46 protein-coding genes, 4 tRNA genes and 1 pseudogene (1 of these 51 running past the window's edge) are annotated in these 57,671 nt (G+C 61.4%); 25 read left to right on the forward strand and 26 right to left on the reverse strand.

Translation table 11 applies throughout. From position 1 onward, the window contains the following. Window positions 1–200: pseudogene (locus CQ002_RS25340) on the forward strand (LysR family transcriptional regulator); the annotation flags it as partial. Here CQ002_RS25340 and CQ002_RS25345 read toward each other — a convergent pair. Next, the gene (locus tag CQ002_RS25345) at window positions 170–1,030 is read right to left on the reverse strand and encodes a LysR substrate-binding domain-containing protein (protein ID WP_034107227.1); all 861 of its coding nucleotides are present in this window, start codon (window positions 1,028–1,030) and stop codon (window positions 170–172) included. The pseudogene CQ002_RS25340 and the gene CQ002_RS25345 sit on opposite strands and share 31 nt — an antisense overlap. 113 nt (window positions 1,031–1,143) lie before the next feature. Here CQ002_RS25345 and CQ002_RS25350 point away from each other — a divergent pair, with 113 nt between their 5' ends. From CQ002_RS25350 to CQ002_RS25360, 3 genes are all read left to right on the forward strand, one after another. Then, on the forward strand, window positions 1,144–2,253 hold the full coding sequence (locus tag CQ002_RS25350; RefSeq protein WP_069077732.1) for a 2-aminoethylphosphonate--pyruvate transaminase: 1,110 nt from the start codon (window positions 1,144–1,146) through the stop codon (window positions 2,251–2,253). Between the two features lie 28 nt (window positions 2,254–2,281). Beyond that, the gene (gene phnX, locus CQ002_RS25355) at window positions 2,282–3,109 is read left to right on the forward strand and encodes a phosphonoacetaldehyde hydrolase (RefSeq protein WP_069077731.1); all 828 of its coding nucleotides are present in this window, start codon (window positions 2,282–2,284) and stop codon (window positions 3,107–3,109) included. A 114-nt stretch (window positions 3,110–3,223) separates the two neighbouring features. Then, complete coding sequence (locus tag CQ002_RS25360; RefSeq protein ID WP_052211127.1) at window positions 3,224–3,820, forward strand: cytochrome b; 597 nt, start codon at window positions 3,224–3,226, stop codon at window positions 3,818–3,820. A 41-nt stretch (window positions 3,821–3,861) separates the two neighbouring features. Here the strand turns inward: CQ002_RS25360 and CQ002_RS25365 are convergent, their stop codons facing one another. Further along, window positions 3,862–4,746 (reverse strand): 1-aminocyclopropane-1-carboxylate deaminase/D-cysteine desulfhydrase, encoded by an 885-nt coding sequence (locus CQ002_RS25365; RefSeq protein WP_034107234.1) that lies wholly within the window; start codon window positions 4,744–4,746, stop codon window positions 3,862–3,864. A 57-nt stretch (window positions 4,747–4,803) separates the two neighbouring features. Next, window positions 4,804–6,843, reverse strand: a complete 2,040-nt coding sequence (locus tag CQ002_RS25370; RefSeq protein WP_105162520.1) for an NADPH-dependent 2,4-dienoyl-CoA reductase — start codon at window positions 6,841–6,843, stop codon at window positions 4,804–4,806. Window positions 6,844–7,055: 212 nt separating this feature from the next. On the opposite strand from CQ002_RS25370, the gene CQ002_RS25375 reads away from it, so the two are divergent. From CQ002_RS25375 to CQ002_RS25385, 3 genes are all read left to right on the forward strand, one after another. Beyond that, complete coding sequence (locus CQ002_RS25375; RefSeq protein WP_034107238.1) at window positions 7,056–8,186, forward strand: carbon-nitrogen hydrolase family protein; 1,131 nt, start codon at window positions 7,056–7,058, stop codon at window positions 8,184–8,186. Then, the gene (locus CQ002_RS25380; protein WP_034107240.1) at window positions 8,183–9,211 is read left to right on the forward strand and encodes an AraC family transcriptional regulator; all 1,029 of its coding nucleotides are present in this window, start codon (window positions 8,183–8,185) and stop codon (window positions 9,209–9,211) included. The genes CQ002_RS25375 and CQ002_RS25380 overlap by 4 nt, the downstream gene beginning before the upstream one ends. Before the next feature lie 334 nt (window positions 9,212–9,545). Next, window positions 9,546–10,550, forward strand: a complete 1,005-nt coding sequence (locus CQ002_RS25385; protein WP_105162521.1) for a pyruvate dehydrogenase — start codon at window positions 9,546–9,548, stop codon at window positions 10,548–10,550. A 35-nt stretch (window positions 10,551–10,585) separates the two neighbouring features. Here CQ002_RS25385 and CQ002_RS25390 read toward each other — a convergent pair whose 3' ends face one another. Next, window positions 10,586–11,056, reverse strand: a complete 471-nt coding sequence (locus CQ002_RS25390) for a MarR family winged helix-turn-helix transcriptional regulator (RefSeq protein WP_034107244.1) — start codon at window positions 11,054–11,056, stop codon at window positions 10,586–10,588. Between the two features lie 145 nt (window positions 11,057–11,201). Here CQ002_RS25390 and aceE point away from each other — a divergent pair, with 145 nt between their 5' ends. After that, window positions 11,202–13,862 carry a pyruvate dehydrogenase (acetyl-transferring), homodimeric type gene (gene aceE / locus CQ002_RS25395; protein WP_105162522.1) on the forward strand — a complete coding sequence of 887 codons (2,661 nt, stop codon included), beginning with the start codon at window positions 11,202–11,204 and terminating at the stop codon, window positions 13,860–13,862. Window position 13,863: 1 nt separating this feature from the next. Here the strand turns inward: aceE and CQ002_RS25400 are convergent, their stop codons facing one another. After that, window positions 13,864–14,658 carry a DUF2242 domain-containing protein gene (locus CQ002_RS25400; RefSeq protein ID WP_034107251.1) on the reverse strand — a complete coding sequence of 265 codons (795 nt, stop codon included), beginning with the start codon at window positions 14,656–14,658 and terminating at the stop codon, window positions 13,864–13,866. 89 nt (window positions 14,659–14,747) lie between these two features. Then, a complete protein-coding gene (locus CQ002_RS25405) occupies window positions 14,748–15,647 on the reverse strand; it encodes a LysR family transcriptional regulator (protein ID WP_034107253.1) in 900 nt (299 codons plus the stop codon). Window positions 15,648–15,765: 118 nt separating this feature from the next. Between CQ002_RS25405 and CQ002_RS25410 the strand changes: the two genes are divergently transcribed. Continuing rightward, window positions 15,766–16,971: an MFS transporter gene (locus CQ002_RS25410; RefSeq protein WP_034107256.1), complete on the forward strand. Its 1,206-nt coding sequence runs from the start codon at window positions 15,766–15,768 to the stop codon at window positions 16,969–16,971. Here CQ002_RS25410 and CQ002_RS25415 read toward each other — a convergent pair. The 11 genes from CQ002_RS25415 to CQ002_RS25465 form a co-directional block, all read right to left on the reverse strand. Next, the gene (locus CQ002_RS25415) at window positions 16,918–17,442 is read right to left on the reverse strand and encodes a GNAT family N-acetyltransferase (RefSeq protein WP_069077723.1); all 525 of its coding nucleotides are present in this window, start codon (window positions 17,440–17,442) and stop codon (window positions 16,918–16,920) included. The two genes, CQ002_RS25410 and CQ002_RS25415, sit on opposite strands and share 54 nt — an antisense overlap. A 99-nt stretch (window positions 17,443–17,541) precedes the next feature. After that, window positions 17,542–19,416, reverse strand: coding sequence for a SurA N-terminal domain-containing protein (locus tag CQ002_RS25420; RefSeq protein WP_069077722.1), 1,875 nt, complete (start codon window positions 19,414–19,416; stop codon window positions 17,542–17,544). Window positions 19,417–19,647: 231 nt separating this feature from the next. Further along, window positions 19,648–19,920 carry an HU family DNA-binding protein gene (locus tag CQ002_RS25425; RefSeq protein WP_003174819.1) on the reverse strand — a complete coding sequence of 91 codons (273 nt, stop codon included), beginning with the start codon at window positions 19,918–19,920 and terminating at the stop codon, window positions 19,648–19,650. A 148-nt stretch (window positions 19,921–20,068) separates the two neighbouring features. After that, the gene (gene lon / locus CQ002_RS25430; protein WP_034107265.1) at window positions 20,069–22,465 is read right to left on the reverse strand and encodes an endopeptidase La; all 2,397 of its coding nucleotides are present in this window, start codon (window positions 22,463–22,465) and stop codon (window positions 20,069–20,071) included. 175 nt (window positions 22,466–22,640) lie between these two features. Next, window positions 22,641–23,924, reverse strand: coding sequence for an ATP-dependent Clp protease ATP-binding subunit ClpX (gene clpX / locus CQ002_RS25435; protein WP_003238279.1), 1,284 nt, complete (start codon window positions 23,922–23,924; stop codon window positions 22,641–22,643). A 112-nt stretch (window positions 23,925–24,036) separates the two neighbouring features. Then, a complete protein-coding gene (gene clpP, locus CQ002_RS25440; RefSeq protein ID WP_105162523.1) occupies window positions 24,037–24,672 on the reverse strand; it encodes an ATP-dependent Clp endopeptidase proteolytic subunit ClpP in 636 nt (211 codons plus the stop codon). A 91-nt stretch (window positions 24,673–24,763) separates the two neighbouring features. Continuing rightward, window positions 24,764–26,074, reverse strand: a complete 1,311-nt coding sequence (gene tig, locus CQ002_RS25445; protein WP_034107271.1) for a trigger factor — start codon at window positions 26,072–26,074, stop codon at window positions 24,764–24,766. Window positions 26,075–26,474: 400 nt separating this feature from the next. Continuing rightward, window positions 26,475–26,550, reverse strand: a tRNA-His gene (locus tag CQ002_RS25450). Between the two features lie 77 nt (window positions 26,551–26,627). Beyond that, a tRNA-Leu gene (locus CQ002_RS25455) sits at window positions 26,628–26,712 on the reverse strand. A gap of 57 nt (window positions 26,713–26,769) precedes the next feature. After that, window positions 26,770–26,845: transfer RNA gene (locus CQ002_RS25460), tRNA-His, on the reverse strand. A gap of 32 nt (window positions 26,846–26,877) precedes the next feature. Then, window positions 26,878–26,954: transfer RNA gene (locus CQ002_RS25465), tRNA-Arg, on the reverse strand. A gap of 279 nt (window positions 26,955–27,233) precedes the next feature. On the opposite strand from CQ002_RS25465, the gene folD reads away from it, so the two are divergent. Continuing rightward, window positions 27,234–28,088 (forward strand): bifunctional methylenetetrahydrofolate dehydrogenase/methenyltetrahydrofolate cyclohydrolase FolD, encoded by an 855-nt coding sequence (gene folD, locus CQ002_RS25470; RefSeq protein ID WP_034107275.1) that lies wholly within the window; start codon window positions 27,234–27,236, stop codon window positions 28,086–28,088. A gap of 208 nt (window positions 28,089–28,296) precedes the next feature. After that, complete coding sequence (gene pbpG / locus CQ002_RS25475) at window positions 28,297–29,220, forward strand: D-alanyl-D-alanine endopeptidase (protein WP_034107277.1); 924 nt, start codon at window positions 28,297–28,299, stop codon at window positions 29,218–29,220. Between the two features lie 144 nt (window positions 29,221–29,364). On the opposite strand, the gene CQ002_RS25480 is transcribed toward pbpG, so the two are convergent. Beyond that, window positions 29,365–30,027, reverse strand: coding sequence for a C39 family peptidase (locus tag CQ002_RS25480; protein ID WP_105162524.1), 663 nt, complete (start codon window positions 30,025–30,027; stop codon window positions 29,365–29,367). Between the two features lie 210 nt (window positions 30,028–30,237). Between CQ002_RS25480 and CQ002_RS28380 the strand changes: the two genes are divergently transcribed. Further along, window positions 30,238–30,399 carry a hypothetical protein gene (locus CQ002_RS28380; RefSeq protein ID WP_164403658.1) on the forward strand — a complete coding sequence of 54 codons (162 nt, stop codon included), beginning with the start codon at window positions 30,238–30,240 and terminating at the stop codon, window positions 30,397–30,399. On the opposite strand, the gene CQ002_RS25485 is transcribed toward CQ002_RS28380, so the two are convergent. Further along, window positions 30,396–30,806 carry a hypothetical protein gene (locus CQ002_RS25485; protein WP_034107280.1) on the reverse strand — a complete coding sequence of 137 codons (411 nt, stop codon included), beginning with the start codon at window positions 30,804–30,806 and terminating at the stop codon, window positions 30,396–30,398. The genes CQ002_RS28380 and CQ002_RS25485 overlap by 4 nt on opposite strands. Window positions 30,807–31,002: 196 nt before the next feature. On the opposite strand from CQ002_RS25485, the gene CQ002_RS25490 reads away from it, so the two are divergent. The 3 genes from CQ002_RS25490 to CQ002_RS25500 are packed head-to-tail and all read left to right on the forward strand — an operon-like array spanning window position 31,003 to window position 36,785. Continuing rightward, the gene (locus CQ002_RS25490; RefSeq protein WP_105162525.1) at window positions 31,003–34,224 is read left to right on the forward strand and encodes an efflux RND transporter permease subunit; all 3,222 of its coding nucleotides are present in this window, start codon (window positions 31,003–31,005) and stop codon (window positions 34,222–34,224) included. Then, window positions 34,214–35,383 (forward strand): efflux RND transporter periplasmic adaptor subunit, encoded by a 1,170-nt coding sequence (locus CQ002_RS25495; RefSeq protein ID WP_105162526.1) that lies wholly within the window; start codon window positions 34,214–34,216, stop codon window positions 35,381–35,383. Before CQ002_RS25490 ends, CQ002_RS25495 begins: the two co-directional genes overlap by 11 nt. Further along, a complete protein-coding gene (locus CQ002_RS25500; protein WP_105162527.1) occupies window positions 35,367–36,785 on the forward strand; it encodes an efflux transporter outer membrane subunit in 1,419 nt (472 codons plus the stop codon). The genes CQ002_RS25495 and CQ002_RS25500 overlap by 17 nt, the downstream gene beginning before the upstream one ends. Before the next feature lie 128 nt (window positions 36,786–36,913). Here the strand turns inward: CQ002_RS25500 and CQ002_RS25505 are convergent, their stop codons facing one another. Next, window positions 36,914–38,197, reverse strand: a complete 1,284-nt coding sequence (locus tag CQ002_RS25505; protein WP_069077717.1) for a Zn-dependent hydrolase — start codon at window positions 38,195–38,197, stop codon at window positions 36,914–36,916. 178 nt (window positions 38,198–38,375) lie between these two features. Beyond that, on the reverse strand, window positions 38,376–39,863 hold the full coding sequence (locus CQ002_RS25510; protein WP_034107288.1) for an NCS1 family nucleobase:cation symporter-1: 1,488 nt from the start codon (window positions 39,861–39,863) through the stop codon (window positions 38,376–38,378). A 600-nt stretch (window positions 39,864–40,463) separates the two neighbouring features. Here CQ002_RS25510 and hydA point away from each other — a divergent pair. The 3 genes from hydA to preA all read left to right on the forward strand — a co-directional run bounded on the left by hydA (window position 40,464) and on the right by preA (window position 44,708). Beyond that, window positions 40,464–41,903 (forward strand): dihydropyrimidinase, encoded by a 1,440-nt coding sequence (gene hydA / locus CQ002_RS25515; protein WP_034107290.1) that lies wholly within the window; start codon window positions 40,464–40,466, stop codon window positions 41,901–41,903. Between the two features lie 163 nt (window positions 41,904–42,066). Next, window positions 42,067–43,434: an NAD(P)-dependent oxidoreductase gene (locus tag CQ002_RS25520; protein ID WP_034107292.1), complete on the forward strand. Its 1,368-nt coding sequence runs from the start codon at window positions 42,067–42,069 to the stop codon at window positions 43,432–43,434. Further along, a complete protein-coding gene (preA, locus tag CQ002_RS25525; protein WP_034107294.1) occupies window positions 43,434–44,708 on the forward strand; it encodes an NAD-dependent dihydropyrimidine dehydrogenase subunit PreA in 1,275 nt (424 codons plus the stop codon). Before CQ002_RS25520 ends, preA begins: the two co-directional genes overlap by 1 nt. A 122-nt stretch (window positions 44,709–44,830) precedes the next feature. Here the strand turns inward: preA and CQ002_RS25530 are convergent, their stop codons facing one another. Then, window positions 44,831–45,451, reverse strand: coding sequence for a TetR/AcrR family transcriptional regulator (locus CQ002_RS25530; protein ID WP_034107296.1), 621 nt, complete (start codon window positions 45,449–45,451; stop codon window positions 44,831–44,833). A gap of 143 nt (window positions 45,452–45,594) precedes the next feature. Here CQ002_RS25530 and CQ002_RS25535 point away from each other — a divergent pair, with 143 nt between their 5' ends. From CQ002_RS25535 to CQ002_RS25565, 7 genes are all read left to right on the forward strand, one after another. Continuing rightward, window positions 45,595–46,038, forward strand: coding sequence for a GNAT family N-acetyltransferase (locus CQ002_RS25535; RefSeq protein WP_034107298.1), 444 nt, complete (start codon window positions 45,595–45,597; stop codon window positions 46,036–46,038). Between the two features lie 18 nt (window positions 46,039–46,056). Next, entirely contained in the window at window positions 46,057–46,422 is a 366-nt protein-coding gene (gene copC, locus CQ002_RS25540; RefSeq protein ID WP_034107300.1) for a copper homeostasis periplasmic binding protein CopC, read from the forward strand. Window positions 46,423–46,425: 3 nt separating this feature from the next. Continuing rightward, window positions 46,426–47,283: a copper homeostasis membrane protein CopD gene (copD, locus tag CQ002_RS25545; RefSeq protein WP_034107302.1), complete on the forward strand. Its 858-nt coding sequence runs from the start codon at window positions 46,426–46,428 to the stop codon at window positions 47,281–47,283. 259 nt (window positions 47,284–47,542) lie between these two features. Continuing rightward, window positions 47,543–48,805: an OprD family porin gene (locus CQ002_RS25550; protein ID WP_034107304.1), complete on the forward strand. Its 1,263-nt coding sequence runs from the start codon at window positions 47,543–47,545 to the stop codon at window positions 48,803–48,805. A gap of 126 nt (window positions 48,806–48,931) precedes the next feature. Next, on the forward strand, window positions 48,932–49,756 hold the full coding sequence (locus CQ002_RS25555) for an NAD(P)-dependent oxidoreductase (protein ID WP_034107306.1): 825 nt from the start codon (window positions 48,932–48,934) through the stop codon (window positions 49,754–49,756). A 3-nt stretch (window positions 49,757–49,759) separates the two neighbouring features. Then, window positions 49,760–50,653, forward strand: a complete 894-nt coding sequence (locus tag CQ002_RS25560; protein ID WP_034107308.1) for an SMP-30/gluconolactonase/LRE family protein — start codon at window positions 49,760–49,762, stop codon at window positions 50,651–50,653. Further along, complete coding sequence (locus CQ002_RS25565; RefSeq protein WP_174555858.1) at window positions 50,647–51,507, forward strand: aldose 1-epimerase; 861 nt, start codon at window positions 50,647–50,649, stop codon at window positions 51,505–51,507. Before CQ002_RS25560 ends, CQ002_RS25565 begins: the two co-directional genes overlap by 7 nt. A 35-nt stretch (window positions 51,508–51,542) precedes the next feature. Here the strand turns inward: CQ002_RS25565 and CQ002_RS25570 are convergent, their stop codons facing one another. The 4 genes from CQ002_RS25570 to CQ002_RS25585 form a co-directional block, all read right to left on the reverse strand. After that, on the reverse strand, window positions 51,543–52,694 hold the full coding sequence (locus CQ002_RS25570) for an HlyD family secretion protein (protein ID WP_034107311.1): 1,152 nt from the start codon (window positions 52,692–52,694) through the stop codon (window positions 51,543–51,545). Then, a complete protein-coding gene (locus tag CQ002_RS25575) occupies window positions 52,691–54,337 on the reverse strand; it encodes an MFS transporter (protein WP_034107313.1) in 1,647 nt (548 codons plus the stop codon). The genes CQ002_RS25570 and CQ002_RS25575 overlap by 4 nt, the downstream gene beginning before the upstream one ends. A 989-nt stretch (window positions 54,338–55,326) precedes the next feature. After that, window positions 55,327–56,805, reverse strand: a complete 1,479-nt coding sequence (locus tag CQ002_RS25580; RefSeq protein ID WP_069077757.1) for a DASS family sodium-coupled anion symporter — start codon at window positions 56,803–56,805, stop codon at window positions 55,327–55,329. 116 nt (window positions 56,806–56,921) lie between these two features. After that, window positions 56,922–57,671 carry the 3' portion of a sulfite exporter TauE/SafE family protein gene (locus CQ002_RS25585; RefSeq protein ID WP_069077756.1) on the reverse strand. Its footprint extends 57 nt past the window's final position, so the window shows 750 of its 807 coding nt (coding positions 58–807); the start codon falls outside the window, past its right edge — the gene reads right to left on this strand; it ends in the stop codon at window positions 56,922–56,924.

Below are 57,671 nucleotides of genomic sequence, written 5' to 3' on the forward strand. Positions count from 1 at the left end.
GGATTGGGGTGGGGGTGGTCTCGGCGGCGGAGTTCGGCGCGGACTCACGGGTCTACGCCATGCCGATCCGCGATTGCAGCCAGCGGATGAAAGAAACCCTGGTGTGCCTCAAGGAGCAGAGCTCACGGCGGGTGGTGGCGACGTTCCTCGACATCATGCGCGAGAGTCTTCAGCCCGGCGCCAGCTCGAAGAACGCCTGAATCAGGCGCAGCGACCGGCGCCGCTCCATGCAACCAAGCACATGCCGGTTCACCAGGCCATCACCCAGTAGCGGCACCGCCCGCACGCGAGGGTCCTGGCTGACCTCCATGGACGAGACCACACCGACGCCCAACTCGGCGGCGACGGCTTCGGTCACCGCTTCCCGGCTGTCGAGTTCCAGCAGCACCTTGGGTTTTACACCGGTCGCGGCACACGCGTCATCGAACGTACGCCGGGTGATCGAACTGGGTTCACGCAGCACCATGATCACCTCATTCAATTGCGCCAGGCGAATGCCCCCAGATTGCATCGCCCACGGATGCGCAGCCGGCACCAGCGCGCAGATCCGCGATTCACTCAACGGTTGCAGGTGCAGGCCATTGCGCGGCGCCACTTCGGTGAGCACGGCCACATCCGCATGCTCGGACAACAGCGCCGCCAGGGTTTCCTGGGCATTGCCCAGGCGCAGGTTCACGGTGATCCCCGGGTAACGCGATCGCAGGCTGGCGATCATTGGCATCACCAGGTGCGGGCCGTCCGCTGCCACTTCCAGCCGCCCGGTGAGCAATTGACGGTTGGCCTCCAGCATCGTCTGCGCTTCGTCCACCAGGCCAAAGATCGCCCGGGTGATTGACGCCAGGCGTGCGCCCTCCTCGGTCAACTCGACCCGTCGTGCGGTGCGCCGCAACAACGGGATCTGGTAGTACTCCTCCAGTGCCTTGATGTGCCCGGTCACCGCAGGCTGGCTGATGAACAGCCGTGCGGCGGCACGGGTGAAGCTGCCCTCGCGGGCCACGGCATCGAATGCACGCAGTTGGAACAAATTCATGGCTATCGGCCTCACTGATAGCTCGCATAACAACAAACAATTTGATTGATAACAAGCCAAACTGCAATTTAAGCGCCGTAGCTTCAACCCCCGATGCCTTGCGAGGACTTGAGATGACCACTGCCGCGCCGATCCTGCTGACCCCTGGCCCCCTGACCACATCGAACCGCACCCGCCAAGCCATGATGGTGGACTGGGGGTCATGGGACGACCGCTTCAACCAACTCACGGCCAGCGTATGCGAGCAATTGCTGGCGATCCTCAACGGCGAAGGCAGCCACCATTGTGTCCCCTTGCAGGGCAGCGGCACCTTCGCCGTCGAAGCCGCCATCGGCACCCTCGTCCCGCGTGACGGCAAGGTGCTGGTGCTGATCAACGGCGCGTATGGCAAGCGCCTGGCGAAAATCTGCGAAGTCCTGGGCCGCGAGTTCAGCACCTTCGAAACCGCCGAGGACGAGCCCACTACCGCCGCCGATGTGGACCGTCTGCTGCACGCCGACCCGGCCATCACCCACGTCGCCCTCATCCACTGCGAAACCAGCACCGGCATCCTCAACCCACTGCCGCAGATCGCCCAGGTCGTAAAAACCCACGACAAACGCTTGATCATCGACGCCATGAGTTCGTTCGGCGCGCTGGCAATCGACGCCCGCGAAGTACCATTCGACGCCCTGGTCGCCGCCTCCGGCAAGTGCCTGGAAGGCGTGCCGGGCATGGGGTTCGTCTTCGCCAACAAACAGGCGCTGGCCGCCGCTCAAGGCAATTGCCACTCCCTGGCAATGGACCTGTTCGACCAGCACAGCTACATGGCCAAGACCGGCCAGTGGCGCTTCACCCCTCCTACCCATGTAGTCGCCGCCCTGCACGAAGCGTTGCTGCAGTACCAGGAAGAAGGCGGCCTGATCGCGCGGCATAAACGCTACGCCAGCAACTGCCAGGCGTTGCTCGACGGCATGGCTGAACTGGGACTGCGCAGCTTCCTGCCGGCTGACATCCAGGCGCCGATCATCGTCACCTTTCATGCACCGCGGGACCCGCGCTATCAGTTCAAGGACTTCTACGAACGGGTCAAGGCCAAGGGTTTCATTCTGTATCCCGGCAAATTGACCCAAGTGGAAACCTTCCGCGTGGGCTGCATTGGCCATGTCGACGCGGCAGGGATGCGAGCAGCGGTCAAGGCAATCGCCGACGTGCTGCAAGAAATGGAAGTGTTGGACATTTGATTCCCCCATTACCCACAGGACCTGAATGATGAACTATCAAACCCCCAACACCCTCCAGGCCGTCATCCTCGACTGGGCCGGCACCGTGGTCGACTTCGGCTCGTTTGCTCCCACGCAGATCTTTGTCGAGGCCTTCGCCGAGTTCGACGTGCAAGTGTCCATCGACGAAGCCCGTGGCCCGATGGGCATGGGCAAGTGGGACCATATCCGCACCCTGTGCGACCAACCACAGGTTGCCGAACGCTACCGCAAGGCGTTCGGTCGCACCCCCACCGACGATGATGTGACCGCCATCTACCAGCGCTTCATGCCATTGCAGATCGAGAAGATCGCCGAACACTCGGCGCTGATCCCCGGCGCCCTCGACACCATCGCCCAACTGCGCAAGCAAGGCATCAAGATCGGTTCCTGCTCCGGCTACCCCAAGCAAGTGATGGACAAGGTCGTTGCCCTGGCGGCCACCAACGGCTATATCGCCGACCATGTGGTCGCGACCGACGAAGTGCCCAATGGTCGCCCATGGCCAGCCCAGGCGCTGGCCAACGTGATTGCGCTGGGCATCGATGACGTGGCGGCGTGCGTCAAGGTCGATGACACCGTGCCGGGTATCCTCGAAGGCCGCCGCGCCGGGATGTGGACCGTGGCCCTGACCTGCTCCGGCAATGCCCTCGGCCTGACCTATGAGCAGTTCTGCGCCCTGGAGGCTGCCACGCTGGCCAGCGAACGCAAGCGCATCGAGGCCATGTTCGAAGGCTCGCGCCCGCACTACCTGATCGACACCATCAACGAGCTGCCCGGTGTGATCGCGGACATCAACCAGCGCCTGGCGCGCGGGGAAATGCCGCAGACTCACTGACAGAGGTCAAAACAACCGCATTCAAGCCAGGCAAAGCGCTCAGAACCGGCATACAGTAAACGCACTCCGTCGCCAAAGAACGGAGGTATGCCCTGATGAGTGAGGAACCCAGCGATGCCGTGGAAAAACTCCGATACGCGCTACAGCACCATGTCGATCGCGTTGCACTGGTTGATGGTGGTGCTGCTGGCGGTGGTCTACGCCTGCATTGAGCTACGCGGCCAATTCCCCAAAGGCAGCGGTGCACGAACGTTGATCGTCGAGATGCACTTCATGTTTGGCCTCACCGTGTTTGTGCTGGTGTGGCTGCGCTTGTTCGCGCGCAGCCTGGGGGTGGCGCCGAAAATCGTACCGGCGCCGCCGCAATGGCAGCGCCTGTTGGCAACCCTGATGCACGTCGCGCTCTACGCGCTGATGATCGGCATGCCGATAGCGGGCTGGCTGATTGTCAGTGCCGAAGGGCATTCGGTAATGTTCTACGGCATGGAGTTGCCGCCCCTGATCGGTGAGAACAAGGCGCTGGCCAAGCAGATCGAGGGCTGGCATGTGTGGTTCGGCAAGGTCGGTTATTGGCTGATCGGGCTGCATGCACTGGCAGGGATCGCCCACCATTACATCCTGCGGGACAACACCGCGTTGCGCATGCTGCCGGGTAGGAGCGGGCTTGCTCGCGAAGGTGGCGGGTCAGCCACCAAATCCACTGAACGATAAGCCGCACTCGCGAGCAAGCCCGCTCCCACAGGGGATGCTCGTTAAACTGCAAACCCCCGGCGGCCTTGCAGGCCGCCGGTGTGGACGAAAACCACGCGCGTACCGGGGGTGAAGCGCCCGGCTTCGATCTGCGCCTTCAAGGCCAGTAGCGCCTTGCCGGTGTAGAGCGGCTCCAGAGGCAAACCGCAGGCCTGTTCGGTGGCTTCGATAAACGCGAGCAGCAACGGGTCGACGCTGGCAAAGCCACCGCGGCTGGCGTCCAGCAGTTCATAGCCGCCTTGCACGATGGCCTCCACGTTCTGCGCCACACCGTGGTCTTCCGGCACCGCCATGGCGCCGTACACCGGGTGTGCGCCCGCCTCTGCCAGCGCCAGGCCGGCCAGCGTGGTACCGGTGCCTGCGGCCAGCCACCAGGCGTCGTAGTCCGCCCAACCCAGAGTGTGCAACTGCGCACGCACCTGCTCGACCAGCACCGCGCAACCCAAGGCACCCGCACGGCCTGCGCCGCCTTCGGGCACAGGGTGCAAGCCCGGATACTGCTCGCACCATGGCCGCCAGAAACCGGGTTCATGCCGCGCCCGATAGCCGCCATAGCCCAGCCAATGCAGCTGCATGCCAAAGGCTTTCAGGTCGAGGACGGTGGGGGTGTCTTGCGCATGCCCGCGCAACAGGCCGACGGTGGGGAACCCGAAGCGCTTGCCGGCAGCGGCCAACGCGTGCAGATGGTTGGAGTAAGCGCCGCCCAGGCTGATGAGGCCGCGAGCGGTTGGCGCCTGCGCCAAGTGCCCGGTGAGCTTGAACCACTTGTTGCCGCTGATCAGCGGGTCGATGCGGTCCAGGCGCAGCACAGCCAACTCGACACCGTTCAGCCAATCCAGCTGCAAGGGTTCAAGCGGTGCGTGGGGAAGCCAATCGAAGGGACCCATCGGGAGGGATCTGCCTGGAAAACGGGGCGGTAGTCTAACACCACCCCGCTCGGGGTCTTACAGCTCGGCAGCGAGACGCGAGCCCTGGTTGATGGCGCGCTTGGCGTCCAGTTCCGCCGCCACGTCGGCGCCGCCGATCAGGTGCACGTTCTGGCCTGCCGCGACCAGGCCGTCGTGCAGTTCGCGCAGCGGGTCCTGGCCGGCGCAGATAACAATGTTGTCCACCGCCAGCACCTGGGGTTCACCCTCGGCGCCAATACGGATATGCAGGCCTTCATCGTCAATCTTCAGGTACTCGACGCTGTTGAGCATCTGCACCTGCTTGTTTTTCAATCCGGTACGGTGGATCCAGCCAGTGGTCTTGCCCAGGCCATCGCCGACCTTGGAAGTCTTGCGTTGCAGCAGGAACACGTCACGCGCCGGCGCATGGGGTTGCGGCTTGATCCCGGCCACGCCGCCACGGGCTTGCAGCTGGGTGTCGATGCCCCACTCTTTCCAGAACGCTTCGCGGTCCAGGCTGGTGGACACGCCCTGGTGCACAAGGAACTCCGACACGTCGAAACCGATGCCGCCCGCGCCGATCACAGCCACACGCTTGCCCACCGGCTTGCGCTCAAGGATCACGTCCAGGTAGCTCAGCACCTTGGCATTGTCGATCCCCGGGATCGCCGGGGTGCGCGGCGCGATGCCGGTCGCCAGGATGATCTCGTCATAGCCGCCGGCCGCCAGTTGCGCCACGTCCACACGGGTATTGAGGCACAGCTCCACGTGGGTGGTCTGCAGCTTGCGCTTGAAGTAGCGCAGGGTTTCGAAAAACTCCTCTTTGCCCGGCACACGCTTGGCAATGTTGAACTGGCCGCCGATCTCGCTGGCGGAGTCGAACAGCGTCACCTGATGGCCACGCTCAGCGGCCACCGTGGCCGCCGCCAGACCCGCAGGGCCGGCACCGACCACGGCGATCTTCTTGATCTGCTTGACCGGCAGGTAGTTGAGCTCGGTCTCGTAGCACGCCCGAGGGTTGACCAGGCAGGTGGTCAGCTTGCCGCCAAAGGTGTGGTCCAGGCACGCCTGGTTGCAACCGATGCAGGTGTTGATCTCATCGGCGCGGCCGGCGGCGGCCTTGTTGACGAATTCAGGGTCGGCCAGGAAGGGGCGCGCCATGGACACCATGTCCGCATCGCCCTCGGCAAGAATCTGCTCGGCGATTTCCGGGGTGTTGATGCGGTTGGTGGTGATCAGCGGAATCTGCACCGCACCGCGCAACTTGGCGGTGACCTTGCTGAACGCGCCACGAGGCACCTTGGTGGCGATGGTCGGAATGCGCGCTTCGTGCCAGCCGATGCCGGTGTTAATGATGGTCGCGCCGGCGCCTTCGATGGCCTTGGCCAACTGCACGATCTCTTCCCAGGTGCTGCCGCCTTCCACCAGGTCAAGCATCGACAGGCGGAAGATAATGATGAAGTTCGGGCCTACTGCCTCACGCACGCGGCGCACGATTTCCACTGCCAGGCGCATACGGTTTTCGTAGCTGCCGCCCCAACGGTCGGTGCGATGGTTGGTGTGAGCCGCGAGGAACTGGTTGATGAAGTAGCCTTCGGACCCCATGATTTCCACACCGTCGTACTCGGCGACCTGGGCCAGCAACGAACAGGTGACGAAATCCTGAATCTGCTTTTCGATGCCCTCTTCGTCCAGCTCCTTGGGCTTGAACGGGTTGATCGGCGCCTGTATCGCGCTGGGTGCAACCTGCTTGGGGCTGTAGGCATACCGACCGGCGTGGAGGATCTGCATGCAGATCTTGCCGCCCGCCTCATGCACGGCCTGGGTAACGATCTTGTGCTTCTGCGCTTCTTCGTCGGTGGTCAGCTTGGCCGCGCCGGAATACACCCCACCTTCGTCATTTGGGCCAATGCCGCCCGTGACCATCAGGCCTACGCCACCCCGGGCACGCTCGGCAAAATAAGCTGCCATGCGCTCGAAACCACCGGGTTTTTCTTCAAGGCCCGTGTGCATCGAGCCCATCAGGGTACGGTTGCGCAAGGTGGTAAAACCCAGGTCCAACGGGGCCAGCAGGTGCGGGTAGGCAACAGCGGTCATGGTCAAGCTCCACAACGGATCATCACGGGACGTGGCAGGCTCGAATGGCCTGCCATCGGTTTATGCCCCACAGACTAAGAGGCGCTGGTCGACGGCTCAATGACTGAAACTGACAACTTATTGATCCAAATGCACAGCGGCCCTTGGCAAGCCCGCCCATGGGCCCTACCCTAGTCGGCGAACCCTGCACACGGTCTGTTGTCTGTTCCCCCATGCGTAAACTTCTAGCTTTTACCGTCACCATGGCCCTGGTTGCCGCCGTCGCCGCGTATCTGGTCTGGACCCAGGAGCGCCCCGTGGCGCATTACCTGTCCGACCTGCGTATCACCCTCGCCGTCAACGAAGGCCTGCCTGCCGACCGTGGCAACTTGCTGGGCATCCAGCCGGAGCTGTTTCCGGCCGATTACCAGAGCCTTGAACGCCTGCACCTGAAGCTCGCGGCCTACCTGCAAAAAGCCCGTGACCTGGGGCTGATCAACGACAAGACCATCGTGGTGCTGCCCGAACATATCGGCACCTGGTTGATGCTCACGGGCGAAAAGAACGAGGTGTACCAGGCCCTGCACGTGAAGGACGCGATGAACTGGCTGTCGGTCAGCAACCCGTTGCTGTTTGCGCGCGCCTGGATCAGCGCCACGGGCGACAACCGCACCGATGACGCCTACCTGCGCATGAAAGCCTCTGGCATGGCGCAGGACTACCAGCGGTTGTTTGGCGGCCTGGCCAAGGAGTTCGGCGTCACGCTGGTGGCCGGCTCCATCACCCTGCCCAATCCAAGTGTCAGCCAGGGGCAACTGCAGGTCGGCCATGGCGCGCTGTACAACGCCAGCCTGGTATTCAGCGCTGACGGTTTGCCCGTGGGCCAACCGCAGCGCCAGCTGTACCCGATCTATGATGAACGCGGCTTTATCGAACCCGGTGATGAAAACGTCGTCAACGTGGTCGATGCCCCGGCCGGACGCCTCGGCGTGCTGGTGGGCAGCGACAGTTGGTATCCGGACAACTACCGCAAACTCAACGAACAAGGCGCGCAGTTGATCGCGGTGCCGGCCTTTGTGCTCGGCCGTGATACCTGGGACCGCCCTTGGCGCGGTTTCAAAAGCGTCTCCACCCCAAGCGAAATCAGCCTCAAGCCCGAAGAGCTCAGTGAGGGCGAAGCCTGGCGCCGTCTGACCCTGATCAGCCAGTCCCCCGTCAGCCAGGCCAGCGCGGGCATGAGCGTGTTCCTGCGTGGGCAGTTCTGGGACCTGGGCACTGCCGGGCATAGCTTCCTCAGCAGCCATGGGCAGATCAGCGCCGATGGCGAAGCCCGTGGTGCACGCTTGTTGAATATCTGGCTGTGAAACCGGTGCGGCTGGGGGACCTGTCGGTGGGCTTCGTGCACACCCTGGCCGATGCCATCCACAGCCACGGGCTGGACCCGCAACCGTTACTGCTGCAGTACGGACTCGACCCAGCGCGCCTCGCCGAGGCGGGTGCGCGCCTGTCGATCCCGCGCTACATGCGCCTGGGCCATGCGGCCATCCAACTCACCGGCGACCCGGGCCTGGGCCTGCGCATGGGCCAGCTCAGCCGGTTGAGCCAGGCCGGGCTGGCGGGGGTTACCGCCGCCCAGGCCCCCAACGTGCGCGAGGCGGCGCGCGCGTTGACGCGCTTCGAAGCCCTGTACGGCTCCAATTATCGCGGTCAGTCGAGCTTCGTCGAGGATGCCGAAGGCGCTTGGCTGCGCTTCTATTCCATCAGCCCCTACAACGCCTACAACCGCTTTGTGGTGGACTCGATCATTGCCGGCTGGCTGCATCAACTGTCGAGCCTGGCCCAGCAACCGGTGCAGGCACAGCGCATCGACATCGAGTTTGAAGCGCCGGACTACAGCGAGCACTACAACACGCTGGGCGACATTCACTTCGGCGCCGACGCCAATCAACTGCGCCTCAACCAGCACACCCTGGCGCTGCGCAACCCGCAGCACTGCCCCAGTACCTGGCAATTGCTATTACAGCTGTGCGAGAGGGAATTGGAGCAGTTGACCCGCACTCGCAGCCTGCGCGAGCGCATCACCCGGTTGCTCGGGCCGATGCTCAATGGCGGCCGGGAACCCGACCTGGAAGAAGTGGCGGCACGCCTGAAGCTGCCCACCTGGACGCTGCGCCGCAAACTGGCCGAAGAAGGCACTCAGTTCCGCGCGATTCTCAACGATACCCGGCGCGACCTGGCAATGACCTACATTCGCGACACGGAACTGGCGTTCGGCGAGATCGCCTACTTGCTCGGTTTTGCCTCGGCCCAAGCTTTTCAACGGGCCTTCAGGCGGTGGAACAACCAGACCCCAGGGGAATTTCGCCGCAGTCAGCGGCATTCCGCCTGAGCTCGGTCTTACAGCTCTGTTGCATCGTCTGCCGGTTCCAGCGGGTCTGACTCAATCGCGTGGTACTCGAGCAGTTCTTCCTGGTAATCGTCCATGGCGGACTCCTTGTTGGTGTTAAAAGCGGCTGCTGATTAATGACCTGCACAGCCAGCCTAAAGTGCCGTCATGACGAAAAAATGTCTGCGCCATGACGTTCCTGCACTCAAGGATTAAACGTAGCAGCGTTGCAGGGATTTAGCACCTGGGCTTCGAGATGCTATTGCAATCATTGCAATTGCAATCGTTACCGTATTTCCATTAGGGTAATAGCATTCGTTGCCAGGTGACCCTTTCCATGACCGCCGCTACCGCACACGCCGCGCAGCTCTGTATTGATGCCTTGGGCACCGCCGCCCCCGCCAGCAGTTCCCCGCTGTACACCGTGACAAGCATGGCCAACACCCTCGAATCCAGCCGACAGGCCTGGGTGATACGCGGCCAGTCACGCTCCCGGCGCGCGGGTAACTGGCCCGGATGGTTTGCGCGCAACACCGTCGAAAAACCGTTGCTGTACCTGCACAGCGCGCAGTCGTCAGCGCAACTGAGTGCACTGTCGGACGTCACCCAACAGCGCGGCATTCTGTGCAACGACATCGAAAACCACCCCTCCCGCTGGCCCAAGGGTGCGCAACCTTCCTTGCCGTTGTGGCTGGCCACCCACCCGCGCTGCACTCCGTATGACCCGGCCTCGGGCGAAGAGGCGCGTGCGATTGTGCTGGCGGCGTTGCGTACCCTGTATGTCGACGGCAAGCCCGGGTTCTATTACCTGGCCCTGCATGATCATGAAGGCGCAGCGCCCCTGAGTGAGCAGGACCGTGAAGCCGCGCTCAAGGGCATGTATCCGCTGCAGCGGCACACGCTGGGGGATGTGCGATTGCTCGGCGCAGGCCGGGCGCTTGAAGAGGTGGCGCAAGCCAAGCGCTTGTTGGCACAGGACTGGAATATCACCGCCCAACTGTGGAGCTGCCCCAGCTACACGCGACTGGCCCGCGAGGCCGCTGCGGCCGAACGCTGGAATCGCCTGCACCCAAGGGTGCCCAAGCGCAGCTGCCATTTGCGTGATTGCCTGGCGGGGGATTCAGCGCCGGTCATTGCGGTGACCGGCTATCCGCAGGCGATTGTCGATCAGTTGGCGGGGTATGTGGATGCACGGTTCGTGGCGTTGGGCGCCGGGTCGGTGCAGACGGCGGCGCCGAGTCGGCATTGGGTGGTGGTATCCGCGTTAAAGGCATTGGCGGATGAAGGGCGGATCGATGCACTGCAGGTGGAAGAAGGCATGAAGCGGTACGCCCTGAAATGACGGGAATGCGATCGACAATGAGTGAGCTATCGTTCTCAGCGGTTGCGGCGACTGCGGGTCTGTACGCCCGCTTCCATTGCCAGCCCGGCGGTGCGCTCCAACGCATCCGCAAACCCCTGGCGCTGCTCCGGCTCGAGCTGCGACAGGAATAACTCATCGACCGTGCTTTCGTAGATTTTCCACATCTTTTTACGCAGCACACGGCCGGCCTCGGTGATCGAGGCAAATGCCGCGCGGCCATCGCCGTCGGAGCGCGAACGCACCACCAGGCCGTCTTTTTCCAGACGGTCGACCAGGCGCGTGAGGTTGTAGCGCTCGATGGCGAGCACATCGGCCAGTTCGTGCATGCGACGGGTGCCGTCAGGGCCGCTTTCCAGGCCCCACAGTGCGTCGTACCAGGCGTACGGCGGAAGGTCCGCCTCTGCCAGGCGCCGCTCGATTTCACGGATGACCGTCCTGTGGGCCCTGACAAAACGGAACCATACATCCGGCTCTTTCGACGACATGCAACACCATCCGGGGAATTTCAAGAAGGTTGCAATAGTAGCTCATCCCGCGCTAGATTCGGTCATGTAGTTGCAATTGCAATCACTTTGCCGACACTCCCACAAAGAGCCCGTCACTTGACATCCGCCTACCCTGGAGCCTCACATGACCCCGAACAACGCAGTCAGACGCGACGACGACCCTCAGGAAACCCGCGAGTGGCTGGAGTCCATCGAATCGGTGCTGTCCACCGAAGGCCGCCCACGCGCCCACTACCTGATCGATCAGTTGCTGGATTTCGACGTGGCTCGCCATGGTGACTTCTACGGGCGGGTGACCACGCCGTACGTCAATACAATCCCGGTGGACCGCCAACTGCCCTACCCCGGCAACCTGGCCATCGAACGCCGCACCAATGCGTTTATCCGCTGGAATGCCATGGCGATGGTGTTGCGTGCCGGCAAACACTCGGGTGTCGGTGGGCATATCGCGACCTATGCGTCAGCCGCGGTGCTGTACGACGTCGGCTTCGACCACTTCTTCCGTGGCCGTACCGACAGCTTTGACGGCGACCTGGTGTACATCCAGGGCCACTCCTCACCCGGTATCTATGGCCGGGCCTACCTGGAAGGCCGTATCAGCGAAGCGCAGCTGGACAACTTCCGCCGCGAGGCCGGCGGCGACGGTATTTCGTCCTACCCGCACCCGCGGCTGATGCCAGACTTCTGGCAATTCCCCACCGTGTCCATGGGCCTCGGCCCGATCACCGCGGCCTACCAGGCGCGCTTTATGCGTTACCTCGAATTGCGCGGCCTCAAGCAACACCAGGGCCGCAAGGTCTGGGCCTTCCTCGGTGATGGCGAAATGGACCAGCCGGAATCCCTGGCCGCCATCTCCCTGGCCGGGCGCGAGAAGCTCGACAACCTGATCTTCGTGGTCAACTGCAACCTGCAACGCCTGGACGGCCCGGTGCGCGGCAATGCCAAGGTGATCCAGGAATTCGAAAGCCTGTACCGCGCCGCCGGTTGGAACGTGATCAAAGTGATCTGGGGCAGTGGCTGGGATGCGCTGCTGGACAAAGACCCGAGCGGCCTGCTGCGTCAACGCATGATGGAATGCGTGGACGGCGACTATCAAAACTACAAGTCGCAGAACGGCGCTTATGTGCGCGAGCATTTCTTCGGCAAATACCCGGAATTGCTCGCGCTGGTTGCGGACATGTCCGACGACGAAATCTGGAAACTCTCACGGGGTGGGCATGACCCGGACAAGGTCTACAACGCCTATGCGGCTGCCGTGCGCCACACGGGCCAGCCCACCGTGATCCTGGCGAAAACCGTCAAGGGTTTCGGCATGGGTGAAGCCGGCGAAGGCCAGAACATCAACCATCAATTGAAGAAGATGGGCGCCGATGCGGTAAGGGCTTTCCGCGATCGCTTTGGCCTGGAAGTCGCAGACGACCAACTCGCCGACATTCCCTACCTCAAGCCCGCGGCCGACAGCGAAGAAGCCCGCTACTTCGCCGCACGCCGCCAGGCATTGGGCGGCTACGTGCCGGCGCGCCACAGTGCGGTCGAGCCCTTGCAGATTCCCGAACTCGCCGCCTTCGCTACCCAGCTCAAGGACACCGGTGAACGGGCGATCTCCACCACCATGGCCTTCGTGCGGATCCTCGGCACCCTGCTCAAGGATCCACACCTTGGCAAACTGATCGTGCCCATCGTGCCGGATGAATCGCGCACCTTCGGCATGGAAAGCCTGTTCCGCCAGATCGGCATCCACTCCGCCGTAGGCCAGCTCTATACCCCACAGGATGCGGGACAACTGAGCTACTACAAGGAAAGCAAGGACGGTCAGATCATGCAGGAAGGCCTGAATGAGTCTGGCGCCATTTCCTCCTGGATTGCCGCGAGCACGTCCTACAGCAACCACGGCCTCATGACGGTGCCGTTCTACATTTTCTATTCGATGTTCGGTTTCCAGCGGGTCGGCGACCTCGCCTGGGCCGCAGGCGATGCGCGGGCGCGTGGGTTCCTGCTGGGGGCCACGGCCGGGCGTACCACGCTGATGGGCGAAGGCTTGCAGCATGACGATGGGCACAGCCATATCCTGTCGTCGGTGATCCCATGCTGCGTGTCCTACGACCCGACGTTTGCCTACGAGTTGGCGGTGATCATTCGCGAAGGCATGCGGCGGATGTATGTGCAACAAGAGGACATTTACTACTACATCACCCTGCTCAACGAAAACTACCCGCACCCGGCAATGCCTGAAGGTGTGGAAGAGGGCATTCTCAAAGGCCTGTACCGGCTCAACACCAGCCCCCTGGCCCAGGTGCAACTGATGGGCAGTGGCTCAATCCTGCGCGAAGTGATCGCGGCGGCCGAGTTGCTCGAGAAAGACTTCGGCGTGCACAGCAACGTGTGGAGTGCAACCAGCCTCACTGAATTGCGCCGTGACGGTCACGAGATGGAGCGCTGGAACCTGCTTCACCCGCAGAGCGAGCCAAGGGTGAGTTATGTGGAGCAATGCCTGGCCGGGCAAACGGGGCCGGTGGTGGTGGCGACGGACTACATGAAGCTCTTCGCCGACCAGATCCGCCCCTTTGTACCCGACCGACGCTGTGTGGCGCTGGGGACGGACGGCTTCGGCCAGTCCGATACCCGTGAAGCCCTGCGGGCGTTCTTCGAAGTGGACCGGCATTTCATCGCACTGGCAGCCTTGAAGGCATTGGCGGATGACGGCGTGATCGGTCGTGAAAAAGTCAGTGAAGCCATCAGCCGCTACGGGATCAACGTCGACAAGACGAACCCCGTAGCCGTCTGAGTTACTGCGCAGGCGTCGGCAGGGGCGGGATCGCTTCTGTCGGCGGTGGCAGGTCCGGGTTGCTGGTTGCGGGCGCAGGTGCCGGCTCTGACTGCGGCGCGATCGGCGCGGTCTCGGCGGGCGGCGTGACGGGTTCGGAAACGGCCGGTTGCGAAACCGCAGGCTCTTCCTTCGGCGCCTCGACCTTCTCTGCAGCCGGAGCGGCTTTAGGCTCCGGCACACCCAGCTCGGTTTTCGGCTGCTCGGGAATGTGCTCGGCCTTCTTCACTTCCTGGGGCAGGAACACATCCACCAGCGCAAAGTAACGTTCGTAGAACTTCGGCGCCGAGACGGTCTCACTCGCCACCTTCACCATCGAATCATCGGTGGAGCCGATCGGCATCGACACCGAACCCAGCACGCCCACCCCCAGGCTCGCGGAGTTGTTGACCTTCTTCAGCGCGTAGCGATCCTGCAGGGCGTTGGCGAACATCGTCGAATGGTTGGTGCCTTTGCCATCGTCGGCACACACCACGTTGAAGCTGATCTGCAGGTGGGTCTCGCCGGTCTGCTGGAAGCTCTTGTTCCCCACGACCAGTTTCGGATCACTGCTGGTGATGATGTAGCCCTGGCTCAGCAAGGCGCGTCGTGCGGCTTCGCACGCCGCCACATCAGTTACCGGGTAATCCCGGGAAAACGTACCGGAGTCGTCGAAATTCTCATGTTCATAAATAGCGGTCTTGGGTGACGAGCAGCCCGCGGCGCCCGCCAACACCAGCGCCAACCCGAGGCTACGCAAGTGAAATGATGTCGACATTGAAAATCCTGAGGAAAACGGTCCGGGCGGTATTGTGCAACAGAAAGAGGCCTTGGCGCGCGCATTCCTGTCGGTAAAACGTCACAGCCTTAGATTGCAACACCTGCAGGAAAAAGGCCTGCACACATATGGTCAATAAACACACGCAATTTGACCGAGGCATGGCGACTTGATGGCCACAACATCCAGAAACTGCCTCGGTGTTCCAGGTAGTCATCCAGCACGCGTTGCAGGCGCCCATCGGCAACGGCCTGGTTGACCATATAGTCCGGCAGGCAGGCTATGCCCAACCCTTCGTGCACCACATGGTTCAGGGACTCGATGGTGGTGCTGACCAACGGCGTGCGCAAGACGGGCTCCGAGGCGCCGGCTGCCAGGCGCAAAGGCCAGGGCTCCAGCTTGCCCGTGGCGCAGAATTTATGGCGCAGGCAGGCATGTTCGCTCAACTGCTGCGGCTGCTGCGGAGTCCCGTGCTGGCGAAAATAGCCGGGAGTGCCCACCAGTACCAACTGGTAATGCCCCAGGTGACGCGCCATCAAGCGCGAATCCTCCGGTTTACCGGTACGGATGACGGCGTCGAAGCCTTCCTCAATCACGTCCACCATGCGGTCGGAAAAGTCCACATCCAGTTCGATCTCCGGGTAGGCCCGCATGAAATCGCTGAGCACCGGCATCAACAGGCCGCGCACTTGCGGCACGCTGACGCGCAACTTGCCACGGGGCGCGCCGCTGGCCTCCGTGAGTTCGCGCTCGGCCGCTTCGACCTCGGCCAGGATACGCCGCGATCGCTCCAGGAACAGCGCGCCTTCACTGGTCAGGGTGATGCTGCGGGTGCTGCGGTGAAACAGCCGCACGCCCAGGCGCTCTTCCATGCGTGCGATGCTCTTGCCGACGGCCGAAGATGACACACCCAGTACACGCCCGGCGACGGTAAAGCTGCGCGTCTCTGCCACCTGCACGAATACCGAAAGGCTCCCCAAGCTGTCCATGATCCTGCCCCGAGTATTAAGGACACTGAAGTCCGATAAGTTCGGAACCTTAGCCTGTTTTTCCGCCGGCCACAGCCCCCTACTCTGCCCGCTTGCCCTTTTACATGGATAGCGTGCGATGACATCCCTCACCGATTCCCCCGTGACAGCCCAAGAAGAAACGTTGCCGCTGGGCGGCTTGTTAGCCTTGGCAAGTGCTGGCTTTATCACCATCCTCACCGAGGCCATGCCCGCCGGCCTACTGCCACAGATGGGCGAAGGCCTGGGCGTGTCACCCGCGCTGGTCGGCCAGTTGGTCACGTTGTACGCCCTTGGCTCACTCGTGGCCGCCATCCCGCTGACGCTGTTGACGCGCGGCTGGCGACGCCGTCCTTTGCTGCTGGCAGCGATTGGCGGCTTTGCCCTGGTCAACAGCGTGACCGCCCTTTCCAGCCACTATGGGCTGACCCTGGTGGCACGCTTCTTCGCCGGAGTATTCGCCGGGCTGCTTTGGGCACTGCTGGCCGGCTATGCCAGCCGAATGGTTGCGCCCCACCTGCAAGGTCGGGCCATTGCCGTGGCGATGCTGGGCGCGCCACTGGCGCTGTCACTGGGTGTCCCCGCAGGCACCTTCCTGGGTGCCGCCGTTGGCTGGCGCCTGAGCTTTGCGGTCATGACCGCGCTGACGCTGGTGCTACTGATTTGGGCGCGCCTGCAACTGCCGGACTTCGCTGGCGAACGGGCGGGAAAACGACTGGGCCTTCACCAAGTGTTGACCCTGCCGGGGATTCGTCCGGTGCTCTGGGTGACGTTTACCTACGTCCTGGCCCACAACATTCTCTACACCTACATCGCCCCACTGCTGGTGCCGGCGGGCATTGCCGCCGATATCGACCAAGTGCTGCTGGTGTTCGGCCTGGCCGCGTTGGTGAGCCTCTGGCTGGCCGGCGCTTTGATTGACCGGTGGCTACGCACACTGCTGCTGATCAGTTGCGCACTGTTTGGCCTGGTTGCCTTGGCAATGGCGTTCTGGATGAACCTGCCAGCGGTCATCTACATCGCCGTGGCGTTGTGGGGCCTGGCGTTCGGCGGGCTGCCAGCGCTGCTGCAAACGGCGCTGGCCAAATCGGCAGGCGAGTCGGCGGACGCCGCGCAATCGATGCTGGTGACGGTGTGGAACCTGGGCATCGCAGGTGGCGCACTGGTGGGCGGCGTGTTGCTCCAGGGGTGGGGCATCACCGCATTTGCGTGGGCGGTGGTGGTGCTGATGCTACTGGCCTTGGCCGGTGCGCTACAGGCGGCGCCCCAACAACTGGCCCGGCCACCCTTCCAGATCGAACGTTGAGATACGCTGATACCCGCACGACTGATAAAAACGTACCAGATCACCCGTGCCGCCGGCGTAGCAGTCCACACGCAGGCGCATCACCCCGGCGGCGCGGGCACGCTCATCGGCGAAGGCCAACAGACGGCGCCCCAATCCGCGCGCACGCGCATCACGCGCTGCGATCAGCAATCGCACATAGACCTCCGGCTCGGAAGCAGCCGGCACGTAAGGCATTGGGTCACCCAGCACAAGGGCCGCCAGGATACGCCCGTCGGACGCCTCGACCACCCAGGCCCCCGGCAACGCACAGGCCTGTGTGACTTGCTCAACTCGGCGTGGCAAGGCCGACCAGGGCTCAATGCCCCATTGAGCGTTATTGCCCATGCCAACGAACCAGGCAATTACATCATCAAACACGTGCAGCACTGCCGGGGCATCCGCTGCGCTGGCGCGACGGATAACCCAGCCTTCTGTTCCTTGAATGGACACCCTTGACACTCCTTGGTCGGTGTTAACGAACGCTGAGTCTAGCGCACATAAAAAAGCCCCCGGTCTTTTCAGGCCGGGGGCTTCTTGTTCAAACCGACATCAGTACTTCTTGATGTCAGCCTTGGTTTCCAGCTGTTTGCGGTAGGCCGCGAAGTCCTGCTGACCCACACGGGAAGCGAGGAAGCGGCGATATTGCGCCTTTTCTTCGTCGGTTGGGGCAGCAGCTTCGTTGACGCCGTTCAAGCGCACGATCACCAGGCTACCGTCAGCCAGGGTCACAGTGGTGAAGGTCGGCTTGTCCTTGGCCGCAGGCTTGGGCATGCGGAACAGGGCTTGCAGCACGGCCGGGTCGATCGCTTCCTGGCTACGGGTAGCCGCTTCAGTGACCTTCCAGGCCTGGCCGTCGACCGGCTGGTTCAGTGGGGTCTTGCCATCACGCAGGCTGGCGATCAACTCGTCAGCGTGAGCCTTGGCAGCAGCGCTGGCGCGCTCCTTGGCCATCTGCGTACGAATCGCCGCTGCAACGCTTTCCAGCGGCAGTTGCGAAGGCTTCAGGTGCTCTTTGGCACGCAGCACGATGATGGTTTCCGGGTCGAGTTCGATGGCGGTGCTGTTGGCACCCTCATCCAACACTTCCGGGCTGAACGCAGCGGTGACCACGGCACGGTTGGCCGCAACACCTTCGCCACCATCACGGCCAAACGGCGCCGAGGTGTGGACGGTGAGCTTCAGGTCGGACGCTGGCTGAGCCAGGTCAGACGCTTCGAATGCCGCATCTTCCAATTGCTTGGTCGCTTCGACAAAACGCTGCTCGACTTGCTGGGTCTTGAGCTCTTTGGTCAGCTTGTCTTTCAGGCTGGCAAACGTCGGTACTTGCGGTGCTTCAACGCCCAACAGCTTGATCAGGTGCCAACCGAAGGTGCTGCGCACCGGCGCCGAAACCTGGTCTTTGTTCAGCGCGTACAAGGCTGCTTCGAAGTCCGGGTCATAGACGCCCGGGCCAGCAAAGCCCAGATCGCCGCCATTGTTGGCCGAACCTGGATCTTGGGAGAACTCCTTGGCCAGGGCTTCGAACTTCTCACCCTTGGCCAGGCGTGCCTGGATTTCTTCGATCTTGGCCTTGGCTTGCGCGTCGGTGACCTTGTCGTTGACTTCAATCAGGATGTGCGCGGCACGACGCTGTTCAGCGAGGTTGGCAGTTTCTTTCTGATAGGCAGCCTGCAGCTCTTCGTCCTTCACGGCAACCTGGTCGAAGAAGGAAGACTTCTTCAGTTCCAGGTAGTCGATGACCACTTGATCAGGGGTCATGAACTCTTTGGCGTGCTGGTCGTAGTAAGCCTTGACCTCGTCGTCGGTGAGTTTCACCGCGGCAGGGTTGGCCTTGATATTGACGGTCGCGAAGTCGCGGGTCTGTTTTTCCAGACGGGCGAATGCCAGCACTTCGGAATCGGTGACGAAACCGCTGCCGGCAATACCTGCGCGAACCTGGCCGATCAGCATTTCCTGGGTCAGCATCTGACGGAATTGCATACGGCTGTAGCCCAGCTGACGGATCACCTGGTCAAAGCGTTCGGCGCTGAACTTGCCGTCCACCTGGAATTCCGGCGTTTGCAGGATCACTTGGTCCAGCGCAGCTTCAGAGAAGCCAAACTTGGAATCGGCGGCGCCTTGCAGCAGCAGCTTGCGATCGATCAGACCCTTGAGGGCCGCTTCGCGCAGCAGTTTTTCGTCCAGCAGGGAAGCATCGAAATCCTTGCCCAGCTGTTGCATCAGCTGGCGACGTTGCATGTCGACGGCCTGGCTCAGTTCGGTCTGGGTGATCTCTTCACCGTTGACCTTGGCCACGTCCTGCTTACTGTTACCCGAAGCCTGGAAAATGGCTTCGATACCGGTGAACGCCATCAATGCGACGATGATCCCGATGATGGTCTTGGCAATCCAGCCTTGTGAATTGTCCCTGATATTTTGCAGCATGCGTCCCCCAGAAACGGTTGAACTTCAAAAATAGGCAACCGTGGAGCGTGGGTAGAGTCCGGATAGAAGAAAGGCGCATCCGAGGATGCGCCTTCTCGTAACTGGCGGAGCGGACGGGGGTTTGAACCCACACCCCCGGCGTGGCGACCCGTTGGATACGTGGGTCAGCTGCCGCTCCGCTGCCAGGTCGAACCTGCGTTCGACCCGGGTAGGCAAAGGCTTGATCGAGGCTTAGTTAACGGCTTCTTTCAGGGCTTTACCGGCTTTGAAACCTGGTTTCTTGGCAGCAGCGATTTGCAGTGCTTTGCCAGTCTGTGGGTTACGGCCAGTGCGAGCTGGGCGGTCAGTCACAGAGAAAGTACCGAAGCCTACCAGTACCACGGAGTCGCCGGCCTTCAGAGCGCCAGTGACGGATTCGATTACTGCATCCAGCGCACGGCCAGCAGCAGCTTTCGGGATATCAGCGGATGCAGCGATAGCATCAATCAGTTCCGACTTGTTCACTCTAAGTCCCCTTATATATCTATTGAGTATGATTCTAAGTTTTTTGGTGAAAGCAAAAACCAGTGCTGAATGGCCTACAGACACTTAAGAGCCGCTTTATAACAAGGGCTCTAAAAAGCTGTCAAGGAAGCACCCAGGCTTTAACGCATTAATGCGTGCTAATTCTTTCCTTGGAATCAGACTCGCGTTTTTCGTCCTTTGCAACTATCTCCGGAGCCACATCCGGCAAGGGCTCCGGCGCGTATTGCAGCGCAATTTGCAGGACCTCGTCAATCCATTTAACCGGTTTAATCTGAAGATCTTGCTTGATATTGTCAGGAATTTCCTTCAAGTCGCGAACATTCTCTTCAGGAATGATCACGGTCTTGATGCCACCCCGGTGTGCAGCAAGCAATTTCTCTTTAAGGCCACCGATGGCCAACACCTGGCCACGCAGGGTAATTTCCCCGGTCATGGCGACATCGGCGCGCACCGGAATGCCGGTCAATGCCGAAACCAGGGCCGTGCACATGCCTACGCCAGCGCTAGGGCCGTCTTTCGGGGTCGCCCCTTCCGGCATGTGGATGTGGGTGTCGTGCTTCTCGTGGAAGTCCAGGGGAATCCCCAGGCTCCTGGCACGGCTGCGCACCACGGTCTGGGCGGCGGTGATGGATTCGACCATTACGTCACCCAGGGAACCGGTCTTGATCAGTTGGCCTTTACCTGGGATCACCGCGGCTTCGATAGTCAGCAACTCGCCGCCCACCTGGGTCCACGCCAGGCCAGTCACCTGGCCGACCTGATCCTGCTGCTCAGCCAGGCCGTAGCGGAATTTACGCACGCCCAGGAAGTGCTCCAGGGAGTCAGCCGTGACCTTCACCGAAAAGCGTTTTTCCAGTGCATGTTCCTTCACCGCTTTGCGGCAGATCTTCGCAATCTGACGCTCAAGGCCCCGCACACCGGCCTCGCGGGTGTAGTAACGCACGATGTCACGGATGGTCTCGACCTCGAATTCGATCTCGCCCTTCTTCAGGCCGTTGGCCGAAATCTGCTTGGGCGCGAGGTACTTGACGGCAATGTTGATCTTCTCGTCTTCGGTGTAGCCCGGCAGACGAATCACCTCCATCCGGTCCAGCAACGCTGGCGGGATGTTCATGGAGTTGGAGGTGCACAGGAACATCACGTCGGACAGGTCGTAGTCGACTTCCAGGTAATGGTCGTTGAAATTGTGGTTCTGCTCGGGGTCGAGCACTTCGAGCAAGGCCGACGCAGGATCGCCACGCATGTCGCTGCCCATTTTGTCGATTTCATCGAGCAGGAACAGCGGGTTGCGAACGCCCACCTTCGTCATCTTTTGAATCAATCTTCCCGGCATCGAACCGATGTACGTACGGCGATGACCACGAATTTCCGCTTCATCGCGTACGCCGCCGAGGGCCATGCGCACGAATTTACGGTTGGTGGCGTTGGCAATCGACTCGGCCAGGGAGGTTTTACCCACCCCAGGCGGGCCCACCAGGCACAACACCGGACCGCGAATTTTCTTCACGCGTTTCTGCACGGCGAGGTATTCGAGAATGCGCTCTTTGACTTCCTCGAGGCCGTAATGGTCGGCGTCGAGGATGTCTTCAGCGCGGGCCAGATCCAGGCGCACTTTGGTCTGCGCCTTCCACGGCACCTGCACCAACCAGTCGATGTAGGAGCGCACCACGGTGGCTTCGGCCGACATCGGCGACATCTGCTTGAGCTTGTTCAGCTCGGCGGTCGCCTTGGTGAGGGCGTCTTTAGGCAGGCCGGCGGCATCGATGCGCTTTTTCAGCTCTTCGATTTCGTTGTGGCCTTCCTCGCTGTCGCCGAGTTCTTTTTGAATGGCCTTCATCTGCTCATTCAGGTAGTACTCGCGCTGGCTGCGCTCCATTTGTTTCTTCACGCGACCACGGATGCGTTTCTCAACCTGAAGCAGGTCGATCTCGGCATCCAGCAGCGCCAGCACGTGCTCAACACGTGCCGACAGGTCGATGATTTCGAGGATGTCCTGCTTCTGCTCGATTTTCAGCGCCATGTGCGCGGCCATGGTGTCGACCAGGCGGCTCGGCTCATCGATGCTGTTGAGGGAGGACAGGACTTCAGCCGGGACTTTCTTGCCCAACTGCACATACTGCTCGAATTGCGAAAGCAGGCTACGTACAAATACTTCGGACTCGCGCTCCGGGGCCTCGACTTCGTCGATCAGCGCCACTTCAGCGCGCAGGTGGCCATCGACCTCCATGAAGCGCTCGACCGCGCCACGCTGCTCACCTTCCACCAGCACCTTGACGGTGCCATCAGGCAGCTTGAGCAATTGCAGCACGGTAGCAATGGTACCGACGCGATACAGGGCGTCTTCGCCTGGATCATCGTCAGCAGGATTTTTCTGGGCCAACAGCAGGATCTGCTTGTCGCCCGTCATCGCGGCCTCGAGGGCTTCGATAGACTTCTCGCGCCCCACGAACAGCGGGATAACCATGTGCGGATAAACGACGACATCGCGCAACGGCAGGAGAGGCAATTCAATGGTTGTCTTCATGATTTCGCCTCTATGACAGTTGAAAAGTAAGCTTGAAACCAAGATGGGGGCTGCATGCAAAAAAAACAAGCTTATTGCCAGCAGTTAAGCGCAGTAAACGTCCTGGCGTAAAAAACGCCGCAAAAACAAAGGGGCCCCTGGAGGCCCCTTTGTTCATACCGAAACTGCGCAACGCTTACGCGTCTGGCGCAGCCTTGGCAGTCGGCTCACTGTTTTCGTAGATATACAGTGGCTTGGACTTGCCTTCTATAACGCTTTCGTCGATCACCACTTTACTCACCTCGGACTGCGAGGGGATTTCGTACATGGTGTCGAGCAAGACGCCTTCAAGAATCGAACGCAGGCCACGTGCACCGGTCTTGCGCTCCAGTGCCCGCTTGGCCACTGATTTGAGTGCATCGGTACGGAACTCGAGGTCTACACCTTCCATCTCGAACAACTTGGCGTATTGCTTGGTCAGGGCGTTCTTCGGCTCGGTGAGGATCTGAATCAGAGCGGCCTCATCCAGTTCGTCCAACGTAGCCAGGACCGGCAGACGGCCAACGAATTCCGGGATCAGACCGAACTTGACCAGATCGTCAGGCTCGACTTCACGCAGGGACTCGCCCACCTTCTTGCCTTCTTCCTTGCTGCGCACTTCTGCACTGAAACCGATGCCACCACGGGTGGAACGCTGCTGGATAACTTTTTCCAGACCGGAGAACGCACCGCCACAGATGAACAGGATGTTGCGCGTATCAACCTGAAGGAATTCCTGCTGCGGGTGCTTGCGGCCGCCCTGGGGCGGTACGGAAGCAACCGTGCCTTCGATCAGTTTCAACAGCGCCTGCTGCACGCCTTCACCGGAAACGTCCCGGGTGATCGACGGGTTGTCCGACTTGCGCGAGATCTTGTCGATTTCGTCGATGTAGACGATACCCATCTGGGCCTTCTCAACGTCGTAGTCGCACTTCTGCAGCAGTTTCTGAATGATGTTCTCGACGTCTTCACCCACGTAGCCAGCCTCGGTAAGGGTGGTGGCGTCGGCGATGGTGAACGGAACGTTCAGCAGGCGAGCGAGGGTTTCTGCAAGCAGGGTTTTACCCGAGCCTGTAGGACCGATCAGCAAGATGTTGCTCTTGCCGAGTTCAACTTCATCGCCTTTCTTGTCACGCTGGTTCAAGCGCTTGTAGTGGTTGTATACCGCTACGGCCAAAACCTTCTTTGCACGCTCTTGACCAATCACATACTGGTCAAGGATGCCGCTGATTTCTTTAGGCGAAGGCAATTTATGCGCACTGCTCTCGGCCTGGGCTTCCTGCACCTCCTCACGGATGATGTCATTGCACAGGTCGACGCATTCGTCGCAGATAAACACCGAGGGGCCGGCAATCAACTTGCGTACTTCATGCTGGCTTTTGCCACAGAAGGAGCAATAGAGCAGCTTGCCGTTGTCCTCGCCGTTGCGGGTGTCAGTCATTCGTTCGATCCAAATCCGATAGGCTTGCAACACAAGATGAAGGCTTATGCGGGCTTTTTCAAGCCCGCCAGTGGTCGGACATGCCGACCAGCCCTATTTTGAGTGGCTTATGTTAAGCGGGGCGCTGACTGATCACTGCGTCGATCAGCCCATATTCCTTGGCCGCTTCGGCGCTCATGAAGTTGTCGCGGTTGGTGTCGCGCTCGATTTCTTCCAGGGTACGCCCGCTGTGCTTGGCCATCAGCGTGTTGAGACGCTCACGAATAAACAGGATTTCCTTGGCGTGGATTTCGATGTCCGACGCCTGGCCCTGGAAACCGCCCAATGGCTGGTGAATCATCACGCGCGAGTTAGGCAGGCAGAAACGCTTGCCCTCGGCACCTGCTGTCAGCAGGAACGCGCCCATGCTGCAAGCCTGGCCGATGCAGGTGGTCGACACGTTAGGCTTGATGAACTGCATGGTGTCGTAGATCGACATGCCTGCAGTCACCGAACCGCCCGGGGAGTTGATGTAGAGATGGATGTCCTTGTCCGGGTTTTCCGCTTCAAGGAACAGCAGCTGCGCACAGATCAGGTTGGCCATGTAGTCCTCTACCGGGCCCACCAGAAAGATCACTCGCTCCTTGAGCAGGCGCGAGTAGATGTCGTAGGCGCGTTCGCCACGAGCGGACTGCTCGACAACCATCGGGATCAGGCCGCCTGCGGCCTGGATATCAGAGTTCTGCTGAATATAGGAATTACGGAACATGCTCTGCAGTTACTCCCAAATAGTCATGTCTTGAAAACGCATAAGCCAGCGCGAGGCTGGCTTATGGTTGAATTTCCAACGAGTTGGACAATCAGTCGGCTTGTGCTGCTTCCGCCGGCTTGACTGCTTCTTCGTAAGAGACCGCTTTGTCGGTCACCTTAGCCTTCTGCAGAACAGTATCCACAACTTGTTCTTCCAGCACAACCGAACGCACTTCGTTCAGCTGCTGATCGTTCTTGTAGTACCAAGCCACGACTTGCTCAGGCTCCTGGTAGGCCGAAGCCATTTCCTGGATCATTTCGCGAACGCGGTCTTCGTCAGGCTTGAGGTCGAACTGCTTGACCACTTCAGCCACGATCAGGCCCAGCACGACGCGGCGCTTGGCTTGCTCTTCGAACAGCTCGGCCGGCAGTTGGTCAGGCTTGATGTTGCCACCAAACTGCTGAACAGCTTGCACGCGCAGGCGATCCACTTCGTTGGACAGCAGGGCCTTAGGCACTTCGATCGGGTTGGCGGCCAGCAGACCGTCCATGACCTGGTTCTTGACCTTGGACTTGATGGCCTGACGCAGCTCGCGCTCCATGTTCTTGCGAACTTCGGTGCGGAAGCCTTCGATGCCGGTTTCCTTGATACCGAATTGAGCGAAGAACTCTTCGTTCAGCTCTGGCAGCTTAGGCTCGGAAACACTGTTGACCGTCACGGTGAACTCGGCGGTTTTACCAGCCAGGTCCAGGTTCTGGTAGTCAGCAGGGAAGGTCAGGTTCAGAACGCGCTCTTCACCGGCTTTGGCGCCAACCAGGCCGTCTTCGAAACCCGGGATCATGCGGTTGGAACCCAGCACCAGCTGAGTACCCTTGGCGGAGCCGCCAGCGAATGCTTCGCCGTCAACCTTGCCAACGAAATCGATGTTCAGCTGGTCTTCGTTCTGGGCAGCACGCTCGGCCACTTCGAAACGGGTGTTCTGCTTGCGCAGGATTTCCAGCATGTTGTCCAAGTCCGAATCAGCCACTTCGGCGCTCAGGCGCTCGATAGCGATACCGTCGAAACCGGCCACTTCAAACTCAGGGAACACTTCGAATACGGCAACGTATTCCAGGTCTTTGCCTGCTTCCAGGGACTTAGGCTCGATCGACGGCGAACCAGCCGGGTTCAGCTTTTGCTCAACCACTGCTTCGTAGAAGGAAGCCTGGATCACGTCACCGACAGCTTCCTGGCGCGCATCGGCACCAAAACGGCGCTTGATTTCGCTCATTGGCACTTTGCCTGGACGGAAACCAGCGATCTTGGCCTTTTGGGCAGTCTGCTGCAGACGCTTGTTGACCGCAGTCTCGATACGCTCAGCCGGCACGGTGATGCTCAGGCGGCGCTCAAGAGCAGTAGTATTTTCAACAGAAACTTGCATGGATATTCCTCGTTGCACAGACGTTAGCCGGCCATTTCCGACCCCAATCAAGGGCATGCATTCTAGTGGGTCAAACTCAAGAAGTCACCCTACTGGAAATACGCCCGAAAACAGCCGGCAATTTATCGGTACGAAGGCACTGATGTACCTCGCCCCGGTGACAAATACAGCCCATCACGCCAGGGCTCTGCGCCGCCCCTTCTATATATAGAAGAAGTCGTCATCCATCTCCCTGACGGCCAACCCTTCGAACAGGGCCGGCAGGCAGTGCGGCATCATCGAGATACATAAATACGACGAAACGCCCTGCCATTGCGACCCAGTACCTGCAGCCGCGGAATATTCGAACCGCTGAAACCAAAAAAGGCGCCAGACTGTTAAATCTGGCGCCTTTCGAATATGGGGTGGACGAAGGGGATCGAACCCTCGACAACGGGAGTCACAATCCCGTGCTCTACCAACTGAGCTACGCCCACCATATTGCGTTAACAAAGAAACCAAACCACTTCTTTGTTGAGCCCTCCCCCGCTTCTCAACGGGGCCAAGCTTTATTTGGTGCGGATGAAGAGACTCGAACTCTTACGCCTCGCGGCGCTGGAACCTAAATCCAGTGTGTCTACCAATTCCACCACATCCGCGCTTGAAGCTCTTAAAGCAAAGGCGCCAGACGATTAATCTGGCGCCTTTTCAAAATATGGGGTGGACGAAGGGGATCGAACCCTCGACAACGGGAGTCACAATCCCGTGCTCTACCAACTGAGCTACGCCCACCATATAGCGCTACTTGTGCCAAAGCTGCCTAATGGCGCACCCGGCAGGACTCGAACCTGCGACCATCCGCTTAGAAGGCGGATGCTCTATCCAGCTGAGCTACGGGCGCCTGATTAATCTGTACTCTTGGAGGATTACAAACTAAGTGCTTCCAGCCTTGCAGAACAATCATCTATTCTGCTCGACCTTCTTAACCAGTGCTAGGCTGTGCCCGACAAGTGCGACGAATAGTATAGACGCCCTCGAAACCCGTCAAATCTTTTTTGAAAAAAATTCATTTTATTTAAGGGGTTAGGGCAATTTGCAGACCAAGCGCCTTTGCCCTCACGCGCTGGCATGCGAGAATGCGCGCACTTTTCTTCCCCCTCTCGATGGTTAATCACGCGTAATGACTGCACAACTTATCGACGGCAAATCAATCGCCGCCAGCCTGCGCCAGCAGATCGCCAAACGAGTCACCGAGCGCAGCCAGCAAGGCCTGCGCACGCCTGGCCTCGCGGTGATCCTGGTCGGCAGCGATCCTGCCTCTCAGGTTTATGTCTCGCACAAGCGTAAAGACTGTGAAGAGGTCGGCTTTATTTCCAAGGCCTACGACTTGCCTTCCGAGACCACCCAGCAGGCCCTTACCGACCTGATCGACGGCCTCAACGACGACGCGACAATCGATGGCATCCTGCTGCAGCTGCCGTTACCCGAGCATCTGGATGCGTCCAAACTGCTCGAACGCATTCGCCCGGACAAAGATGTCGACGGCTTCCACCCCTATAACGTCGGCCGCCTGGCCCAGCGCATCCCGCTGCTGCGCCCATGCACCCCAAAAGGCATCATGACCTTGCTGGAAAGCACCGGTGTCGACCTGTACGGCCTTGATGCCGTGGTCGTCGGCGCTTCCAACATCGTCGGTCGCCCGATGGCCATGGAGCTGCTGCTGGCCGGCTGCACCGTGACCGTCACCCACCGCTTCACCAAAGACCTCGCCGGCCACGTCGGCCGCGCCGACCTGGTCGTGGTTGCCGCCGGCAAGCCGGGCCTGGTCAAGGGTGAGTGGATCAAGGAAGGCGCCATCGTCATCGACGTGGGCATCAACCGCCAGGAAGACGGCAAGCTGGTAGGCGACGTGGTGTACGAAACCGCCCTGCCCCGCGCCGGCTGGATTACACCCGTGCCGGGGGGCGTCGGCCCGATGACCCGCGCCTGCCTGCTGGAAAACACGCTGTATGCTGCAGAAACCCTGCACGGTTAATAACCAGGTGTACTGAAAAAGCCCTGCCTTATCGCAGGGCTTTTTATTGGCCGCAATAAACCCTGTTTTTTCTTAGTTTTTAAGCACTTTCGTCCGGTTCTAGAAGAACATTCGACAGTTTCTAATCCATACTCCTAAAATGTAACGGCATTTATCAAAAACCCGTTCCCGAACGGTTATTTCCTTACTTTTTAGCGAGTTCATCCGCGTGAAAATTCGTCTTTCTCTTGTCAGCCTATTTTTTGCATTTACAGGCACCTTTGCGCACGCCGCCGAAACTACCCAGGCCCCGCGTGACACCTCCAAACTGCAAATCGCCTCCGGCAGCGCCATGCTGGTCGACCTGCAAACCAATAAGGTCATTTATTCCAGCAACCCCGACGTGGTCGTACCGATCGCCTCGGTGAGCAAATTGATGACCGGCCTGATCGTGCTCGAAGCCAAGCAGAATATGGATGAGTACATCGACATCAACATCACCGACACGCCCGAGATGAAAGGGGTGTTCTCGCGCGTGAAGATCGGCAGCCAGATGCCGCGCAAGGAAATGTTGCTGATCGCCCTGATGTCCTCGGAAAACCGCGCTGCCGCGAGCCTTGCCCACCACTACCCGGGTGGTTACGCAGCCTTCATCGCCGCGATGAACGCCAAGGCCAAGGCGCTGGGCATGACCAGCACGCACTACGTAGAACCCACCGGGCTGTCGATCCACAACGTGTCCACCGCCCGCGACCTGAGCAAACTGCTGGCCGCCGCACGCCACTATCCGTTGCTGAGCCAACTGAGCACCACCAAGGAAAAGACCGTGTCGTTCCGCAAGCCCAACTACACCCTGGGCTTCTCCAATACCGACCACCTGATCAACCGCGCCAACTGGGACATCAAGCTGACCAAGACGGGCTTCACCAACCAGGCCGGTCACTGCCTGGTACTGGTGACGAGCATGGGTAACCGCCCCGTGTCGCTGGTGATCCTGGATGCCTTCGGCAAATTCACCCACTTTGCCGATGCCAGCCGTATTCGCAATTGGGTCGAGACCGGCAAGAGCGGTTCGGTGCCGGACGTCGCGTTGCGCTACAAGGCCGACAAGAACCTGAAGAACAGAGCTAACGCCGCCGAAGTCCGTCGCTAGCGCAGCCACCTTCCAAAGTATTGAGCGCCCGCTTGTGTGGGCGCTGGCTTGCCTGCGATAGCGACACCGCGGGGCAACTGAACCCCCTCAATGCCCGCATCGCGGGCAAACCCGGTGCATTCATTGGCGCCCAGGTGCTGGCCGTTACTTTTTTTCCGCCAGCACCTTCAGCGCCTGCGCCGCAGCCGGCTCCTGCCCAGCTTGGGCCGTGGCATTGGCCGCATCCCGCCAGCGCTGCGCGTCCACGTTGGCCGGCAACTGGCTCGGACGCTGGGTGAGGATTGCCCAACTCCCGGCGCTGCGCCACTTTGACTCAAAGTCGCTGAAGCTCATCAGCAGCCGCCGATCCATGCCCGAGCGCAGCAACACCGTGCTTTTCTGTTGATTGAACCCCACCACCACGACGTAGTGCGCGTCCGACCATAGCCCGCCGCCAATCCGAGCCATCACCGGATAACCCGCCGCCACCTGCGCCAGCACCGCCGTCAGCTTCGCGTCCAGCGGGTACACCATCAGCCCGTACTCACGCGCCAGCACCTGCATGTTGCGCTCAAGGTCTGCCTCCCCGCCCGGCAGGTGCAGCGGCTTGTCCAGCAGCCCCGGTGTCATGACAATGCCTTGTTGCGACAGCATGCTGGCTAACGCTGTAGGACCGCTCTGATAAGCCTCGCTGCGAAACGTCGGCACGCCATTGAGCTCGACACGCTCCGGCAGCCCCGCCAGCCTCGATGGCGTCGCGGAACAGGCCACAAGCCCCAGGGCGCAGGCCAACAGAACGGATGTTTTAAGGTTCGACCGTAACCGCAATTTTCTACTCTCTTGATCAACTGCCGGTAAGGGCCCTGATCATAGGACGCCCGGCCACGCGGGTATAGCCCGCAGGCTTAGTAAAGGGAGTGGATAGAGCAAAGAAGTTGGAAGGACGCGACCATTGGTCAATAGCAGGCAACCGCCAGGTAGCTAGACTGTCCATTGAGAAGACTGTGTGTGCCCCGGACGGGGCGAAAGGAGGCCCGAATGAGCCTTGCAACGACGATTTTCCTGTTGATCTGCGGTTGGCTGGCGGTTGCCGGCGCCATGTTGTGGGGGGTGTTGCGCATTACCCGCCGGCACCATCACCCCCACGCAAAACCTGCTGTGCCCGCCAAGGCCCATAAGGCGGCGGTGCATCACGCCTAGCCAGGCATGCAATTGAAATCCTGCGTCGCCGCGACTTCCTTGCCGTGGGCATCCATCAAGGAGGCGCGCACGGTAGTGCCCAGGCTGGATTCGACCAGGGTGTAGTGTTCGCCCGCCTTGAAGTGCTTGTATTCCACGCGCCCCTGGCAGTCCTGCTGGTTGTCGTCGCCAGGCTCTTCCTCAAACAGGGTGACATCCAAGCGATGATCGCCCGGCGGCACTTCAAAAAAGCGCCCGTCGTCCACGCGCTTGCCGTCCAAGCGTTCGGCCATCAGGTCGTTCGGGGCTTCTTCTTTCAGACCAATCCACGCTTCGCTCGGGTCCGCCTTTGGGATCGGGCCGGCGCACGCCGACAACAACAGGACAGCACCGAGGGCTGGAATCAACAACAGTGGTTTGAGTGACATGGCAGGGCTCCAAAGAAAGACAATGTGTCCGATGGGCTACAAGCTTGCGGAGCGGACCTGCCCAGAACAAATGAATACATATGAAACGATCTTCAGCCCTTACCTAAATGTTCCTTCACCTGGCTGAAAGGTGCGTGTTAGGTGGGTCGCCTGAGACTGCCGGGGTTTGCAATCCTGCTCCTCTGGAGGTTCACGCATGCTCGGGCTGGTAAAGACCGCACTGCAAAAGCCGTACACGTTTATCGTGTTGGCCATATTCATCTGCATCATCGGGCCGATGGCGGCCCTGCGCACCCCCACTGACGTTTTCCCCGATATCGGCATCCCTGTGGTCGCCGTGGTCTGGCAGTACAACGGCCTGTCGCCGGACGCCATGGCGGGCCGGGTGATCTACACCTACGAACGCTCCCTGAGCACCACCGTCAACGACATCGAACATATCGAATCGCAATCCCTGCCCGGCATGGGCATCGTCAAGATCTTCTTCCAGCCCGGCGTCGATATCCGCACCGCCAACGCCCAGGTGACCGCGGTGTCACAAACCGTGTTGAAGCAGATGCCGCCGGGCATCACGCCGCCACTGATCCTCAACTACAGCGCCTCCACGGTGCCGATCCTGCAGATGGCGTTCTCCAGCCCCAGCCTCTCGGAAGCCAAGATCCGCGACCTGGTACAGAACAATATCCGCCTGCCCCTCAGCGCCCTGCCCGGCCTGGCCATGCCCACGCCAATGGGCGGCAAGCAACGCCAGATCACCCTTGACCTCGACCCGCAAGCGCTGGCCGCCAAGGGTTTGTCAGCCCAGGACGTGGGCAATGCCCTGGCGTTGCAGAACCAGATCATCCCGGTGGGCACGGCCAAACTGGGCCCCAACGAATACACGATCCTGCTCAACAACAGCCCCAAGGCCATCGATGAACTTAACGACTTGCCGATCAAGACGGTCGACGGTGCGCTGATCACCATCGGTCAGGTGGCCCACGTGCGTGACGGTTCGCCGCCGCAAACCAACATCGTGCGCGTCGACGGCCACCGCGCGGTGCTGATGCCGGCGCTGAAAAACGGCAGCATCTCGACCCTGTCGATCATCGACGGCATCCGCCAGATGCTGCCGCGTATCAACGAAACCCTGCCGCCATCGCTGAAGACTTCCCTGCTGGGCGACGCCTCGGTGTTCGTCAAGCAATCGGTGGGCAGCGTAGCCCAGGAAGGCATCATCGCCGCGCTGCTGACCAGCGCGATGATCCTGCTGTTCCTCGGCAGCTGGCGTTCGACGCTGATCATCGCCGCCTCGATTCCCCTGGCCGTGCTGTCGGCCATCGCACTGCTGGCGGTCAGCGGGCAAACCCTCAATGTGATGACCCTGGGCGGGCTGGCGTTGGCGGTGGGGATCCTGGTGGACGACGCCACGGTGACCATCGAGAACATCAACTGGCACCTGGAGCAAGGCAAGGCGGTGAAGACCGCGATCCTCGACGGTGCCGCGCAAATTGTCGGCCCGGCGTTTGTCTCGCTGCTGTGTATCTGCATCGTGTTCGTGCCGATGTTTCTGCTGCAGGGCATCGCCGGCTACTTGTTCCGGCCGATGGCTTTGGCGGTGATATTTGCCATGGCGAGCTCGTTCATCCTCTCACGTACGCTGGTGCCGACCCTGGCGATGTTCCTGCTCAAGCCGCACATGCCGGAGCCCGGCGCCGGGCATCATCCGGAAGATGAATTCATCAATCACCATGAAGGTGAACAGCACACGAAACAGCGCAATGCCGTGCTGCAATCGGTGCTCAATTTCCAGCAAGGTTTCGAGCGCCACTTCTCCAATATCCGCGACACCTACCATGGCCTGCTGACCTTGGCCCTGGGCAATCGCAGGCGCTTTATCGTCGGCTTCCTGGCCTGTGTACTGGCGTCATTCCTGCTACTGCCTAGCCTGGGCCAGGACTTTTTCCCGGCCACCGATGCAGGCGCCCTGGCCCTTCACGTGCGCTTGCCACTGGGTACGCGTATCGAAGAAAGCGCCGCCGCCTTCGACCGCATTGAAGCGCGGATTCGCGAAGTCATCCCCGCCCGGGAGCTGGATACCATTGTCGATAACATCGGCATCCCGCTCAGCGGCATCGACATGGCCTACAGCAGCAGCGGCACCATCGGCCCGCAAGATGGCGATATCCAGGTCAGCCTGAAAAAAGATCACGCCCCCACTGCCGACTACGTGAAAAAACTGCGTGAAGCCTTGCCGCAAAGTTTCCCTGGCAGCCACTTCGCCTTCCTGCCGGCGGACATCAGCAGCCAGATCCTCAACTTCGGCGCCCCGGCCCCGCTGGACGTGAAAATCTCCGGGCGCAGCGACGAAGAAAACCGCGCCTATGCGGTGGAGCTTGAGCGTCGTTTGCAGCACGTTCCCGGCATCGCCGACCTGCGCATCCAGCAGTCCACCGGCTACCCGTCGCTGCAAGTGAACGTCGACCGCATGCGCGCCAACGGCCTGGGCATCACCGAGCGTGACGTGACCAACAGCATGGTCGCCTCCCTCGCCGGCAGCTCCCAGGTCGCGCCGACCTTCTGGCTGAACCCGGCCAACGGCGTGTCCTACTCCATTGTTGCGGCCACCCCGCAATACCGCCTCGACAGCCTGCCTTCGCTCGAGGCCCTGCCAGTGACTGGCGCCGACGGCAAGTCGCAGATCCTCGGCGGCGTCGCCACCATTTCCCGTGTGCAAAGCCCGGCGGTGGTCACCCACTACAACATCGAACCGACCCTGGACCTGTATGCCAACGTGCAGGGTCGCGACCTCGGCGGGGTAGCCCGCGATGTGCAGAAAGTGCTGGACGACACCGCGTCCATGCGCCCAAAAGGCGCGGTGATCAGCCTGCACGGGCAGATCGACGCGCTGCACGAAGCATTCAGCGGCCTGAGCTTTGGCCTGCTCGGTGCGGTGGTGCTGATCTACCTGCTGATCGTGGTCAACTTCCAGTCGTGGGTGGACCCGTTCGTGATCATCACCGCCTTGCCGGCCGCACTGGCGGGGATTGTGTGGATGTTGTTCCTCAGCGGCACGTCCTTGTCGGTGCCCGCCTTGACCGGCGCGATCCTGTGCATGGGCGTCGCCACGGCCAACTCGATCTTGGTGGTGAGTTTCTGCCGTGAACGCCTGGCCGAACATGGCGACGCGCTCAAGGCTGCACTGGAAGCCGGCTACACCCGCTTTCGCCCGGTGTGCATGACCGCCCTGGCGATGATCATCGGCATGTTGCCGCTGGCGATGTCCGAGGAGCAGAACGCCCCGCTTGGCCGTGCGGTGATCGGTGGGCTGATCCTCGCCACCACCGCCACCCTGTTGTTTGTTCCCGTGGTCTTCAGCCTGGTCCACGGTCGTCACCCTACTCGCGCAACTGCTGGAGAAACGTCTCATGTCGTCTGATCACAACCCCTCGCGCAAGCGTCTGATGCTCATGGGTGTCGGCGGCCTGACCCTGGCCGCCCTGTTGGTCGCCAACGGCCTGCACGCCCGCACCCTGCACGAGCGATCGGTCACTGCCTGGACCGAAACCGCCGCCGTCCCGCAAGTGATGGTGTTCCAACCGCAGCAGAACGCGGCGGGCGAAACCCTGCGGCTGCCCGCGCACCTGGAAGCCTGGAGCAAGGCGCCTATCCATGCCCGAGTCAGCGGCTACCTCAAGGACTGGAAGGCCGACATCGGCACCCACGTCAACGCCGGGCAAATACTCGCCGAGATCGACAGCCCCGACCTCGACCAGCAACTGGCACAAACCCACGCACGATGGGTGCAGGAACAGGCCAATGCACGCCTGGCCGCCACCACCGCCACGCGCTGGCAGAACCTGCTGGCCAGTCACTCGGTGTCGCGCCAGGAGGCCGATGAAAAAACCTCCAACGCCGCCGCGGCCAAGGCCAACGCCGAAGCCGCTGCTGCCGACTATGCCAGGCTGACGGCACTGGAGCGCTACAAGACGATACGTGCCCCCTTTGCCGGCACCATCACTGCGCGTAACACCGATATAGGCCAACTGATCAAGGCCGATACCGACAGCGACCCGGAGCTGTTCAACATCGCCGACACGCATCAATTGCGCCTGTATGTGCCGGTGCCGCAGAACTACGCGGCCGTCATCCACCAAGGTCTCGAAGCCGAGTTGACCGTGCCCGAGCATCCCGGCGAGCACTTCAAGGCGCGCCTGATCGGCGACTCCACCGCCATCGACCGCCGCTCCGGCACCCTGCTCGCGCAATTCGTTGCCGACAACCCCAACGGCGAGTTGCTGCCCGGCGACTACGCCGAAGCCACCCTGCCGGTGCCGGCTGATACCCATGGCGTGAGCATCCCGGCCAGCGCGCTGATCTTCCGTGCCCAAGGCACCCAAGTGGCGGTGTTGGATGCGCAGAATCATGTGCACCTGCAGGGTATTCACATCGGCCTCGACCTGGGCGAACGCCTGGTCATCGACCAGGGCCTGAAGCCTGCCGACCGCGTGGTCGACAACCCGCCTGACGCCCTGCGCGAAGGCGACCCGGTACAACTGGCCGATGCCTCAGGAGGTACGCATGCGCCCAAGGCTTAAGCCCCTCGCGGCATTGATGCTGCTGGCGTTGCAGGGCTGCTCGATGGCGCCCACCTACAAGGTGCCCTCTACTGACCTGCCCGCCCACTACCGCGAACAGACCAGCGATGGCCCCTGGCACAGCGCACAGCCGTCCGACCAACTGGCGCCGCAATGGTGGACGCTCTATCACGACACGCGCCTGGACGACCTGCAACAGCAACTGCTCAAGGCCAACCCGGACCTGGCGGCGGCGCTGGCGCACTTCGATGCTTCCCAGGCGTATGCCAGTCAACTGCATGCCGGGCTGTTCCCGCAGATCACCGCCAGCGCGCAGCCATTGCGCCAGCGCCAGTCGGACTCGCGACCCTTGCGTGGGGATACGCAGCCGTCGGTGTACAACAGCAATACCGCAGGTTTCTCGCTGAGTTATGACCTGGACCTGTGGGGCAAGATCCGCAACCAGGTCGCGGCCGGCGATGCCCAGGCGCAAGCGTCCGGCGACGACCTGGCTGTGGCGCGCCTGAGCTTGCAACATCAATTGGCGACGTTGTATGTGCAGCTCAATGGGCTGGATGCACAGGCGCGAATTCTCGACCGTTCGCTGGATGATTTCAGCCAGGCGCTACAACTGACCCGCAGTCGGTATGAGGGCCAGATCGCTTCCGAACTCGACCTGACCCGCGCGCAAAATCAGCTCGCCGAGGCCAAGGCACAGCGGGATGAAGTGCGTGGCCAGCGCAACCTCACCGAGCACGCCATTGGTGAATTGGTGGGTGTGGCGGCCAGCGGCTTCAGCCTGCCGCCGAGCCAGCGATTGATTGCACTGCCGGGGATCCCGTCGCAGTTGCCGAGCCATCTGCTGCAACGTCGTCCGGACATTGCGGCGGCGGAGCGTCGAGTGTTTGCCGCTAACGCCAATATCGGCGTGGCGAAAGCGGCGTGGTACCCGGATTTCAGCCTGACCGGCTTGATTGGCGGGCAAACCCAAGGGGTTGGTAACCTGCTGTCCGCCAGCAATCGCTATTGGGCGCTGGGGCCGTTGGTGAACGTGCCGACCTTTGATGGCGGGCGCTTGAGTGCCAACGAACGCCAAGCCAAGGCCGAGTTCGAAGAAGCCTCCGCGCACTACCGCAGCCAGGTGCTGAAGGCCGTGCGCGAGGTAGAGGATAACCTGGCGCAACTCAGGGATTTGCAACAGGAGGCGCAGGATGAACAAGCGGCGGCAGATGCAGCACAGCATACCCAAGCACTGGCGATGAACAGCTATCAGGCCGGGGCCGTGAGCTACCTGGACGTGGTGACGGCACAGACGGCGGCGTTGCAAGCGCAGAGGACATTGCAAGCGGTGCAGACGCGGCAACTGCAAGCCAGCGTAGGGTTGGTGACTGCGCTCGGCGGGGGTTGGCAGCCCGGCGCCTGACCTTGCATCATCGCAGGCAAGCCCGGCTCTCACATTTTCGAGTTGTGAACGCTTTCAACAATGTGGGAGCTGGCTGGCCTGCGATAGCGGTGGATCAACCAGTGAACACGTCACTGAACCACCGCGTTTCAGGCAGCGAGTTTGCCGCTGGCGATGGCCGCCGATGCCGCAACCATCGCCCTTAACAACACCGCACACCCCGCCGCCAAGTCATCTGGTGCGGCATTCTCGATCTCGTTGTGGCTGATGCCCCCCTCACACGGCACGAAGATCATGCCTGCCGGGCCGAGTTCGGCAACGAAGATCGCGTCGTGCCCTGCCCCGCTGACGATGTCCATGTTCGACAGGCCCAGGCCATTCGCCGCATTGCGCACAGCGTCTACGCAGCCTTTGTCGAAATACAGCGGCGGGAAGTCAGCGGTGGGTTCCATCTCAAAACTGAGCCCGTGTTTGGCGCAGGTGTCTTCAATGACCTGGCGCACCTGCGCAATCATCGAATCCAGGCGTGCCGGTTCCAGGTGACGGAAATCCAAGGTCATGCGCACTTCGCCTGGAATCACGTTGCGCGATCCTGGATAAGCCTGCAGGCAACCCACCGTCCCGCACGCATGGGGCTGGTGCCCCAGTGCCGCTGCGTTCACCGCCGCCACCACTGCCGCCGCGCCCACCAAGGCATCCTTGCGCAAGTGCATCGGCGTTGGCCCCGCATGCGCTTCAACCCCGCGCAGTTTCAGGTCGAACCACTTCTGCCCCAGTGCGCCGAGCACCACGCCGATGGTTTTCTTCTCGTCCTCAAGAATCGGCCCCTGTTCGATATGCGCCTCGAAATACGCACCGACCTTATGACCGCTTACCGGCCGTGAGCCCGCGTAGCCAATCGCATCCAGCGCATCGCCGACACTGACGCCCTCCCCATCCACCTTGGCCAAGGTGTCCGCCAGGGTAAATTTCTCGGCAAACACCCCCGAGCCCATCATGCACGGCGCAAAGCGCGAGCCTTCCTCATTGGTCCACACCACCACTTCCAGCGGCGCCTCGGTTTCCACCTTGAGGTCGTTAAGGGTGCGCAGCACTTCCACGCCCGCGAGTACGCCGAAGCAACCGTCAAACTTGCCACCGGTGGGCTGGGTGTCGATATGGCTGCCGGTCATCACCGGGGGCAGGTTGGGGTTGCGGCCGGGACGACGGGCAAAGATGTTGCCGATGCCGTCGATGGTCACGGTGCAACCGGCCTCCTCGCACCACTGCACGAACAGGTCGCGAGCCTTGCGGTCGAGGTCGGTGAGGGCCAGGCGACACACGCCGCCCTTGGGGGTGGCGCCGAGTCTGGCCAGGTCCATCAGCGACTGCCACAAACGGTCGCGGTTGATGTGCTGATGGGTCGATTGCAGAACGTCGAGGGCAGCGTTCATGGGGGATCTCCTCAGGCTACATTTCTTATGGATTGACCTGATTCCAGTAATGGAATGCGGTCATGCATGTGGGAGCGGGCTTGCTCGCGAAGAAGCCGTATCGGTCGCCGCCAATGTCGTCTGGAAGAGCGCATTGGCGAGCAAGCCCGCTCTCACATTTGAATCGCGCTTCCACCTCTCACAACGGGGATTTGGCAGTGACCGGGCTGATGCCACGCCTGGCATTCAGCCCGTAATACAACACGCCACCCAACGCCGAGCCGGTAAACCAGCCATAGCTGTAGAACCAACTGAACGCGTCACTGCCCAGCGACAGCAAGGTCAGCACCACTGGCACGCCAAAGGCGATGAAGCCACTCCAGTTCCACGCGGGGTAAACGTCATCGCGGTACAGCCCGGCAAGGTCCAGTTGCTGTTTACGGGTGATGAAGTAGTCCACCACCATGATCCCGGCGATAGGCCCCAGCAGGCTTGAATAGCCGAGCAACCAATTGGAATAGACGGTCTCCAGGCTCACATCGGAAACGATCAGCCCAAGCTTTTTCAGCAACTCGTGCCCCATCAACACTAGCCCTACCAGGCCAGTCAGGATCACGGCGGTGGTACGGTTGATCAGCTTGGGCGCGATATTCTGGAAGTCGTTGGTGGGCGAAACGATGTTCGCGGCGGTGTTGGTGGACAACGTCGCGATGATGATCAACGCCATGGCGATGGCCACCCACACCGGGCTCTGGATATGCCCGATCAGGGTCACCGGGTCGGAGACGCTGACGCCCACCAGCTTCACCGAGGCAGCGGTCATGATCACGCCGAGGGCGGCGAACAGGAACATGGTCAGCGGCAGGCCGAAAATCTGCCCGAGAATCTGGTCCTTCTGGCTGTTGGCGTAGCGGCTGAAGTCGGGAATATTCAACGACAGCGTGGCCCAGAAACCCACCATCGCCGTGAGGCCCGCCATGAAGTAACCGGTGAGGCTCGCGCCTTCGGGACGCTTGGGCGGGATCGCCATTAATTCGCTGATCGAGACATTGGGCATTGCCCACACCAGCAGGCCAATCCCCACCGCCACCAGCAGCGGCGCGGACAGGGTTTCCAGGCGCTTGATCGATTCGGCGCCACGCAGCACCACCCACAAGTTCAGGCACCAGAAAATCATGAAGCCAATCACTTCGCCGGTGCCGCCGAGGGACTTCCAGCCCTCGAAGATCGAGCCCAGGAACAGGTGGATTGCAAGCCCGCCGAACATCGTCTGGATACCAAACCAGCCACACGCCACCAGCGCGCGGATCAGGCACGGGACGTTGGAACCGAGGATGCCGAACGAGGAACGCAACAGCACCGGAAAGGGTATGCCGTACTTGGTGCCAGGGAACGCGTTGAGGGTCAGCGGGATCAGCACCACGATATTGGCCAGCAAGATCGCCATCAGCGCCTCGCCTACCGACAAGCCGAAGTACGCGGTGAGTACGCCGCCCAACGTATAGGTGGGCACACAGATCGACATCCCGACCCACAGCGCGGTGATGTGCCACTTGTTCCAGGTGCGTTCATGCACCTTGGTCGGTGCCATGTCGTGGTTGTAGCGCGGGCTGTCGAGGACGTCGGGGCCGGCGTCGAGTTCGTACAGGCCGTTGCGTTCGATGACTTGCGATCTGTTCTGTTGCATGGCCGCTCCACGGTTTTTTCGAATTATTTTTGCTCGCCTGCAAACGATTGCAGGTGGCCGGAGTACCTCGTAAACAACATGACATCACGGGACCGGCCAGCCGCCACTGCACTCAATAACCGTGCCGACCGCTGCGCCTGAACCCGTACCGCTTATATAACTGGCTGATGTTATTCAGCTTTATTTCATTATCCGATCAGGCCTTCGGTACTTGTGGCGTTACTCAGGCTGGATAACACGGAAGTTATCCAAACCCTCAGGACTCAATCTGGTGCACCACAATTATTTTTATTTACCGCCTCCGTCAATAGGCATGTCTCAACCGCCTGATTTGCAATAAGAAATGTTGCTCAATTTGAGAACCTGTCAAGTGCGTCAAAATGGTGAGCGGCCGCTGCATTTTGGTGATTGCCGGATTTAATCCTTATTTTTCAATTAGTTAAACACTGTATAAGCTTATAAAAAATCTTCTTGCCCAATCGAATAACTCGGGCTAGTTTCTATTCCTGTCACCGATGACAGGATTTAACCGACCATCGGCAAGCCGCATTACAACACTTAGAACTGGCACAAGCCGGTCAAGCCTGTGAGGAACTCGACATGTCGCTGTTGATCCGTGGCGCCACCGTTATTACCCATGATGAAAGTTACCGCGCCGATGTGTTATGCGCAGGCGGTCTGATTCGCGCCATTGGCACGGATCTGGAGGTTCCCGCCGGCACTGAAATACTCGATGGCAGTGGCCAATACTTGATGCCCGGCGGCATCGACCCGCACACCCATATGCAATTGCCTTTCATGGGCACCGTCGCCAGTGAAGACTTTTTCAGTGGTACGGCAGCCGGCCTGGCGGGCGGCACCACATCGATCATCGACTTTGTGATTCCCAACCCACAGCAATCCTTGCTGGAAGCCTTTCACCAGTGGCGCGGCTGGGCGGAAAAATCCGCGTCCGACTATGGTTTTCACGTGGCGATCACCTGGTGGAGCGAGCAGGTGCGCGAGGAGATGGCCGAACTGGTCAGCCACCATGGCATCAACAGCTTCAAGCACTTCATGGCCTATAAGAACGCGATCATGGCGGCGGACGATACCCTGGTCGCCAGCTTCGAGCGCTGCCTGGAACTGGGCGCGGTGCCCACGGTGCATGCCGAGAACGGTGAGCTGGTGTATCACCTGCAACGCAAGCTGATGGCCCAGGGCATCACCGGGCCGGAAGCACACCCGCTGTCGCGCCCTTCCCAAGTAGAGGGCGAAGCGGCCAGTCGCGCGATCCGCATCGCCGAGACCATCGGCACGCCGTTGTACCTGGTGCACGTGTCCACCAAGGAGGCGCTGGATGAAATCACCTACGCCCGTGGCAAGGGCCAGGCGGTCTACGGTGAAGTACTCGCCGGCCACCTGCTGCTGGACGACAGCGTCTACCAGCACCCCGACTGGCACACCGCCGCCGGCTACGTGATGAGCCCGCCGTTCCGCCCGCGCGGGCATCAGGATGCGCTGTGGCATGGCCTGCAATCGGGCAACCTGCACACCACCGCCACCGACCACTGCTGCTTCTGCGCCGAGCAAAAGGCCGCTGGACGTGACGATTTCAGCAAGATCCCCAACGGCACCGCGGGTATCGAAGACCGCATGGCACTGCTGTGGGACGAAGGCGTCAACACCGGGCGCCTGTCGATGCATGAGTTCGTTGCACTGACCTCCACCAACACCGCGAAGATCTTCAACCTCTACCCGCGCAAAGGCGCGATTCGCGTGGGTGCGGATGCTGACCTGGTGCTGTGGGACCCCGAGGGTACGCGGACCATTTCCGCCAAGACTCATCACCAGCAGGTCGACTTCAACATCTTCGAAGGCAAGACCGTGCGCGGTGTGCCGAGCCACACCATCAGCCAGGGCAAGCTGGTCTGGGCCGATGGCGACCTGCGCGCCGAGCGCGGTGCCGGGCGGTATGTGGAGCGGCCGGCATATCCGTCGGTGTTCGAGCAGTTGAGCAAGCGGGCAGAGCGCTCCAGGCCCACTGCCGTGAAACGCTGAAAGCGGCCTTGGGCCTACTGCGGGCAAGCCCGGCTCCCCCATTGTAACGATGTGAACCCGAACCAATGGGGGAGCGGGCTTGCCTGCGATAAGGCCAGTACAGGCAACACCAATAACCAATGCCCATCAGAGGCAGCACCTCAATAACCGTGAGGCCGACACCGTGATCCAGACCCTGACCCACCTTCCCCATCCCCACGAAGACGGGGCCACCCTCGCCAGCCATTTCACCGACCTGGCACCGCCCCTCAACGCGCGCCAGGCACAACTGGAAGCCTCGCGCTGCCTGTATTGCTATGACGCGCCCTGCGTGAACGCATGCCCCAGCGAGATCGACATCCCCTCGTTCATCCGCAATATCCACACCGAAAACGTACAAGGCGCAGCGCAGAAAATCCTCTCGGCCAACATCCTCGGCGGTAGCTGTGCGCGTGTCTGCCCTACGGAAATCCTGTGCCAGCAAGCCTGCGTGCGTAACAACGCCGAGGAGTGCGCGCCGGTGCTGATTGGCCTGTTGCAACGTTATGCCGTCGATAACGCGCACTTCACCGAGCACCCTTTCCACCGCGCCGCCGCCACCGGCAAGCGCATTGCCGTGGTCGGTGCCGGCCCCGCGGGCCTGGCTTGCGCCCACCGCAGTGCGCTGCACGGTCATGACGTGGTGATATTCGAAGCCCGGGAGAAAGCCGGTGGCCTGAATGAATACGGGATCGCCAAGTACAAACTGGTGGACGATTTCGCGCAGAAGGAGCTGGATTTTCTCCTGCAGATCGGTGGCATCGAGATCCGTCACGGTCAACGCCTGGGGGACAACCTCACGCTCAGCGAACTGCACCAGCAATTCGATGCGGTCTTCCTCGGGCTCGGCCTGGCCGCGAGCAAGCAGTTGGGCCTGCCCCACGAAGACGCGCCGGGCCTGCTCGCCGCCACCGACTACATCCGCGAGCTGCGCCAGGCCGATGACCTGACCCAACTGCCGCTGGCCGATCGCTGCATCGTGCTCGGCGCGGGCAATACCGCGATCGACATGGCCGTGCAAATGGCCCGCCTCGGCGCCCGCGACGTCAACCTCGTCTATCGTCGAGGCCTGGCAGACATGGGCGCCACCCAGCATGAACAGGACATCGCCAAGGCCAACCAGGTGCGCCTGCTGACCTGGGCCCAGCCCGATGCCGTGCTGCTGGATGACCTGGGCCATGTACGTGGCATGCGCTTTTTGCGCACGCGCATGGAGAACGGCCGCCTGCACCCCACCGGCGAAACCTTCGAGCTGGCGGCCGATGCGATCTTCAAAGCCATCGGCCAGGGGTTCGACAACGAGGCGCTGCATGATCCACTGGCGCAGCAACTGCACCGCGTCGGCGAACGCATCTTCGTCGACGAACAACTGCGCACCAGCATTCCCGGCGTATACGCCGGTGGTGATTGCGTCAGCCTCGGCCAGGATCTCACCGTGCAGGCCGTGCAACATGGCAAGCTGGCCGCTGAAGCCATGCACGCCCAACTCATGCTGAATGTGGAGGCCGCGTAATGGCCGATCTCTCGATTGTGTTCGCCGGTATCAAAGCCCCCAACCCTTTCTGGCTGGCCTCCGCGCCGCCCACCGACAAGGCCTACAACGTGGTCCGCGCCTTCGAAGCGGGCTGGGGCGGCGTGGTGTGGAAAACCCTGGGTGAAGACCCGGCGGCGGTCAACGTGTCGTCACGTTACTCGGCGCACTACGGCGCCAACCGTGAAGTGCTGGGCATCAACAATATCGAGTTGATCACCGACCGCTCCCTGGAGATCAACCTGCGCGAAATCACCCAGGTGAAAAAGGACTGGCCCGACCGCGCGCTGATTGTGTCGCTGATGGTGCCGTGCGTTGAAGAATCCTGGAAAAACATCCTGCCGCGGGTGGAAGCCACTGGCTGCGACGGTATCGAACTGAACTTCGGCTGCCCCCACGGCATGCCCGAGCGCGGCATGGGCGCGGCGGTGGGCCAGGTGCCGGAGTATGTGGAACAGGTGACGCGCTGGTGCAAGACGTATTGCTCGCTGCCGGTGATCGTCAAGCTCACGCCGAATATCACCGACATCCGCGTGGCGGCGCGGGCGGCCTATCGTGGGGGGGCGGACGCGGTGTCGTTGATCAACACCATCAACTCCATCACAAGCGTGGACCTGGAACGCATGGTCGCCCTTCCCGTCGTTGGCACCCAGAGCACCCATGGCGGTTACTGTGGTTCTGCGGTGAAGCCGATTGCACTGAACATGGTCGCCGAAATCGCCCGCGACCCACAGACGCAGGGGCTGCCGATCTGCGGCATTGGCGGTATCGGCAACTGGCGCGACGCCGCGGAATTCGTCGCCCTGGGTTGCGGCGCGGTACAAGTGTGCACAGCGGCGATGCTGCACGGGTTCCGGATTGTGGAAGAAATGAAAGACGGGCTGTCGCGGTGGATGGACAGTCAGGGCTACCAGAGCTTGCAGGAGTTTTCCGGGCGGGCGGTGGGCAACACCACGGATTGGAAGTACCTGGACATCAACTACCAGGTGATCGCGAAAATCGACCAGGCGGCGTGCATTGGCTGCGGGCGTTGCCATATTGCCTGCGAGGATACGTCGCACCAGGCCATCGCCAGTCTGAAGCAGGCGGACGGCACGCATAAGTACGAGGTGATCGATGATGAGTGCGTGGGCTGCAACTTGTGCCAGATCACCTGTCCGGTGGCGGACTGTATCGAGATGGTGCCCATCGACACCGGCAAGCCGTTCTTGAATTGGACGCAGGATCCGAGGAATCCCTACAGGGAGGCCGTGTAACCCCTTAGACCGCTATCGCAGGCAAGCCAGCGCCTCCAGTTGACTGCAGCCCTTCAGGCCGAACGCAGTCAACTGGGGGGGGCTGGCTTGCCTGCGTCAAGGCCCTGCACCGTCACGCAGATTCAAGGCTCCAATCCAATCCCGCGCAAGATCACACTGGTCACCGTCTGTATCGCCTTCTCGAACTGCATGTCCGACAACGGCTGGTGATCGTTGAGGATCTTCACCTGATGATCAAAGTCGGCATAGTGCTGGGTCGAGGCCCAGATCATGTAGAGCAGGCTCGACGGCTCCACCGGCAGGATACGTTTGTCTTCCACCCACTGGCGGATCTTCGCTTCCTTCATCTTGGCCCAGTCGTACAGGCTCGCGTCCAGCGCCTCGCCGAGGGTCGGCGCGCCGTGGATGATTTCATTGGCCCAGACTTTCGAGCCATACGGCCGCGTGCGCGAGCGCTGCATCTTGGCGCGGATGTAACTGCTGAGCACCACCCGGGGGTCATCGAAGGTCTCGAAGCTCAGGGCGTCCTGCTTCCACACTTCCAGCAGGTCGAACAGCACAGCGCTGTACAGCTCGCTCTTGGTGGTGAAGTAGTAATGCAGGTTGGAGCGCGGCAGTTGCACTTCTTCGGCAATATCGGCCATGGCGGTGCTGCCATAGCCTTTTTCGGCGAAGATTTTCTCCGCCGCCAGCAGGATTTTTTCGACGTTGACCCGACGAATTCCGATCTTGTGATTGCCCATAAGGGCTCCCTGACAACAACTTGGCTTAAAGACTACCATCGGCTCTAGATCGCGGCGACAGGCCATAATGAAACTTCTGACGCGAACCTTTCCACCGAAAATCGGATTGGTTAGGATCGCGGTCCCCATGAAGGATCATTGCAATGACTATTCGACCTCGCGTGGCCGCCGACGACCCCGTGCTGGGAGCGCTGTGGGAGCGCTCGGTACGCGCCACCCATGACTTCCTCCCCGAGGATGACATTCAACGCCTGCTCCCCCTGGTGCGCGACGCTTACCTGCCGATGCCTGCCCTGGATGTGTGGGTGTATGAGGACCCACTGGGTATCGCTGGTTTTATTGGCACTGGCGGGCACAATGTAGAAATGCTGTTTATCGACCCCGACCGTCGTGGCCAGGGCATCGGCCGCCAGTTACTGGACCACGCCCGCGCCCGCCACGACACCCTCACCGTCGATGTAAACGAACAAAACCCCCAGGCCGTGGGGTTCTACCTGCACTATGGTTTTATCCAGGTCGCGCGCTCGCCGCTGGATGGCGAGGGCAAGCCCTTTCCCTTGCTGCACATGGCTCTACCGACTCCCTGAACCCAAAGGTATTGAACAATGTCGATCAAGAAAAGCCTCACCACTGTTGCCCTGCTCGCCTCCCTCCTGGGCGCCTCGGCGGCATTTGCCCATGCGCACCTCAAGAGCGCGGAGCCCGCGGCAGACAGCAGCGTTAGCGCGCCAAAGGACCTGCGCCTGACGTTCAGCGAAGGGGTAGAAGCCACGTTCACCAAGGTGTCCCTGAGCAAGGACGGCACCGAAATCGCAATCAAGGGCCTGGAAACCCCGGACGCCGACAAGAAAGTCCTCGTCGTCACGCCGGCCGCACCGTTGGCTGCCGGTAACTATAAGGTGGTGTGGAACGCGGTCTCGGTCGACACCCACAAGAGCAACGGTGAATACAGCTTCAAGGTCGGCCAATAACCCATGGCGACCCTGCTGGTGCTGTGCCGCTTCCTGCATTTCATCGTCGTATTGTTGATGTTCGGGGCCTGCGTGTTCAGGCCCTGGCTGGTGGGCGCTGAACCGCAACCGGTACTGGACCGGCAACTTCACCGTATCACCCGTGGGCTGGCCTGGCTGGGGTTGGGCTCCGGTATCGCCTGGTTGCTGTTGATCACTGCCAGCATGGCCGGCAGTTGGGAGGCGGCCTTGCAACCGGCCACGGTGCAATTGGTCCTGGGCAAGACCTTTTTTGGGCAGGTGTGGACCTGGCACCTGCTGTTGAACCTGCTGCTGGTGATCGTGCTGTGCAAACCCTGGCCGGCGTTGCGCCTGCCGGTGATCGCGTTGCTGTTGGCCACCCTGGCGCCGGTTGGTCATGGCGCCATGCTCGATGGACTCAGCGGGCAATTGCTGATTCTCAACCAGGTGGTGCATCTGGTCTGTGTGGGGGCTTGGCTCGGCGGCTTGCTACTGCTCGTACTGATCCTCAGGCAGTCGAACCGCTACCCGTTGCAGCCGATCCTCCAGCGCTTCAGCGGTGTGGGTTATGGCTTGGTGGCCGGCTTGCTGGTGACCGGCTTGATCAACGTACGCGTGCTCACCGGGCAGCTGTGGCCCACGCCGCTGTTCAACGGCTTCGCCCTGATCCTGTTGATCAAGGTGCTGCTGGTATTCGGCATGCTGGCATTGGCCTTGCTGAACCGACTGCGTATCGAACGATGCGAAGAGCGACTGGGCACGCTGAAGGCCAGCGTAATGCTGGAATGGTTATTGGGTGTATCGGCGGTAGCCGCCGTTTCCCTGCTGGGCACCCTACCGCCGATGGTCCTGGCCGGCTAAACACCAAGGTTGAAATGCACGCCATGTGGGCGCTTGCTTGCCTGCGATGCAAACAGTTCGGTGCATCAGGCGCTCCGAGGCGAAGCCATCGCCGGCAAGCCAGCGCCCACATTGAGCGTGCCCGCTTTTGAGCGAATCACTCCTAGTCATCGTATAACTTCTGCTTGACAGCCCGCGGAAACCTCGCAAATATTCCGCTCAATGTTGTACGACGACGTACGACAAATAATAAAAACAACAAAAGAAACGGAGCTCCCCTGTGAGTCAATTCGCCCGCAATGCTTCATCGTGTATCGGCCTCCTTGGCCTCGGCAGCCTGGCGCTTACCCTCCCCCCCAGCGCTCAGGCAGACGGTTTTATCGACGACGCCAAGGCCACGCTCAACCTGCGCAACGCCTACTTCAACCGCAACTTCACGAACCCGACCAACCCCCAGGGCAAGGCGCAAGAGTGGACGCAGAACTTCATTCTCGATGCCAAGTCCGGCTTCACCCAAGGCACCGTGGGGTTCGGGATTGACGTGCTGGGCCTGTATTCGCAAAAGCTCGACGGCGGCAAGGGCACGGGGGGTACGCAATTGCTGCCGATCCACGACGACGGCCGCCCCGCCGACAACTTCGGCCGACTGGGCGTGGCGCTGAAAACCAAGCTGTCGAAGACCGAATTGAAGGTTGGCGAGTGGATGCCGGTGCTACCGATCCTGCGCTCCGACGACGGCCGGTCGCTGCCCCAGACCTTCCGTGGCGGCCAGGTCACCTCCAGCGAAATCGCCGGCCTGACCCTCTACGGCGGCCAGTTCCGCGGTAACAGCCCGCGTAACGACGCGAGCATGGAAGACATGTTCATGAACGGCAAAGCCGCGTTCACCTCCGACCGCTTCAACTTCGGTGGCGGCGAATACACCTTCAACGACAAACGCACCCAGGTCGGCGTGTGGTACGCCGAGCTCACCGATATCTACCAGCAACAGTATTTCAACCTGACCCACAGCCAACCCGTGGGCGACTGGACCCTTGGCGCCAACCTCGGTTTTTTCAATGGCAAGGAAGACGGCAGCGCCCTGGCCGGCGACCTCGACAACAAGACCGCCTTCGCCTTGCTTTCGGCCAAGTACAACGGCAACACCTTCTATGTGGGCCTGCAAAAACTCACCGGCGACAGCGTATGGATGCGGGTCAACGGCACCAGCGGCGGCACGCTGGCCAACGACAGCTACAACGCCAGCTACGATAACGCCAAGGAAAAATCCTGGCAGGTGCGCCATGACTTCAACTTCGTGGTGCTCGGCATTCCCGGACTCACCTTGATGAACCGCTATATCAGCGGCAGTAACGTGCACACCGGGGCGATCACCGACGGCAAGGAATGGGGCCGCGAATCGGAACTGGCCTACACAGTGCAAAGCGGTGCGCTGAAGGATCTGAATGTGCGCTGGCGCAATTCGACCCTGCGTCGTGATTTCAGCAACAATGAGTTCGACGAGAATCGGCTCTTTATCAGCTACCCGATCTCCCTGTTGTAAGGTTTCGGATCGGGCGCAAACTTGGAGTCAATGCATGTCGCCTGTAATAGCGTTGACAACCCGGGGAATCAATAACGATACTTCCAGCATAGTCATACGACAACCTACAACAACAATGGAACCCTCATGACCACCACCACTACGCCACCTGTTCCATTCAACCGCCTGCTGCTTACCGGTGCTGCCGGTGGCCTGGGCAAAGTCCTGCGCGAACGCCTGCGCCCGTATGCCAATGTGCTGCGCCTGTCGGACATCGCCAACATGGCCCCGGCTGCCGACGCGTCCGAAGAAGTGCAACCCTGCGACCTCGCCGACAAACAAGCGGTGCACCATCTGGTAGAAGGCGTCGATGCGATCCTGCATTTTGGCGGCGTATCGGTGGAGCGTTCTTTTGAAGAGGTGCTTGGCGCCAACATCTGCGGCATCTTTCATATCTACGAAGCGGCCCGTCGCCATGGCGTCAAGCGCGTGATCTTCGCCAGCTCCAACCACGTGATCGGCTTTCACAAGCAGGGCGAGATCCTTGACGCCCACTCGCCGCGCCGCCCGGACAGCTACTATGGTTTGTCCAAGTCCTACGGCGAAGACATGGCCAGTTTCTACTTTGATCGCTACGGCATCGAGACCGTGAGCATTCGCATCGGCTCGTCGTTTCCGGAACCGCAGAACCGCCGCATGATGCATACCTGGCTGAGTTTCGACGACCTCACGCAACTGCTGGAGCGTGCGCTGTACACCCCCAACGTCGGCCACACCGTGGTCTACGGCATGTCGGCCAACCTCGACACCTGGTGGGACAACCGCTACGCCGCGCACTTGGGTTTTGCCCCCAAGGACAACTCCGAAGTGTTCCGCGCCCAGGTCGAAACCCAGCCGCCCGTGGCCGACAATGACCCGGCCAAGGTCTACCAGGGCGGCGCGTTCTGCGCGGCAGGGCCGTTCGGTGACTGACCAATGAATGCTGAACTGATTGTTGACGCGCGTAATGCCGTGGGCGAATGCCCGGTATGGGTCCCCGAGGAAAACGCGCTGTATTGGGTGGATATCCCTAACCGTGGGCTGCAACGCTGGAGCGCCGCCAGCGGCCATATCGCCGCCTGGAAAGCCCCACAGATGCTCGCGTGTATCGCCCGCACCACGGCGGGTAACTGGGTCGCCGGCATGGAAAGCGGTTTTTTCCAGCTCACACCGCACAACGACGGCAGCCTCGACACCACGCCCCTGGCGAGTGTCGAGCACCCGCGCGCGGACATGCGCCTGAATGACGGCCGCTGTGATCGCCAGGGCCGCTTCTGGGCCGGCAGCATGGTGTTGGACATGGGCCTGAACGCAGCCGAGGGTATCCTCTACCGCTACGCGGCCGGCGCAGCACCTTGTGCGCAACTTGACGGTTTTATCACCCTCAATGGCCTGGCGTTCAGCCCGGATGGCCGCACGATGTATGCCTCCGATTCCCACCCGCTGGTGCAGCAGGTCTGGGCTTTCGACTACGACATCGACACTGGCACGCCCTCCAATCGCCGCGTGTTCGTGGACATGCACCAGCACCTCGGCCGCCCCGACGGTGCCGCCGTCGATGCCGACGGCTGCTACTGGATCTGCGCCAACGACGCCGGGCTGGTCCACCGTTTCACGCCCGACGGCCGCCTGGATCGCTCCCTGGTGGTCCCGGTGAAGAAGCCCACCATGTGCGCCTTTGGCGGCAGTCGCCTGGAGACATTGTTCGTCACTTCCATCCGCGATGATCAGAGCGAACAGTCGCTGTCCGGCGGCGTGTTCGCCCTCAACCCCGGCGTGCAAGGGTTGCCCGAACCCACCTTCGCGCTCCAGGTGCATGGCGAATGCTGATCGAACTGGAAGACGCCCTCACCCTCCTCACCCTGGCGCCAGCCGTGGGTGGCAGCATCGTCAACTGGCGTGTACTCGCGAGTGGGCAACCGTTGTTGCGGCACAGCGATGAGCAGGCAGTGAACACCGGACTGCCGGGCAAGCTGGGGTGCTATCCGCTGGCGCCCTGGTCCAACCGGATTGCCGAAGGCGGTTTCGACAACCCCGGCGGGTGGCTGGCCCTGACGCCCAACAGTCCGCTGGACCCGCTGCCGATTCATGGCTCGGCCTGGCAACGGGTGTGGCAGGTCGTCAGTCAGTCGAAGAATGAGGTGGTGCTGGAAGTACTCTGCGACACGCCGTTCGCCTATCGCGCCGAGCAGCGGTTTGGGTTGAACAACGGTGAGCTGAGCATCACGCTGCGGGTGACCCATCTGGCTGAACAGCCTGCATGGCATGGGCTGGGATTGCATCCCTACCTGCCACGGACAGCGGGTACCCGGTTGCAGGCCACGGCGTCGCAGGTGTGGATGAGTGATGCATCCAAGCTGCCCACGGGGTTGGCGCCGGTGCCAGAGGCCTGGAACTTCGGGGCATTGAAAGCCCTGCCGGAAACCCTGGTGGACAACGGTTTTTGCCAGTGGGACGGCCACTGCAGGATCGAGCAACCGCAGCTGGATTACGCGCTGGAATGCCAGGCGAGCGGCGCGGATTACTTCTTGCTGTACTGCCCGCCGGGGCTGGAGTTCTTTTGCATCGAGCCGGTGAGTCACCCGGTGAATGCCCATCACCTGCCTGGCAGGCCGGGTTTGAAACTGCTGGAACAAGGCCAGTCAACCCAGCTGGATTTTACGCTGAAATACTCTCCCTTGTAGGAGCCCGCCAAGCAGGCATCTACAAGGGCGGAGTGTCAGGGCGGGCTGTTTTTCAGGCGTCCTGCGGTGTCGATACTGACCACCACCGACAACCCCGGCCGCAACCGCTCGCTTTCGGCCTGGTCCGGATCCACCGTAATCCTCACCGGCACGCGCTGGGCGATCTTCACAAAGTTGCCGGTGGCATTGTCCGCCTGCAACAGGCTGAACTCCGAGCCAGTGGCCGGAGAAATATGCTGCACCGTGCCATGGAATTTACGATGGTTCAGGGCATCCACCGTGAAGGTCACCGGCTGGCCGACTTGCACATTGTCCATCTGGGTTTCCTTCATATTGGCGATCACCCACAGCTGCTTCGGCACCAGCGCCATCAACTGCGCACCGGAATTGACGTAAGCCCCCAGTCGCACGCCAATCTGCCCCAGTTGGCCGTCACGGGGCGCGGTGATGCGGGTATTGGACAGGTCGATGCGCGCCAGCTCCACCGCCGCCTCGGCACTCGCCACGGCCGCTTCCAGGGAGCCGCGATTGACGATCACCGTCTGCAGGTCCTGACGCGCGATTTCCAGGCTGGCCTGGGCCTGGGCCACCGCCGCGATGGTCTGTGCGTTGGCGGCGCGGGTGACGTCCAACTCACGCTTGGACACCGAACCATCACTGATCAACTCCTCATTGCGACGCAAGTCGGCCGTGCTTTTGCGCGCCTGCGCCTGGCTGTCGACCAAAGCCGCCTGGCGCAGCTGGATGGTGGCTTCAGCGCTGTTGCGCTGCTGCACCACATTCGCCAGCGATGCCTTTTGCACCGCCAACTGCGCCAGCGCCTGGTCGAGGCGTTGCTTGTAGATGCGGTCGTCCAGGCGCACCAGCAGGTCACCCGCCTTCACGTACTGGAAGTCCTGTACCGGCACTTCGAACACATAGCCACTGAGCTGTGGGCCGATAATCGTCACCTGCCCGCGCACCAGGGCGTTCTCAGTGGTTTCCACCGCGCTGCTGAACGGCGGCAACTGCCAGGCATACAACACGATCAACACCCCGACGATGGCAATCGCGGCAAAGCCCAGGGACGAGACGATACGCACCCGCAAGGAACGCGGCTCGGTGACCGTGGCGCCGGGCGGCGTGGTGCCCTCCGGCGTGGAGGCAATGGCGTTGGTGGTCGAGGTGGTGGAAGTCGGTTCGGTCATGAAGAAGCGCCGCTGGGTTGAACGGAAGGGGCTGCTGCCTTGGTAGTGCTCAACAGCCACAGACTGCGGATAAAGATCCAGATCATGGTCAGTATCGCGATGATCGCGATCAGCATGAAGACATCGTTGTAAGCCATCACGTTTGCTTCACGGGTCGCCGCCGTGGCCAGGCTGCGAATGCCCATGAGGTTGCGCAACTCGGGGTCGGCGACAACGCCACCGTAGGCCGAGCCGCCGCTCTGCACCCGCGCGGCCACACGCGGGTCGAGCAGGGTCAAATGCTCGACGATCATGCTGGAGTGATACTTCTCGCGCACGATCTGGAACGTTCCCAGCAACGCCGCCCCCATCAGGCCGCCGAGGTTCTGGCAGATGCCGAACATCACCGAAAAACTCACCAGGTTGCGCGGGTTGGTCAGTACGTTCTTGGTGCCCAGCACCATGGTCGGCCCCAGGAAGAACGTACCGCCGAAGCCTAGCAGGAACTGGCTGACGTACAGGTTCTGCGGCCGGGTAAGGTTGCTGGAAAAGCTGTCCATCACCGACCCCGTGGCCATCAGCGCCAGGGAAATCACCAGCGGCATCAGCAAATGCGCCGGGTTGATGGTCAAGGCGCTGACCACCAGCCCGGCGATCGCCCCGGCCAGCATCACCACGTACAGCGTGTGCATCTGCTGGTAGCTCATGTTCAGCATCTGCATGAACCCCACCGCGCCGGTGGACTGCTCGGAGAGCACCATGCGAATCAGGACCACCGCCAGTGCCAGGCGAATCATCACGCCGCTGCCCAGCCAGCGGGTCATCAACAGCGGGTTGGCGCGGTTATGCTCGATGGCCAGGCCGGCCATGATCAGCACCAGGGAGCACGCCGAGGCCACGCCGATCCACGGCGCTTCCAGCCACCAGTCGATGCGGCCCAAGGACAGCACGGCGCAGAGCAGAGCGACACCGGTGGCGAGGATGGCGAAGGTCAGGAAGTCGAGTTTTTCGAAGGTCTTGAAGCGGTCGCCGGGCGGAAGTTTAAGCAGGAACACGCAGCCCAGGCAGATCAGCGCCATGCCCAATTCAAACAGGTACAGGCCGCGCCATTCGGCGATTTGCAGCAGGTCTTCGGAAAACAGGCGTGCCAGGGGTAAAGCCAGCTGCGCGGTACCCAGCCCCAGTACCAGCGCCTTCAAGCGCCACTTGGCCGGGAACGCCTGGATCATGTAGTACAACCCCAATGAACTCAGCGCCGCGCCAACCATCCCGTGGGCAGCCCGAACGGCGATGGCCGAGTTGAGGTCGTTGACGAACAAGTGACCGAAGGTCACCAGTGCGTATAGCACCAGGAACACTTCAGTGAATGCACGCAGGCCGAACTGCTGGCGGAACTTTACCAGCAACAGGTTCATGCACACGTTGGTCATTACATAGGCGGCGGGAAGCCAGGCCATTTCAGCGGTGGTCGCGCCGAGCGCGCCTTGCAGGTATTGCAGGTTGGCGATGACCAGCGCATTCCCCAAGCCCCCGGTAATCGCCACCAGCACGCCGACCATCGCAAATAGCCAACGCTTGTGCGTCGGGTGCAGCGGCGTCGACGGCGAACCGGGCAGGCTCGGCCGTTCGTGGGGCTCCCAGGTGTGGGGGGTGTATTTGTTCATTCGATGACCTAGATGACCCGACGAGGAACGTCGGTAGAACCATTACTCAGGGAGTAGTAAACCTGAGCGGAGTTCATCTTGCCATGTTGGGGTTGGGGGTGCAGCTATGGCCTGGGTCCCTATCCGTTACCCAGGTAGCGGCCACGCTGGGTTTTCTGCTCTTGCGCGGCTCAATTTCTGGAAGAGCGCCAGCAGTCACCAAAAGCGCGATGGCATCAACCGGGTGCGCCTGATGCACCGAGGTGCCCGCATCGCAGGCAAGCCAGCTCCCACAGAAAAACAGGTAGGTGATTGATCTCGCAACCAGATGCGACGGCCTCAAAACCCACTAATTACTCAGCGCCGAACTCGGTCAAAGGTGGGAGCTGGCTTGCCTGCGATGGCATCAACCCGGTAGGCCTGATGCACCGAGTTGCCCGCATCGCAGGCAAGCCAGCTCCCACAGAAAACAGGTAGGTGATTGATCTCTCAACCAAGTGCGACGGCCTCAAAACCCACGAATTACTCAGCGGCGAACTCGGTCAAAAGTGGGAGCTGGCTTGCCTGCGATGGCATCAACTGGGTGTGCCTGATGCACCGAGGTGCCCGCATCGCAGGCAAGCCAGCTCCCACAGAAAAACAGGTAGGTGATTGATCTCTCAACCAAGTGCGACGGCCCCAAAACCCACTAATTGCTCAGCGGCGAACTCGGTCAAAAGTGGGAGCTGGCTTGCCTGCGATGGCATCAACTGGGTGTGCCTGATGCACCGAGGTGCCCGCATCGCAGGCAAGCCAGCTCCCACAGAAAAACAGGTAGGTGATTGATCTCGCAGCCAAGTGCGACGGCCTCAAAACCCACTAATTACTCAGCGCCGAACTCGGTCAAAGGTGGGAGCTGGCTTGCCTGCGATAGCCTCAACCCGATATGCCTGATCTACCGAGATGCCCGCATCGCAGGCAAGCCGCCCCCCCACACCGGCCCCTTGCGCACTGAAGACACCCACCCAATTTCAAACCCACCCCAGCCAACTCCAATAAGTCGCCGCAAACACTAGCATCAACAGATACCCCACCAACGTGACCAAAACCCCCACCTTGGCAAACTGACGCGCCGTAAACGTCCCGGTCCCCAAACACACCATATTCTGCGGCGCATTGATCGGCAGGATAAACCCGTAACTCATCACAAACCCCAACAGCATGGTCATCCCCAGGCGACTGAACTCCCCCGGTAACGTCTGCAACACTGCAATCAAGATCGGCAACAGCGCCGAGGTCAATGCGGTGGCGCTGGCAAACCCCAGGTGAATCAGGATCAGGAACGCCCCAAGAATCGCAAACACACCCAACGGCCCGACCTGATCCAACCCCGTATGGGCCACGACAGTCGAACCCAACCATTGCCCGGCCTGAGTCGTGAGCAACGCCGTGCCCAGGCTGATGCCAACCCCGAACACAATCACCGTGCCCCATGGGATACGCGACTGCACATCCTTCCAGGTCATTACGCCGATGCCCGGCAACAGCAGGAACACCAACCCGGCGTAGGTGGTCGAGGTGGTGTCGAAACTGTGCAAGCGCCCTTCCGTGGCCCACGCCAACAGCAACAGCACCGACACACTCAACAGGCGCTTCTGCGGCCCGGTCATCGGGCCTATGTCCGCCAGCGATTGCGCCACCGCTTCTTTACCGCCCGGAATGCTGTCGGTTTCCGGCGGCAGCAATTTGAGCACGAGGAACAGCAACACTGCCGACATGATCAACGCCCACGGCGCGCCCGCGATCAGCCAGTCAAGCCAGGACACGCGCTGGCCGAGCATCTTGTCCATGAAGCCAACGGTGAGCAGGTTCTGCGCAGCGGCAGTCTGGATACCGACGTTCCAGATACTGGTGCCCTGGGCTACGACGATCATGATGCCGGCAGCGATGTTCGAGCGCTTGTCCACGCCGAACGCAGCAATCACCCCCATCATGATCGGCACCACACAGGCACTGCGTGCCGTGGCGCTGGGCACTACCAGGCTGAGCAGAATGGTCACCGCGATCGCCCCCAGCAGGATACGCCGGGTGCTGGTGCCGACCCGGCTCAGGGTCACCAGGGCAATGCGTCGGTCCAGGCCGGTGTGAGTCATCGCCGCTGCGATAAACAGCGCCCCCGCCACCAACGCCAGCGCCGGATTGGAAAACCCGGTGAGCGCCATGCTGATCGCCGGGCTGGTGCCGATCAGCTGGGCGGGGTCTTGCAGCGACGGCGCGGTGCCAAGCAGAAAAGCCATCAGCGAGGTGATCATGATCGCGCTGGCTTCATAGGACACCGCTTCGGTGATCCACACCACCACCGCAAACGCAAGAATCGCCAGCATGCGGTGCCCGGCCACCGGCAAGTCGGTGGGCAGCGGCAACAGCAGCACCCCGGCCATCACCAGCACGGCAGCCACCAGGCCGAGGGGCAGTTTGAAGGATGCAGCGGTTGTCGCGGGGGCGTTCATGGTGGGCTCCGTAGCCGTCAAATCAGGCTACGAGCATGACGCGAAATGCCGGGGGTCATGTTGACAGGTATCAACGCCCTAGGCCGGTCACTGCCTCACACGGCTCAGCCCCCGTCTCAGAGGAACGCGTGGAGCAGCATTCCAGCAGCCACCACCACACACAGGCTGGCAAACCCCACCTGCAAGGTCCGCGCGGGAATCACCGAACACAGGCGCCGCCCGGCCAGCATGCCGACGATGCTTGCGCCGACAAACACCCAGCCCAGCGGCTCGATGCGCACACCGGCATGGAAGGCACCAGCCACTCCGATCAGCGAAAGCAGGCTGATCACCATCAGGGAGGTGGCAACGATGCCGCGCATCTGCACGTCGGTGAGTTGCTTGAACGCCGGCACGATCAGGAAACCGCCGCCAACGCCCAGCAGGCCGGAAACCGCACCGGTTACCGCGCCTAGGGCAGCCAGGGTCGCGCTGCATTTGGCCGTCCAGGCCAGGCGCCCGGTCTGCTGGTCGAGCATGCAGTTCTTCTGGCCCCAGGACGCGGCGCCATGGTCACTCGGCCCCGCCTCACGTTTTTCACGCTGCAACATGCGCCAGGCCACCAGCACCATCAACGCACTGAACAGGCCCATCAGCAGCGCTTCCGGCAATTGGTGGGCAAGAAACACGCCCACGGGCGAAAACAGCGCGCCGAGCAAGGCGATCAGCAACGCGGCGCGGTAACGCACCAGGCCATGACGCAAACCATCAATAGCGCCCACCGCCGCCGCCGCGCCCACGGCGAGCAACGACACCGGCGCGGCCTGGGTCATGCTCAAGCCCAGGCCCAGCACCAGCGCCGGCACCCCGAGGATGCCGCCGCCCGC

The organism is Pseudomonas sp. MYb13, from assembly GCF_002980075.1.
GTDB lineage: Bacteria > Pseudomonadota > Gammaproteobacteria > Pseudomonadales > Pseudomonadaceae > Aquipseudomonas > Aquipseudomonas lurida.

Bases quoted from the DNA above. Each gene is read 5' to 3' on its own strand.
- folD (WP_034107275.1), top strand. From the start codon at position 27,234: ATGACTGCACAACTTATCGACGGCAAATCAATCGCCGCCAGCCTGCGC.
- tig (WP_034107271.1), bottom strand. From the start codon at position 26,074: ATGCAAGTTTCTGTTGAAAATACTACTGCTCTTGAGCGCCGCCTGAGC.
- CQ002_RS25405 (WP_034107253.1), bottom strand. From the start codon at position 15,647: ATGGACAGCTTGGGGAGCCTTTCGGTATTCGTGCAGGTGGCAGAGACG.
- clpP (WP_105162523.1), bottom strand. From the start codon at position 24,672: ATGTTCCGTAATTCCTATATTCAGCAGAACTCTGATATCCAGGCCGCA.
- CQ002_RS25485 (WP_034107280.1), bottom strand. From the start codon at position 30,806: ATGTCACTCAAACCACTGTTGTTGATTCCAGCCCTCGGTGCTGTCCTG.
- preA (WP_034107294.1), top strand. From the start codon at position 43,434: ATGGCCGATCTCTCGATTGTGTTCGCCGGTATCAAAGCCCCCAACCCT.
- CQ002_RS25420 (WP_069077722.1), bottom strand. From the start codon at position 19,416: ATGCTGCAAAATATCAGGGACAATTCACAAGGCTGGATTGCCAAGACC.
- CQ002_RS25535 (WP_034107298.1), top strand. From the start codon at position 45,595: ATGACTATTCGACCTCGCGTGGCCGCCGACGACCCCGTGCTGGGAGCG.
- CQ002_RS28380 (WP_164403658.1), top strand. From the start codon at position 30,238: ATGAGCCTTGCAACGACGATTTTCCTGTTGATCTGCGGTTGGCTGGCG.
- CQ002_RS25560 (WP_034107308.1), top strand. From the start codon at position 49,760: ATGAATGCTGAACTGATTGTTGACGCGCGTAATGCCGTGGGCGAATGC.
- CQ002_RS25490 (WP_105162525.1), top strand. From the start codon at position 31,003: ATGCTCGGGCTGGTAAAGACCGCACTGCAAAAGCCGTACACGTTTATC.
- CQ002_RS25500 (WP_105162527.1), top strand. From the start codon at position 35,367: ATGCGCCCAAGGCTTAAGCCCCTCGCGGCATTGATGCTGCTGGCGTTG.
- hydA (WP_034107290.1), top strand. From the start codon at position 40,464: ATGTCGCTGTTGATCCGTGGCGCCACCGTTATTACCCATGATGAAAGT.
- CQ002_RS25555 (WP_034107306.1), top strand. From the start codon at position 48,932: ATGACCACCACCACTACGCCACCTGTTCCATTCAACCGCCTGCTGCTT.
- CQ002_RS25495 (WP_105162526.1), top strand. From the start codon at position 34,214: ATGTCGTCTGATCACAACCCCTCGCGCAAGCGTCTGATGCTCATGGGT.
- aceE (WP_105162522.1), top strand. From the start codon at position 11,202: ATGACCCCGAACAACGCAGTCAGACGCGACGACGACCCTCAGGAAACC.
- CQ002_RS25365 (WP_034107234.1), bottom strand. From the start codon at position 4,746: ATGGGTCCCTTCGATTGGCTTCCCCACGCACCGCTTGAACCCTTGCAG.
- CQ002_RS25375 (WP_034107238.1), top strand. From the start codon at position 7,056: ATGCGTAAACTTCTAGCTTTTACCGTCACCATGGCCCTGGTTGCCGCC.
- CQ002_RS25505 (WP_069077717.1), bottom strand. From the start codon at position 38,197: ATGAACGCTGCCCTCGACGTTCTGCAATCGACCCATCAGCACATCAAC.
- copD (WP_034107302.1), top strand. From the start codon at position 46,426: ATGGCGACCCTGCTGGTGCTGTGCCGCTTCCTGCATTTCATCGTCGTA.
- lon (WP_034107265.1), bottom strand. From the start codon at position 22,465: ATGAAGACAACCATTGAATTGCCTCTCCTGCCGTTGCGCGATGTCGTC.
- CQ002_RS25530 (WP_034107296.1), bottom strand. From the start codon at position 45,451: ATGGGCAATCACAAGATCGGAATTCGTCGGGTCAACGTCGAAAAAATC.
- CQ002_RS25385 (WP_105162521.1), top strand. From the start codon at position 9,546: ATGACCGCCGCTACCGCACACGCCGCGCAGCTCTGTATTGATGCCTTG.
- phnX (WP_069077731.1), top strand. From the start codon at position 2,282: ATGAACTATCAAACCCCCAACACCCTCCAGGCCGTCATCCTCGACTGG.
- CQ002_RS25510 (WP_034107288.1), bottom strand. From the start codon at position 39,863: ATGCAACAGAACAGATCGCAAGTCATCGAACGCAACGGCCTGTACGAA.
- CQ002_RS25370 (WP_105162520.1), bottom strand. From the start codon at position 6,843: ATGACCGCTGTTGCCTACCCGCACCTGCTGGCCCCGTTGGACCTGGGT.
- clpX (WP_003238279.1), bottom strand. From the start codon at position 23,924: ATGACTGACACCCGCAACGGCGAGGACAACGGCAAGCTGCTCTATTGC.
- CQ002_RS25565 (WP_174555858.1), top strand. From the start codon at position 50,647: ATGCTGATCGAACTGGAAGACGCCCTCACCCTCCTCACCCTGGCGCCA.
- CQ002_RS25410 (WP_034107256.1), top strand. From the start codon at position 15,766: ATGACATCCCTCACCGATTCCCCCGTGACAGCCCAAGAAGAAACGTTG.
- CQ002_RS25390 (WP_034107244.1), bottom strand. From the start codon at position 11,056: ATGTCGTCGAAAGAGCCGGATGTATGGTTCCGTTTTGTCAGGGCCCAC.
- CQ002_RS25350 (WP_069077732.1), top strand. From the start codon at position 1,144: ATGACCACTGCCGCGCCGATCCTGCTGACCCCTGGCCCCCTGACCACA.
- copC (WP_034107300.1), top strand. From the start codon at position 46,057: ATGTCGATCAAGAAAAGCCTCACCACTGTTGCCCTGCTCGCCTCCCTC.
- CQ002_RS25360 (WP_052211127.1), top strand. From the start codon at position 3,224: ATGCCGTGGAAAAACTCCGATACGCGCTACAGCACCATGTCGATCGCG.
- CQ002_RS25580 (WP_069077757.1), bottom strand. From the start codon at position 56,805: ATGAACGCCCCCGCGACAACCGCTGCATCCTTCAAACTGCCCCTCGGC.
- CQ002_RS25570 (WP_034107311.1), bottom strand. From the start codon at position 52,694: ATGACCGAACCGACTTCCACCACCTCGACCACCAACGCCATTGCCTCC.
- CQ002_RS25575 (WP_034107313.1), bottom strand. From the start codon at position 54,337: ATGAACAAATACACCCCCCACACCTGGGAGCCCCACGAACGGCCGAGC.
- CQ002_RS25345 (WP_034107227.1), bottom strand. From the start codon at position 1,030: ATGAATTTGTTCCAACTGCGTGCATTCGATGCCGTGGCCCGCGAGGGC.
- CQ002_RS25400 (WP_034107251.1), bottom strand. From the start codon at position 14,658: ATGTCGACATCATTTCACTTGCGTAGCCTCGGGTTGGCGCTGGTGTTG.